Source organism: Janthinobacterium rivuli, assembly GCF_009208735.1.
Classification (GTDB): domain Bacteria; phylum Pseudomonadota; class Gammaproteobacteria; order Burkholderiales; family Burkholderiaceae_D; genus Janthinobacterium.
Genome location: NZ_WFLJ01000001.1, coordinates 398179 through 455849 on the forward strand (window position 1 = coordinate 398179; position 57671 = coordinate 455849).

Annotated in this window: 49 protein-coding genes (1 of these 49 running past the window's edge); 19 read left to right on the forward strand and 30 right to left on the reverse strand. The window is 65.1% G+C overall.

The window, feature by feature from the left end; all coding sequences use genetic code 11:
• The first annotated feature begins 18 nt into the window (after positions 1-18).
• The 5 genes from GCN78_RS01845 to GCN78_RS01865 all read left to right on the forward strand — a co-directional run bounded on the left by GCN78_RS01845 (position 19) and on the right by GCN78_RS01865 (position 3930).
• Positions 19-663 carry a response regulator gene (locus GCN78_RS01845; protein WP_034783426.1) on the forward strand — a complete coding sequence of 215 codons (645 nt, stop codon included), beginning with the start codon at positions 19-21 and terminating at the stop codon, positions 661-663.
• Between the two features lie 337 nt (positions 664-1000).
• The gene (locus GCN78_RS01850) at positions 1001-1807 is read left to right on the forward strand and encodes a Crp/Fnr family transcriptional regulator (protein WP_077409233.1); all 807 of its coding nucleotides are present in this window, start codon (positions 1001-1003) and stop codon (positions 1805-1807) included.
• A gap of 249 nt (positions 1808-2056) precedes the next feature.
• Positions 2057-2254: a hemin uptake protein HemP gene (gene hemP / locus GCN78_RS01855; protein ID WP_133989939.1), complete on the forward strand. Its 198-nt coding sequence runs from the start codon at positions 2057-2059 to the stop codon at positions 2252-2254.
• Between the two features lie 85 nt (positions 2255-2339).
• Complete coding sequence (locus GCN78_RS01860) at positions 2340-2666, forward strand: hypothetical protein (protein ID WP_193316574.1); 327 nt, start codon at positions 2340-2342, stop codon at positions 2664-2666.
• 37 nt (positions 2667-2703) lie between these two features.
• The gene (locus GCN78_RS01865; RefSeq protein ID WP_152250151.1) at positions 2704-3930 is read left to right on the forward strand and encodes a DUF2325 domain-containing protein; all 1227 of its coding nucleotides are present in this window, start codon (positions 2704-2706) and stop codon (positions 3928-3930) included.
• A 13-nt stretch (positions 3931-3943) separates the two neighbouring features.
• On the opposite strand, the gene GCN78_RS01870 is transcribed toward GCN78_RS01865, so the two are convergent.
• The 6 genes from GCN78_RS01870 to GCN78_RS01895 form a co-directional block, all read right to left on the reverse strand.
• On the reverse strand, positions 3944-4495 hold the full coding sequence (locus GCN78_RS01870) for a glutathione peroxidase (protein ID WP_152250152.1): 552 nt from the start codon (positions 4493-4495) through the stop codon (positions 3944-3946).
• A gap of 71 nt (positions 4496-4566) precedes the next feature.
• Complete coding sequence (locus GCN78_RS01875; protein WP_152250153.1) at positions 4567-5931, reverse strand: sulfite reductase subunit alpha; 1365 nt, start codon at positions 5929-5931, stop codon at positions 4567-4569.
• A gap of 12 nt (positions 5932-5943) precedes the next feature.
• Positions 5944-6984, reverse strand: a complete 1041-nt coding sequence (locus GCN78_RS01880; protein ID WP_152250154.1) for an FAD:protein FMN transferase — start codon at positions 6982-6984, stop codon at positions 5944-5946.
• A gap of 30 nt (positions 6985-7014) precedes the next feature.
• Positions 7015-7839 carry a DUF4198 domain-containing protein gene (locus GCN78_RS01885; protein WP_099410037.1) on the reverse strand — a complete coding sequence of 275 codons (825 nt, stop codon included), beginning with the start codon at positions 7837-7839 and terminating at the stop codon, positions 7015-7017.
• A gap of 12 nt (positions 7840-7851) precedes the next feature.
• The gene (locus GCN78_RS01890) at positions 7852-8367 is read right to left on the reverse strand and encodes a DUF2271 domain-containing protein (RefSeq protein ID WP_099403641.1); all 516 of its coding nucleotides are present in this window, start codon (positions 8365-8367) and stop codon (positions 7852-7854) included.
• Positions 8368-8399: 32 nt separating this feature from the next.
• A complete protein-coding gene (locus GCN78_RS01895) occupies positions 8400-9053 on the reverse strand; it encodes a PepSY-associated TM helix domain-containing protein (protein WP_152250155.1) in 654 nt (217 codons plus the stop codon).
• A 280-nt stretch (positions 9054-9333) separates the two neighbouring features.
• On the opposite strand from GCN78_RS01895, the gene GCN78_RS01900 reads away from it, so the two are divergent.
• Together GCN78_RS01900 and GCN78_RS01905 are read left to right on the forward strand one after the other, a co-directional pair.
• Positions 9334-9831 (forward strand): pyridoxamine 5'-phosphate oxidase family protein, encoded by a 498-nt coding sequence (locus GCN78_RS01900; RefSeq protein WP_152250156.1) that lies wholly within the window; start codon positions 9334-9336, stop codon positions 9829-9831.
• 88 nt (positions 9832-9919) lie between these two features.
• On the forward strand, positions 9920-10519 hold the full coding sequence (locus GCN78_RS01905) for a DUF2239 family protein (protein WP_152250157.1): 600 nt from the start codon (positions 9920-9922) through the stop codon (positions 10517-10519).
• Positions 10520-10534: 15 nt separating this feature from the next.
• Here GCN78_RS01905 and GCN78_RS01910 read toward each other — a convergent pair whose 3' ends face one another.
• From GCN78_RS01910 to GCN78_RS01965, 12 genes are all read right to left on the reverse strand, one after another.
• Positions 10535-10798: a hypothetical protein gene (locus GCN78_RS01910; protein WP_152250158.1), complete on the reverse strand. Its 264-nt coding sequence runs from the start codon at positions 10796-10798 to the stop codon at positions 10535-10537.
• A gap of 181 nt (positions 10799-10979) precedes the next feature.
• Positions 10980-11348, reverse strand: coding sequence for a KGG domain-containing protein (locus tag GCN78_RS01915; protein WP_152250159.1), 369 nt, complete (start codon positions 11346-11348; stop codon positions 10980-10982).
• Between the two features lie 194 nt (positions 11349-11542).
• Complete coding sequence (pdeM, locus tag GCN78_RS01920) at positions 11543-12217, reverse strand: ligase-associated DNA damage response endonuclease PdeM (RefSeq protein WP_152250160.1); 675 nt, start codon at positions 12215-12217, stop codon at positions 11543-11545.
• A complete protein-coding gene (locus tag GCN78_RS01925; RefSeq protein ID WP_152250161.1) occupies positions 12214-14679 on the reverse strand; it encodes a ligase-associated DNA damage response DEXH box helicase in 2466 nt (821 codons plus the stop codon). Before GCN78_RS01925 ends, pdeM begins: the two co-directional genes overlap by 4 nt.
• A complete protein-coding gene (locus GCN78_RS01930) occupies positions 14676-16307 on the reverse strand; it encodes an ATP-dependent DNA ligase (RefSeq protein WP_152250162.1) in 1632 nt (543 codons plus the stop codon). The genes GCN78_RS01925 and GCN78_RS01930 overlap by 4 nt, the downstream gene beginning before the upstream one ends.
• Positions 16300-17340: a ligase-associated DNA damage response exonuclease gene (locus GCN78_RS01935; RefSeq protein WP_152250163.1), complete on the reverse strand. Its 1041-nt coding sequence runs from the start codon at positions 17338-17340 to the stop codon at positions 16300-16302. The genes GCN78_RS01930 and GCN78_RS01935 overlap by 8 nt, the downstream gene beginning before the upstream one ends.
• A 160-nt stretch (positions 17341-17500) precedes the next feature.
• Entirely contained in the window at positions 17501-17899 is a 399-nt protein-coding gene (locus tag GCN78_RS01940; RefSeq protein ID WP_099762835.1) for an MAPEG family protein, read from the reverse strand.
• A gap of 48 nt (positions 17900-17947) precedes the next feature.
• Positions 17948-21346, reverse strand: coding sequence for a hybrid sensor histidine kinase/response regulator (locus tag GCN78_RS01945; RefSeq protein ID WP_152250164.1), 3399 nt, complete (start codon positions 21344-21346; stop codon positions 17948-17950).
• The gene (locus GCN78_RS01950; protein ID WP_152250165.1) at positions 21343-22467 is read right to left on the reverse strand and encodes a hybrid sensor histidine kinase/response regulator; all 1125 of its coding nucleotides are present in this window, start codon (positions 22465-22467) and stop codon (positions 21343-21345) included. Before GCN78_RS01950 ends, GCN78_RS01945 begins: the two co-directional genes overlap by 4 nt.
• A 106-nt stretch (positions 22468-22573) precedes the next feature.
• Positions 22574-23182, reverse strand: a complete 609-nt coding sequence (locus tag GCN78_RS01955) for a chemotaxis protein CheB (protein WP_152250166.1) — start codon at positions 23180-23182, stop codon at positions 22574-22576.
• Between the two features lies 1 nt (position 23183).
• Positions 23184-24008, reverse strand: coding sequence for a CheR family methyltransferase (locus tag GCN78_RS01960; RefSeq protein ID WP_193316575.1), 825 nt, complete (start codon positions 24006-24008; stop codon positions 23184-23186).
• A 140-nt stretch (positions 24009-24148) separates the two neighbouring features.
• Complete coding sequence (locus GCN78_RS01965) at positions 24149-25135, reverse strand: aldo/keto reductase (RefSeq protein ID WP_152250167.1); 987 nt, start codon at positions 25133-25135, stop codon at positions 24149-24151.
• Positions 25136-25224: 89 nt separating this feature from the next.
• On the opposite strand from GCN78_RS01965, the gene GCN78_RS01970 reads away from it, so the two are divergent.
• Positions 25225-26115, forward strand: coding sequence for a LysR family transcriptional regulator (locus tag GCN78_RS01970; RefSeq protein ID WP_226939409.1), 891 nt, complete (start codon positions 25225-25227; stop codon positions 26113-26115).
• 67 nt (positions 26116-26182) lie between these two features.
• The gene (locus GCN78_RS01975; protein WP_152250168.1) at positions 26183-26704 is read left to right on the forward strand and encodes a GAF domain-containing protein; all 522 of its coding nucleotides are present in this window, start codon (positions 26183-26185) and stop codon (positions 26702-26704) included.
• Here the strand turns inward: GCN78_RS01975 and GCN78_RS01980 are convergent.
• Together GCN78_RS01980 and GCN78_RS01985 are read right to left on the reverse strand one after the other, a co-directional pair.
• Positions 26701-27288 (reverse strand): O-methyltransferase, encoded by a 588-nt coding sequence (locus GCN78_RS01980; protein WP_152250169.1) that lies wholly within the window; start codon positions 27286-27288, stop codon positions 26701-26703. The two genes, GCN78_RS01975 and GCN78_RS01980, sit on opposite strands and share 4 nt — an antisense overlap.
• A gap of 38 nt (positions 27289-27326) precedes the next feature.
• Positions 27327-28217, reverse strand: a complete 891-nt coding sequence (locus GCN78_RS01985; protein WP_152250170.1) for a DMT family transporter — start codon at positions 28215-28217, stop codon at positions 27327-27329.
• A gap of 101 nt (positions 28218-28318) precedes the next feature.
• Between GCN78_RS01985 and GCN78_RS01990 the strand changes: the two genes are divergently transcribed.
• Together GCN78_RS01990 and GCN78_RS01995 are read left to right on the forward strand one after the other, a co-directional pair.
• On the forward strand, positions 28319-29098 hold the full coding sequence (locus GCN78_RS01990) for an AraC family transcriptional regulator (protein WP_152250171.1): 780 nt from the start codon (positions 28319-28321) through the stop codon (positions 29096-29098).
• An 81-nt stretch (positions 29099-29179) separates the two neighbouring features.
• Positions 29180-31642 carry an SEL1-like repeat protein gene (locus GCN78_RS01995; protein ID WP_152250172.1) on the forward strand — a complete coding sequence of 821 codons (2463 nt, stop codon included), beginning with the start codon at positions 29180-29182 and terminating at the stop codon, positions 31640-31642.
• A 138-nt stretch (positions 31643-31780) separates the two neighbouring features.
• On the opposite strand, the gene GCN78_RS02000 is transcribed toward GCN78_RS01995, so the two are convergent.
• The 4 genes from GCN78_RS02000 to GCN78_RS02015 are packed head-to-tail and all read right to left on the reverse strand — an operon-like array spanning position 31781 to position 34432.
• Complete coding sequence (locus GCN78_RS02000; protein ID WP_034783389.1) at positions 31781-32425, reverse strand: FABP family protein; 645 nt, start codon at positions 32423-32425, stop codon at positions 31781-31783.
• Between the two features lie 56 nt (positions 32426-32481).
• Positions 32482-33009 carry a hypothetical protein gene (locus tag GCN78_RS02005; protein ID WP_152250173.1) on the reverse strand — a complete coding sequence of 176 codons (528 nt, stop codon included), beginning with the start codon at positions 33007-33009 and terminating at the stop codon, positions 32482-32484.
• A gap of 2 nt (positions 33010-33011) precedes the next feature.
• A complete protein-coding gene (gene map / locus GCN78_RS02010) occupies positions 33012-33815 on the reverse strand; it encodes a type I methionyl aminopeptidase (RefSeq protein WP_152250174.1) in 804 nt (267 codons plus the stop codon).
• A 17-nt stretch (positions 33816-33832) separates the two neighbouring features.
• Entirely contained in the window at positions 33833-34432 is a 600-nt protein-coding gene (locus tag GCN78_RS02015) for a TetR/AcrR family transcriptional regulator (protein WP_152250175.1), read from the reverse strand.
• A gap of 112 nt (positions 34433-34544) precedes the next feature.
• Here GCN78_RS02015 and GCN78_RS02020 point away from each other — a divergent pair, with 112 nt between their 5' ends.
• A complete protein-coding gene (locus tag GCN78_RS02020; RefSeq protein ID WP_070221052.1) occupies positions 34545-36059 on the forward strand; it encodes an AMP nucleosidase in 1515 nt (504 codons plus the stop codon).
• A 44-nt stretch (positions 36060-36103) separates the two neighbouring features.
• On the opposite strand, the gene GCN78_RS02025 is transcribed toward GCN78_RS02020, so the two are convergent.
• Entirely contained in the window at positions 36104-36574 is a 471-nt protein-coding gene (locus tag GCN78_RS02025; protein WP_152250176.1) for a cyanophycin metabolism-associated DUF1854 family protein, read from the reverse strand.
• Positions 36575-36576: 2 nt separating this feature from the next.
• Entirely contained in the window at positions 36577-38847 is a 2271-nt protein-coding gene (locus tag GCN78_RS02030; RefSeq protein WP_152250177.1) for a cyanophycin metabolism-associated ABC transporter, read from the reverse strand.
• 467 nt (positions 38848-39314) lie between these two features.
• Between GCN78_RS02030 and GCN78_RS02035 the strand changes: the two genes are divergently transcribed.
• The 7 genes from GCN78_RS02035 (at position 39315) to GCN78_RS02065 (ending at position 53334) form a co-directional block, all read left to right on the forward strand.
• Positions 39315-41492 carry a cyanophycin synthetase gene (locus GCN78_RS02035; RefSeq protein WP_152250178.1) on the forward strand — a complete coding sequence of 726 codons (2178 nt, stop codon included), beginning with the start codon at positions 39315-39317 and terminating at the stop codon, positions 41490-41492.
• A gap of 70 nt (positions 41493-41562) precedes the next feature.
• Entirely contained in the window at positions 41563-44133 is a 2571-nt protein-coding gene (cphA, locus tag GCN78_RS02040) for a cyanophycin synthetase (protein ID WP_152250179.1), read from the forward strand.
• A gap of 192 nt (positions 44134-44325) precedes the next feature.
• The gene (locus GCN78_RS02045; protein WP_226939410.1) at positions 44326-47460 is read left to right on the forward strand and encodes an EAL domain-containing protein; all 3135 of its coding nucleotides are present in this window, start codon (positions 44326-44328) and stop codon (positions 47458-47460) included.
• A 225-nt stretch (positions 47461-47685) separates the two neighbouring features.
• Positions 47686-50364 carry a TonB-dependent receptor gene (locus GCN78_RS02050; RefSeq protein ID WP_226939411.1) on the forward strand — a complete coding sequence of 893 codons (2679 nt, stop codon included), beginning with the start codon at positions 47686-47688 and terminating at the stop codon, positions 50362-50364.
• A gap of 337 nt (positions 50365-50701) precedes the next feature.
• On the forward strand, positions 50702-50986 hold the full coding sequence (locus tag GCN78_RS02055; protein WP_152250181.1) for a hypothetical protein: 285 nt from the start codon (positions 50702-50704) through the stop codon (positions 50984-50986).
• A 44-nt stretch (positions 50987-51030) separates the two neighbouring features.
• A complete protein-coding gene (locus tag GCN78_RS02060) occupies positions 51031-51927 on the forward strand; it encodes a MurR/RpiR family transcriptional regulator (RefSeq protein WP_152250182.1) in 897 nt (298 codons plus the stop codon).
• Positions 51928-52011: 84 nt separating this feature from the next.
• Positions 52012-53334, forward strand: coding sequence for an aspartate aminotransferase family protein (locus GCN78_RS02065; RefSeq protein ID WP_152250183.1), 1323 nt, complete (start codon positions 52012-52014; stop codon positions 53332-53334).
• 157 nt (positions 53335-53491) lie between these two features.
• Here the strand turns inward: GCN78_RS02065 and GCN78_RS02070 are convergent, their stop codons facing one another.
• The 4 genes from GCN78_RS02070 to GCN78_RS02085 all read right to left on the reverse strand — a co-directional run.
• Positions 53492-53755, reverse strand: coding sequence for a PAAR domain-containing protein (locus GCN78_RS02070; RefSeq protein WP_099379104.1), 264 nt, complete (start codon positions 53753-53755; stop codon positions 53492-53494).
• Positions 53756-53783: 28 nt separating this feature from the next.
• Entirely contained in the window at positions 53784-54506 is a 723-nt protein-coding gene (locus tag GCN78_RS02075; protein WP_226939412.1) for a hypothetical protein, read from the reverse strand.
• A gap of 696 nt (positions 54507-55202) precedes the next feature.
• Complete coding sequence (locus GCN78_RS02080) at positions 55203-57449, reverse strand: T6SS effector phospholipase Tle3 domain-containing protein (protein WP_152250184.1); 2247 nt, start codon at positions 57447-57449, stop codon at positions 55203-55205.
• A gap of 23 nt (positions 57450-57472) precedes the next feature.
• Positions 57473-57671, reverse strand: the 3' portion of a protein-coding gene (locus tag GCN78_RS02085; RefSeq protein WP_152250185.1) for a type VI secretion system Vgr family protein. The gene runs 2546 nt beyond the window's last position; the window shows 199 of its 2745 coding nt (coding positions 2547-2745); its start codon lies beyond the right edge, outside the window; the stop codon is at positions 57473-57475.

The window sequence follows — 57671 nt, forward strand, 5'->3', positions numbered from 1 at the left end:
CCTCCAGATTGCCTGCCTATGATACGTATTGTGATTGCCGACGACCACACCATCATGCGCGAAGGATTGAAGCGCATCCTTGACGGCGCGCCGGATATCGACATCGTGGGTGAAGCCATCGACGGTTTTGAAGTACTCAACCATGTGCGCCAGGGCGGCTTCGACCTGCTGCTGCTCGACCTGTCGATGCCGGGCCGCAGCGGTGTCGACCTGATCCGGCAAATCCGCAGCGAGGCGCCCAAGCTGTCCATCCTGATCCTCACCATGCACGAGGAAGAGCAATATGCGGTGCGCGCCATCCGCGCCGGCGCGCAAGGCTATCTGACCAAGGAAAGCGCGGGCACCCAGCTCGTGGGCGCCATCCACAAGGTGGCGTCGGGACGTCCCTACATCAGCGCCGAGGTGGCAGAGCAGCTCGTGCTCAATATCATGATGCCGAATGAAAGCTTGCTGCATAAACAGTTGTCGGACCGCGAATTCGAAGTCTTTTCCCTGCTGGTGGCAGGCAAGTCGATCACGGAAATTGCCAACAATCTGCACCTGAGCGTCAAAACGGTGAGTACGCACAAGACGCGCATCATGCAAAAGATGGGCATGAGCTCCTTGTCGGAAATGGTCCAGTATGCCGTGGCGCACCGCCTGCTCTCCCCCTTCAAGACCTAAATACAGAGGCGCGCGCCCGCGCGTCGACTGTAGGAACAATCCTACTTCATCCACCACAGCTCCTACTGCCATATTCAGCCACTGCTGATATTAATTGCATACGGTTGTTGGCATACTGAAACCAGTAATCAAGTTGCTGGGAAGTTATTTCATCACACAGCAAGTCGTCAGCGAATTGAGCTTTATCTGCCTGGACGCGCGCCGCCCCTTACCCGCCCGCCGCCCTGCGCACCCCGTCATTCAACTCTGCACTACCTGTCACCAGGAGATGAACATGCTGTCCACGCAAACGCCTGAAACCCGCGCCGCCTCTCCATCGCTGGCCCCCTCCTCTCCGATGGAAGCGGGGCGCCAGCGCCAGGGCCGGCTATGGTCGAACCTGAAGGAGGTGTGCGACCTGCTGCATATCTCCAGTGCCTGCACCATCGCGGCCGACGAACTGCTGTTCCAGCACGTGCAATTCAAGACGGGCCAGCGCGTGCACACCATCGGCCAGCCGTTCGACACCCTGTACATCGTCAATTCGGGCTTCCTGAAAACCGTGCTCATCGATGAATTCGGCAATGAACAGGTACTCAGCTTTCCCATGAAGGGCGACATGCTGGGCGTCGACGGCATCCACTCGCGCCATTACTCCTCGGAAGCGGTGGCCCTGTCCGACTGCGACCTGATCCTGCTGCCGTTCAAGAAACTCACGGCGCTGGGCCGTGTCCACCTGGAACTGGAAAATGTCATGTATGGCGTGATGAGCCGCGAACTGGTGCGCGAGCAAGCGATGATCGGCATGCTGGGCGCCCTCAGCGCCGAAGCCCGCGTGGCGCGCTTCCTCGTCTCGCTGGCCGACCGCTTCGCGCAGATGGGCTACTCGAGCAAGCTGTTCAACCTGCGCATGACGCGCCATGAAATCGGCAGCTATCTGGGCCTGACCCTGGAAACGGTCAGCCGCACCTTGTCCGCCTTCAATGAAATCGGCCTGATCACGGTCGACCAGCGCACCATCGGCATCAAGGATCCGGACGCCCTGAAAACCCTGCGCCGCCTGCCGCCGTCGCGCTCGCGCGCCAAGCAGCTGGCCGCCGCCAAACTCAAGGCCGACACCACCGCGGCCGCCAACGCCTCGGCGCAATTGCTGGCCACCATCTAGCCCCATCCCGATTTCTTCAAGCTTGGCACAGGCTTGACCCGGCCAAGGCGCACCGCCTTGCCGGGTCTTTTTTGCTGCCGCCCCCCTGCCAAGCCGCGCCAGCGGCCGCCTTTGCCCCGCCCCTCCGCCATGCTGCCGCGCCAACATAAAAAAAGCGCGGATGGCGCACAAATAAGCCTTGCTTTTCGGGCCACATTCAACAATAATGCAAATACGAATCATTCTCAACTGAGACAAAGAAAGCCCAACATGCAAAGCTCAAAACCAGCCTTGATCCAGGATGCCGCCAGCGCCCACGTCCGTCCTCCCGTCAGCATGACCCAGCCGGCGCGCCGCATCACCAGCGAAGCGCTGCTGCAGCAGGGCCGCGAAGTGGAGATTGAGCACAGCGGCAAGATCTATCGTCTGCGCGTCACCCAATTGAACAAGCTGATCCTGACTGCCTGAAGCAGCACGGCAGCCAGTCACCACACTCGCCAGCCAGTCGCGCTCCGTGCGCGCAGCCAGCCAAACCACCGCACAGGAGTGTTTGATGGCGAACGACCGACCTTCCCCGATGTTTCCTTCCCCGCAAGGCCAACAGCCTGAATTGCTGCTGTCGGCCGTGCTGCACCTGATGTCGCACTACCATGCGGGCAGCCCCTGCGAGAAGTTAGCCGGTGTCATCGAACGCCATCTGCAAGTGCTGTCGAGTTCGCCCGGCCTGGGGCCCGTGCTGCAAACGACCTGCCAGCAACTGTCGCAGCAATGGGCCGCGCTGGTGGCGCTGCACCGGCCTGCGCCACCCAGGACCACCTTGCTTGAACGCCTGGCACGCCTGCTGAGCGCCAAGCGCCCCGCCTCGCCCCTGCCGCAATAATTTCTTTTCCATCCGCATCGCCCAACAGGATATCGCCATGTGTGACAAAGACCAGTCCCTGCCCGTCATCAGCCGTTGTTCCAGCGACGGGGCCGAAACGGCCGCGCTCGCTTCACGCCGCCGCCGGCTGTGGGAACTGTCGCATACCTGTCATTGCCCGCTGGTCGGCGTGGGCTTGCCCTTGGGCTATCTGCGCAAGCTGGTGGGCAAGATGACGGGCGGGCGCGTGCTGGCCGACGACTATGAAGTGCATGTGGGCGCCGTGACGGAATGCGGCGCGCGCAACCGCCTGTCCGAAGCGCTGCAAAAGGAACTCGAACGCCGCTACGCCCCCGTGATCCTGCGCTTTCGCGGCGCCAAGACCACGGAGCAGGTAGCGCAACTGTGGCGCACGGCCGTCGCCAACGGCGACGTGTCGGGCGCTTTCTGGGCCGGCCTGACGCACCCGCGCTGCGACGCCGAACTGGAAGAGCAGATGTGCCGCGACTTGCACATGATCCAGCACCAGGCGGGCGCCTGCGTACGCGCCGACATGAGTAAATTCACGGCCTTGCAGGAAGAAAATGCGCGTCTGGCGCACGAACTGGCCAAGCTGCAACAGCGCAGCCAGGCCGCACTGATGGAAAAGACGGGCGAGCTGGAACGCCAGGAAGCCGTGCTGCTGCGCACGCGTGCCGAAGCGATCGGCAAGGATAGCGTGATCGACGGCTTGCGCGCGGAGCTGGCGCAGCTGCAGGCGGCCATCCCGGCGCTGGAATCGCGCACGCGCCTGGTCGAACGCCTGGCGCAAATGGATGCGCGCGAAAAGGAATTGCGCCAGCAAATCGCGGAATTGAAGCAAGCCCAGCCACGTCCGAGCGCGGCCGTGCCGCCACCGGCGCCGAAGCTGGAAGTGCCGACGGGCGGCAAGCTGAAAATGCCGATCCGCCTGGTCGATCAAAGCGTGCTGTGCGTGGGCGGGCGCAGCGGCAATGTCGCCACCTACCGCGCCCTGATCGAGCGGGTCGGCGCGCAATTCGCCCACCACGACGGCGGCCTGGAAGACAATGCCAACCTGCTCGATTCGAGCCTGGCGGCGGCCGACCTGGTGATATGCCAGACGGGCTGCATCAGCCACAGCGCCTACTGGCGCGTGAAGGATTACTGCAAGCGCACGGGCAAGCGCTGCGTCTTCATCGACAACCCCAGCATTTCCAGCCTGGCGCGCGGCTTGCAGGAAGTGAGTGGAGAAATGGAACCTGCCGCCCTGGACGCCGCCGACTGAGCCAGGCCTAAACTTAGGCCTGCAACGCGCGCGCGATGGCCTCGCGCAGGATCGCATCGTCGACCGTGGTGTCGGGCGCGAAACGCCCCACCACCTTACCCTCCCTGTTGATCAAAAACTTCTCGAAATTCCATAGCACGTCGCTGGGCTGCTCCTGCGTGATGCCGTAGCCGGCCAGCTTGGCGCGGAAATCGCTGCCCGGCTTTTCCTGCGCCTGCGGCTGCTCTTGCACCAGGCGCTGGTACAGCGGATGCTGGCCCGGGCCCTTGACGACGATTTTTTCAAACAGGGGAAATTGCACGCCAAAGGTGCCGCGGCAAAAATCGGCGATTTCGGCATTGCTGCCCGGCTCCTGCGCGCCGAATTCATTCGCGGGGAAACCGGCCACCACCAGGCCCTCGGCCTGCTTGTCGGCGTAGAGTTTTTCCAGTCCTGCGTACTGCGGCGTCAAGCCGCAGGCGGAGGCGACATTGACCACCAGCACGACCTTGCCCCGGTACGCCTCCAGGCTGGTGGGTTCGCCATTGATGCGGCGCAAGGGAATGTCGTAGATGCTGTCGCTCATGCTGTGTCTCCTCGGCGGATAAAACAATCATGATAGCCGTGTGTGCGCGAACGCGCTGGCGGCGTCAAGACTCAGTAGACGTCGCGCCGGTAGCGCCCTTCGGCCGCCAGCGCGTCGAGCGCGGGCCGGCCCAGTATCTCTTGCAGCGCTTGGTCGACGCCGCCCGCCATGCCGGCCAGGCTGCCGCAGATATAGATGGCCGCGCCCTGCCGCAGCCACAGTTTCACCTCGTCGGCATTGCCGCGCAGGCGGTCCTGCACGTACAGCCGCTCGGCCTGGTCGCGCGAAAACGCCAGGTCCAGGCGCGGCAAGTCGCCGCTGGCGTGCCACCGTTCAATTTCTTCGCGATAATGGAAATCGTGTGCCGCGTTGCGCTCGCCAAAGATCAGCCAATTGCGCCGCTGCCCCGCCAGCACGCGGCTTTTCAAATGGCCGCGCAAGCCGGCGATGCCGCTGCCGTTGCCGATCAAAATCAACGGTCGTTGGGCATTGTCTTCCAGGCGAAAACGCCGGTGCTGGCGCAAGCGCAGCTGCACCACATCGCCGACAGCGGCTTGCGACGTGAGCCAGCCCGAAGCCAGGCCCAGGCTGCCGTCCGGATGCGCATGCTGGCGCACCAGCAAGTGCACGCCGCCATCGTGCGGGATCGAGGCGATCGAGTATTCGCGCGGTTGCGCAGGATCAAGCGGCGCGGCCACCTGCACCAGGTCGCCCGACTGCCATTCCGGCAGGCTGCCGGCCACAGGCGCCAGTTCCACGTGATAGATGGCGCCGCCGGCGCTGCCGGGATTGAGCAACTGCCGCTGCGTCAATCGCCAGTCGCCAAACGCGGGGGCGCTCCAGTCGGGCGCGTCGCTGGTGCCGGCCAGGTGGCTCAGGTGCTGGAACCATTGCTCGATGGCGGCGCTGGCGCTGCGGTCGACCTCGATGCGCTCAAACAGGCGCGAAGCGCCCTGCTCCGCCAGCCAGACATCGAGCGTGCGGCCGAAGCCGCAGAACTGGCCATAGCTGCGGTCGCCCAGGGCCAGCACGCAATAATGCAATTGCGGCAGCGCCAGTTCTCCCGACATCAGCCTGCCCATGAAGGCGGCCGCATTGTCGGGCGCGTCGCCCTCGCCATAGGTGCTGACCAGGAACAAGGCCCGCTCCGCTTGCTGCAAATCCTTGGCCGTGAGGTCGGCCAGCGCGCACAGGCGCACGGGGATACCGGCCAGCTGCAGGCTCTGCGCCGTTTGCGAGGCCAGCTCTTCGGCGTTGCCCGTCTGGCTCGCATACGCCACCAGCCAGGGGCGGCTGTCGGCCAAGGCCGCCTTGGCGGCGTCGGACGCGCGGCGTCTGGCGCGCGCGCGCAGCCAGGGCGCCAGGCACACGCCCGCGTAACTGAGGGACAGGGCGGCCAGCAAGGCCAGCCGCGTCGTATCGTGCGTAAAAATCATGGAATCAATCGTTCATTCGTCGAGCATGGCCAGCAGCTGGCTGCTCAGCGTTTCATGGTAGCCGTCGCCATCGCGCCGCAGGAAGCGCGCGGCCAGGCCCTGCTCCTCGGCCAGCGCCATGCCGGCCTCGGCACCGAGCACCGTCAGGGCCGTCGACCAGGCGTCGGCCGCCATGCATTGCTCATGCACGACGGTGACGGAGGCGAGTTGATTAGCGATCGGCATGCCGCTGCGCGGATCGATCGTATGGGAAAAGCGCGCTGTGCCATCCTCGAAGAAACGCCGGTAGTCGCCCGAGGTCGCCACGGACAAGTCGTGCAGCGCCAGCAGCATTTCAGGCGGATGCCGTGCATTGTCGGCACTATCGGCGGCGCCATCGACCTGCTCCAGCATCACCCACCACGGCTGGCCGTCGGGCTTGCTGCCGGCGCCGCGCAGCTCGCCGCCCACTTCGACCAGGTAATGGCCGATGCCCTGGCTGTCCAGGTAGCGCGCCAGGCGGTCCACGCCATAGCCCTTGGCGATGGCCGATAAATCGAGCTGCAAGCCACCCGGCTGGCGCGCGCGACGGGCCGGCAAGTCCAGCTCCAGGCGGCGGCGCTGGCGCTGCGACAGCAGCAAGGCCACGGTATCGTCTTTGGGAGGAAGGAAGCCGGGCTCATCGTAGCGGTGGCGGGGGCCGAAGCCCCACCGGTTGACGAGCGCGCCGGCGCACGGGTCGTATGCGCCGCCGGACGCCTGCGAGACGTGCATGGCAAAGCCCAGCACTTCGCAAAACGCGGCGGGCAGGCTGTGCCAGCTGCCGGGTTCGGCCCGGTTGAAACGGCCCAGGTCCGAGTCCTCGTCCCAATGGCTCATTTGCGCCACGACCAGGTCCAGCTGCTGCTGCAAGCCTTGCTGCAAGTCGGCGCTGCCCGCGCGTCCCGGCATGGCGGACTCCAGCAGTCGCACCGACCAGCTGGTGCCCATCGTCAGGCCGCGCACATCCCGGATCGCGGCGCCGGGCGGCGCGACCTCATCGGAAATATGCTGCGGCAGCAGGACCCGGCGCATCGATGCTCTCGTTCGCGAAGCTGCCGCCGCTTACTGCGGCAGCACTTCCACGGTGGCGGCGTATGTCATGCGGCGCTCGGGCATGGCTGGCGGCTGGCCGGCCACGGCCGGGGCGGCCGCCGGCCAGGTGCTGCTCAGGTAATACATGCCGGCCGCCGGCACGGTGAACGTGATCTCGCCCTTGGCATCCGTGCTCTGGCGGATTTCACCGAGCACGCCACGGTAGCGCACGCCGCCCGGCACCAGGCTGAAGGCCTGGTTCGCCGCCGGCTTGCCGTCGACCAGGAAGCGCCACGTGGCTTTCTCGCCCGCGCGCAAATCGTTCGGATGCGTCACGGGCACGAATTCCAGACCCACGCCCGTCGGCTTGAACACTTCCGTGCTGGTTTCGCCATTGCTGAAGAAGGTTTCCAGGCGCGCCGCCGTGCGCGTGATTTTCAATTCTTGCGCATCGGCCGGTACTTCCTTCTTGAAGGTTTCCTCGTTACCGCGGAAACGCTTCTGCTCGCCATTGAGCTTGTAGCTGCCCATGACGTTTTGCGACACGATGGCCGCCTTGTACGTGCCCGGCTTTTCCATTTTCACGTCGAAGACGCTGCGCAAGCGGCCCGTGACGGTGTTCGCCGGCGTGACTTTCGCGCCGTCCGGACCGATCACTTGCAGCGCGTCCAGGCGCAGCGGCTGGTGGTCGATTTCGAACAGGCCGTCGGAAACGGCCGCATCCACCGTGACCCAGGCGTCCTTGCTTTCCACCATCGTGCTCGAAGGCACCATCCAACCGCGGTGGGCGTGGGCGTTCATGGCCAGGCCGGCCAGGGCCAGGGCGATCAACGGTTTATTGAGTTGCTTCAACATGGTAGGGGCGCCTTAAGGTTTGAGTTGGACGACGACGTTGCCGAGTTCTTCCTTGCCCTTGGCAGGCACGGACTGGGCCGATTTCAGCGGCCACTGGAACGGCACGCGCACCAGTTCGCGTCCGCCCGCTTCGCGCGCCGCTTCGACCACCACCTGGTATTCGCCGGCCGGCAGCTTGTCGAGCAAGGCCTTGGCACCGGGGAACGTCAGCGTATGTTCGCCCGGCGCGCGCGTGGCGCCGCTGACGCCGTCGACGGGCATGGCCAGGTCGCGGCCGCTCTTGCGCCACCACTGGCGCATGTCCTTCAACCATTTTTCGCCGGCCTTGTCCTTCTTCTTCACGTCATACAGCACCGTCAGATTGCCGACGACCTTTTGATCGGCCGTTTCCAGCCATGCCGCCACGTAGGGACGGTGGTATTCCGCCACGTTCAATTGCGGGATTTCAAGCTTCAGGGCCAGGTCGGCCGCCATCGCCGACGTACCGATCAGGGGAAGGCCAAGCGCCAGGGAGTAGCGTAATTTCATGGTGTGCCTGTAAAAAGGAAAAATAAAAACGATCAGTGGATAAACAGCAAGGCGATCGCGCAAGGTATCAAGATGCCGAGGCCAACCATCGGCCAGGTAAATGGCCGGTTGGCCGCGTGGAACTTCAAAATCAGCAGGCCCGTCAGGCAAAACACGATGCAGGCGCCGGCAAAGATATCGATGAACCAGTTCCAGGCCACGCCCGTGTTGCGACCCTTGTGCACGTCGTTGAGCCAGGACACCCAGCCCCGGTCCGTCAATTCGTATTCGGCGGCGCCGTCTTCCAGGCCGATGCGCACCCAGGCGTCGCCGCCCGCCTTGGGCAGCGGCAGATAGACTTCATCGACGCTCCATTCGGCGGGACGCCCGCCCGCGTTGAGCGACCACTGCTGCTTGAGCCAGGTTTCCGCGGCGGCCGGCATGGGCGCATTCGCGCCATCGTGCTTGGCGGCATAGGCGGCCAGTTCCGTGACCAACGGGGCCGGCAACTGCGCCTTCTGGCGCGTAATCGATGGTTTCGACTCGATCTGGCTGGCGTGGTTCAGGGTGATGCCGGTGATGGCGAACAAAAACATGCCCAGCAAACAAAGTGCCGAGCTGATCCAGTGCCATTGATGCAAGTTCTTCAGCCACACGGCGCGGCTGGCGTTGTTCCTGGCCTTGTCGGCGGCGCCCGCACTATGCATGCTCCGCTCCCGGCAAGGGGCGGGCCAGGTGGCGCGACAAGTCAGTGTGCTTCATTCCCATCCTTCAATCAAAGTGCATGCTGATATTTTCAAACAAATGATAATGATTATCATTTATTAAGTCAATACATGGGGCGCCCCGCCGGACCAGCGTTTTGTAACAGCGTTGAAACATGCTCGCGTGACGGCGACCAGGCGTGCCACTACGTAAGCTGCCGTACAGAGCCGCATGCCATACCCGCCTATGCTGTTCTTCAGGACAATCAAACAGGAGCACAACATGCAAGCGTATTCCAGCGAACAACTGGCCAGCATCGCGGCCAGGATCAAGGATGTCAAATTCGGCATGCTGACCACTAGCGACGACATGCGCACCCTCACCAGCCGGCCACTGACGCAGCAGCAGGTCGACAGCGAAGGGCAGATCTGGTTCTTTGTCTCGGACGATGCCGCCTACACGCGCGATTTGATGAACAATCCGCAAGTCAACGTCAGCTTCGTCGACACGGGCGACAGCCTGTATGTGTCCGTCTGCGGCCACGCGCAGTTGCTGAAGGACCGCGCCAAGGCGGAGGAATTGTGGAGCCCGCTGGTGAAAGCGTGGTTCCCGGGCGGACTCGACGATCCGAAGCTGTCGCTGATCAAGGTGACCATCCAGTCGGCCGAATACTGGGACAGCAGCGCCAGCAAGATGATGCAATTCTATGAAATTGCCAAGGCCGCCATCACGGGCGCGCCGCCGAAGGACTTGGGCGAGCACGGACGAGTCGACCTGTAGCAGGCCAAGCACATTTTACCCGGGTATTATTGACTTTTAATTTAGTCCGGGTAAAATTGCCTGCATCGTCACCCATGGAAAGCAAGACATGCACGCCCCCGCCCAACTCACCGCCTTTGCTGGCTCGCACAAAGTTGCAGCCGGCACATTACATGTCGTAGCGCAAACACTGAAGGACTTGGTGACGCGCGATCCCGATGCGCAAATCCTCATTTTCGACGACGCCAGCGGCAGCCAGATCGACCTGAACCTGCACGGCAGCCTGGCCGATGTGCTGCAGCGCCTGCCCCAGCCACGCGCCGCGGCGCCCGCGCCGCCGGAGAGCGCACCCGCGCCCGCGCGCACGGCGGGTCGCCCGAAGCTGGGCGTGGTGGCGCGCGAAATCACCCTGCTGCCCCGTCACTGGGAATGGCTGGCGACGCAGCCGGGCGGCGCCTCGGTGGCCTTGCGCAAGCTGGTGGAACTGGCGCAGCGCGGCAGCAAGACACAGGATGAACAACGCCAGGCGCGAGAAGCGGCGTATAAGGTCATGAATGCGCTGGCCGGCGATGCGACTGGCTTCGAGGAAGCCAGTCGCGCCCTGTTCGCGGGCAATCAACCGGCATTCCTGACGTACGTGCAGGAATGGCCTGCCGACGTGCGGGAGCACGTCTTGCAGCTGGCCCAGCGGGGATGGTCCGACAATTAAGCCAACAGAAGAAGATCAAACGCCCGTGCTGCCCGTGGTGTCGGGCGCATCGTCGGCGCTCTGCCGGCTCTGGCCGGCGGAGCCGGACTGGTGATGCGGCAAGCGGTCGGCGCGCCGCACTTCGCCGATGGAAAACAGATCGTCGCCGATATCGAGTCCTTGCTCGCTATCGACCAGCACAAAGTTTTCGGCCGACTCGGCCGTGCTTTGCTTGCTGCCCGCCGTGGATGGCGTGCCGCCCTGGCTATTGCCCGGTTGCGGCGTATTCGAGTTGCCCATTATCTTCTCCCTGATCATCAATGCGAGTTGACTGCGAGGTGATTGCAGCTTGCCGGCGCAGCTATTTCATCATAGTCCATGCCTGCTGCATTGCATCAAAATTTTGCTACTGCAGGACAGATGCGGCCATGACCAGCGGCGTGCCTGCCTGCCGCTGGTCATGTTCACTTGCCACAGCTTACTACTGCTTGTTGCGCGTACCCGAGCTGGAGCCTGAGCTGGAACCCGACCCGCCGCTTTGCTTGTTGCCGCTGTCGCGGTTGCCTTCCTGGTTCAGACTGGCATGCTCGCGCGACCCGCCGGAGCTGGCGGCGCTTTGCCGGCTGGCATCGTTCTTGTGGCTTTGGCTGCCTGCGCGGCGTGCCTCTTCCGACGTGAATTCATGCGCCGTACCCTTTTCATGCGCGGCACGTCCGCCTTCGCTGGCGATTTCGCGCTGCTGGGCGGGATCCATGGAAGCGAAGCCACGTTTGCTGGTATCGCTTTGCTTGTTACCGCCGCTGCTACTGGTTTTACTACCTTGCTGTTTATTGTCGCTCGATGTGGCCATGATGATCTCCTTGATCGATGGAATCGGAAAACAGTGCAAACCATGCAATTCTTCCCCCTCGCATGGCAAGGGAACCCTCATCTTAGTGCCAGCATCGGGCGCAAGAAATAGGAGGATGGCAAGAGTGCATGTAGGATGAGTCCCGCCCACGGTACCGCAGTTACTTTCAGTTTTACACCAAAAGTACCAAACACTCAGCAGTTGGCAGGGAGCGGAAAAATCGCCGCGTCGGCCGTCACGTAGACGCGCTCGCCAGCGGCTGGCCGTACCGCATGGCCACCCGTAAAGGCGCCAAACGAGGGCAGGATGGCGCGCTGCCGGCCCAGCAGGAAACACGGCAGGCGCAAGCCGCGCCCGTCAGCGCGCAAGTGATACACGGGATGCACATGACCCGCCAGCACATAGCCGGGCGCGACGGTATCCGGATGATGGCAGAACGACAGCTTGCCCACCTGGTGCGGCTCGTCCACCATGCCGATGCCCAGCGCGGCGGCCGGATCGCCCGCATGCGCATCGTGGTTGCCGCGCACCACCGTCAGGCGCACGTCCCGATGGCGCGCGCGCCAGGCCAGCATGGCGGCCACGGTGGCGGCCGCATGTGCGGCGCGCGCGTGCAGAAAATCGCCGAGAAAGACGATTTCTTCGCAGGCATAAGTGGCCAGCAAGGCGTCCAGCGCCAGCAGGTTTTGCGTGGTGGTGCCGCGCGGCACGGGCACGCCCAGCGCACGAAACGCGGCCGCCTTGCCGAAATGGATGTCGGCGATGACCAGCATCTTGCGCGCCGGCCAATAGATGGCCTTGGACGCCAGCAGCCATAGCTGTTCACCGGCCAGCTCCACCACGCAGTGCGCTTGCCGCTGCCCGTTCATGCGGCCGCCTTTTCCAGCGCGCTGACCAGCCGCGCCACCCGGTCCGACAGCTTTTCCGTCGTCAGCTGTTCGCGGAAGCGCTCGACCATCAGGCCGAAAGCAAACGGCGAGGCGCGCTCCAACGCTTGCAGGCTGATGCTTCTGCCATGCAGCTCGCGCAAGGTGGCGCGCAAGCGCGTCAATTCCAGTTCCTGTTCCAGCACTTCGCGCTGCGCCTGCGTGAGCAGCAAATTGGCCGCATCGTGCTTGCGGAACACTTCAAAGAACAGCGAGGACGAAGCCTGCAACTGGCGCGCGCTTTTCGGCTGGCCCGGATAACCCTGGAACACGAGGCCGGCGATGCGGGCGATTTCACGGAAGCGCCGCTGCGACAGTTCCGTCGCGTTCAGGCTGGCCAGCACGTCTTCCAGCAAGTTGTCCGTGCTGAACAGGGGAAGATCGGCGCCGCTGGCGCCCGTCAACAGCGGCGCAAAGGCGATATCGTCCGCGCCCAGCAATTCAAAGCCGTAATCGTTGACGGCGATCGACAAGGTGGCCGGCTGCACGCGCGCGATGCGGTAGGCCAGCAGGGACGCCAGGCCCAGGTGCACCGAGCGCCCGGCGAACGGATACATGAACAGGTGACGGCCTTCGCGGCTGGACAAGGTTTCAAGCAACAGGGCCGAGCGCGTGGGCAGGCTGGACCATGCCTGCTGGATGGCCAGCAGCGGCGCCAGCGCGCGCATTTCCGGTCCGCTGGCCCGCCCCTCCTGCGCCAGCTGCAACTGGTCCAGCACGGCGTGCGCCAGTTCCGACGACAGCGGCATCTTGCCGCCCTGCCAGCGCGGCACGGCGCCGCGACTGCCCGTGGCGCGCCGCACATACGCCGTCATTTCATGCACGCGCACGAATTCCAGGATGCGTCCGCCGAACAGGAAATGGTCGCCCTGCTTCAGGCGCGCGATGAACGATTCCTCGATGCTGCCGATCCGTCCGCCGCCGAGGAATTTGACCTGGATCGCCGCCTCCGACACGATGGTGCCGATGCTCATGCGGTGGCGCCGCGCCAGCGCCACGTCCGGCACGCGGTACACGCCCTGTTCGTCCGGCAGCACGCGCCGGTATTCCGGATACACGGTCAGGCTTTGCCCGCCGCGCGCGACGAAATCGAGCGCCCATTGCCATTCGTCCAGGGTCAGGTGGCGATACGACCAGGCGCCGCGCACTTCCTCGTGCAGGGCCGCCGACGTAAAACCGCCGCCCAGCGCGATCGTCACCAGGTGCTGCACCAGCACGTCGAGCGGCTTGTCCGGCACGGGCCGCGCTTCCAGGTGGCCCTGCGCCAGGGCAGCGCGGGCGGCGGCCGCCTCCAGCAACTCCAGGCTGTTGGTGGGCACCAGGGTGACGCGCGAAATGCGTCCCGGCGCATGGCCGCTGCGCCCGGCCCGCTGCACCAGGCGCGCGATGCCTTTCGCGCTGCCCACCTGCAGCACGCGTTCGACGGGCAGGAAATCGACGCCCAGGTCCAGGCTGGACGTGCAGACGACGGCTTTCAGCTCGCCCGACTTCAGATGCTGTTCGACCCACTCGCGCACCTCGCGGTCCAGCGAACCGTGGTGCAGCGCGATCAGGCCCGCCCAGTCGGGCCGCGCGTCGAGCAAATGCTGGTACCACAGCTCGGCCTGCGACCGCGTATTCGTAAACACCAGGGTGGTGGCGCTGCCCTCGATCTCGGCGATCAGGGGCTGCAGCATCTGGATGCCCAAGTGCCCGCCGCAGGGAAAGCGCGTGGGGTTCAGCGGTATCAGGCTGTCGACGAGGATGCGCTTCCTGACTTTGCCTTCCACCAGCACGCCGGCGTTTTCCTCGCCCAACAAGACGTCCTGCGCCTGGCGCAAGTTGCCCAGGGTGGCCGACAGGCCCCACGTCATCAATGCGCCATTCCAGCGGCGCAGGCGGGCCAGCGCCAGCTGCACCTGCACGCCGCGCTTGCTGCCCATCAATTCATGCCATTCGTCGACGATCACGGTTTCCAGCAGACTGAAACGGTCCTGGGCATCCGCCTGGCTGAGCATCAGGGACAGGCTTTCCGGCGTCGTCACGAGCACCTCGGGCCAGGCCTTTGCCTGCCGCGCCCGCTGCGCGGCGCTCGTGTCGCCCGTGCGCGCCTCGATGCGCCAGCCGGGAGCGAGTTCGGCGCCGGAAGCTTGCAGGGCGCGCACGGTATCGGCCGCCAGCGCCCGCATCGGCGTGATCCACAGCACGCGCAAGCCCTGCCTTTTCCCCTTGCGCGCCAGGCGCTCGGCGCGCAGCAAGGCGCCGAACCAGACGGCATAGGTCTTGCCGGATCCCGTGCTCGCATGCAGCAGGCCGGACTTGCCCTGCGCGCCAGCGCGCCAGACGCCACGCTGGAAGGGAAAAATCTTCCAGCCGCGCGCGGCGAACCACGCATCGATGCGCTGTGCCAGCGTGCTTTTGCTCATGTGGTCTGGGCCAGCATGGCCTTCAGGGTGGCCAGGGTATCGGCATCGGCGATGCTCTTGTCTTCGCGCCGGCGCAGGATGCGGGGAAAGCGCACGGCGATGCCCGCCTTGTGGCGGCCGGATGCGGCGATGCCTTCGAAGCCGATCTCGAACACCATCGTCGGCTGCACGCTGCGCACGGGGCCGAATTTTTCGATCGTCGTCTTGCGGATGACGGCGTCGACCTGGCCGATTTCCACATCCGTCAAACCGGAATACGCCTTGGCGAACGGCACCAGCTTGCGTTCGCCCTCCCCGTCCTCATCCCATACGGCAAACGTGTAATCCGTGTACAGCGATGCGCGCCGGCCGTGGCCCGCCTGGGCGTAGATCAGCACGGCGTCGATGGCATACGGGGCTATTTTCCATTTCCACCAGGTGCCCACGTCCTTCGTGCGGCCCACGCCATACGCGGCCGACACGGCCTTGAGCATCATCCCTTCCACGCCACGCGCGCGCGATTCCTCGCGGATGGCCGCCAGCGCCTCCCAGTTGGCCGCCGCGATGCGCGGCGACAGGCGCAGCGCGGGCGCATCTACCTGCGCCACCACGCTTTCCAGCAGCGCGCGCCGTTCCAGCTGGGGCAGCTGGCGCACGTCCACGCCATCGCGTTCCAGCACATCGTAGGCCACCAGCACGGCGGGCAGCTCGGCCAGCAGCTTGGGCGACACGCTCTTGCGGCCCATGCGTTGTTGCAAGTCGGCAAATGGCGCCGGCACGTCGCCCGGCTGCCAGACGAGGATTTCGCCATCGAGCACGGTACCCTCGGGCAAAGCCAGTTGCGCCAGTTCGGGAAAGCGCTCCGTGATCAATTCCTCGCCGCGCGACCACAGCCAGTTCACACCGTCGCGGCGCAGCAGCTGCGCGCGCATGCCGTCATATTTCCATTCGACCAGCCAGGCGCCGACGTCGCCCAGTGCCGCCGGCTCCGCCTGCAGCGGGTGCGCCAGGAAGAAGGGGTAAGGCTGGCCGCCGCGCAGTGCATGTTCGCCCTCCGATGGCGCGGCGATCAGTGTGAGAAAACCCGCGCCCGTGGGACTGACCTTGCCGTCCGTCCAACCCATCAGGCGCTGGGCGATCAGCTTGCTGTCGACGGCGGCGATGGCGGCCAACGCGCGCGTCACCAGCAGTTTTGAGACGCCCACGCGAAAGCCGCCGCCGATCAGTTTGATGAGTAAAAAACGTTCGCGCGTTTCCAGTTCGTCCCAGTAGGCCAGCAAGTCGGCGCGGATGGTCTCGGGCGCCGCGCCGCGCAAGGGCGCGATGCGCCGCTCGACCCACTCGGCCAGGCCGACGTCGCTGCGCCTGGCCGGCGCGGGCAGGATCAGGGCGATGGTTTCGGCCAGGTCGCCCACGGCGTGATACGCCTCGTCGAACAGCCAGGCATCGAGGCCCGCCCTTTCGGTGGCATACTCGCGCAGCAATTTGGTGGGCACGGCCTGGCGCGGCTTGCCGCCGGCCAGGAAATACACGGCCCAGGCCGCGTTCTCGGGCGAGGCGCCGCGAAAATAGGCTTGCAGCGCCGCCAGCTTGCGGCTGGTGGAGGTGGTCTCGTCGAGCTCCGCGTACAGCCGGGCAAAGTCACGCATGGGCGAGGTCCCCCGCCGCCGTGCTTGCACCAGGCGCACCGTCATCGGCCTCGTCATCGCCATACTCCGTCTCGAAGCCGCCCGCCTGCCAGCCGTTTTGCCGCAGCCAGCGCACCATCACGGGAATCGAGCCATGCGTGACGATGATGCGCCCGGCCTGCGTGGCCCGGATGGCTTGCATCAGGCCGGGCCAGTCGGCATGGTCGGACAGGACGAAACCCCGGTCCACGCCGCGCCGCCGGCGCGCGCCGCGCAGCAGCATCCAGCCGCTGGCGAACGCATCGCTGTAGTCGCCGAAGCGCTTCATCCACGGCGAACCGGCGGCCGATGGCGGCGCGATCACCATCGCCGTCTTCAGCGCCGCCTTGTCCATGACGTCACCCACCATGACGGTGGCGGGCAAGGCCACGCCGGATTCGCGGTAGACCTGCGTCAAGGCCTGCGCCGCGCCATGGCAGATGATGGGGCCGATGCCGGCGTCCAGCCCCGCCAGGATGCGCTGCGCCTTGCCGAAGGCATAGCAGAACAGCACGCTGGTGCGCCCTTCGGCCGCATTCCTGCGCCACCACTGGTTGATGTCGTCATACACTTCCTGCGGCGCCTGCCAGCGGTAGATGGGCAGGCCGAAGGTCGATTCCGTGATGAAGGTGTCGCAGCGCACGGGCTCGAACGGCGCGCACGTGGGATCGGGCTGCAGCTTGTAGTCGCCCGACGCCACCCACACTTCGCCGCCATATTCCATGCGCACCTGGGCCGAGCCCAGTACGTGGCCGGCCGGATGCAGCGAGACCGTCACGCCGTGGTGTGCGATGCTGTCGCCATACGCCAGGCCCTGGATGGATACGGCGCCCAGGCGCGCGCGCAACACCTGCTCGCCGGGTGCGGCGCACAGGTAATGCCGGTGCCCGACGCGCGCATGGTCGGCATGCGCATGCGTGATGATGGCGCGCTCGACGGGCCGCCACGGGTCGATGTAGAACTGACCCGGCACACAATACAAGCCTTCCTTGCGCACCACCACCATGTCTGCCATGCCCCGCTCCCCACGTAAGAACCGCATTGGAATGGGCTGATTCTAGCGCGCTTGCGCCAAATCACTGTTCGACAGCGCACCATGGTCTCAGGCGGGGACGAGGAATTGCGCCATCAAGGTATGCGTGGTGTTTTCCGGGAAGGCGCTGGTGACCTGGAATTCAGGAAGCAAACAGGATGGCCCAGAACAGCATCAGCAAACCGGCAATCGACACGCACCACACGAGCGTGCGCACGACGGGCACGCCAAACGCGTACAGGGGCAGGTACAGCACGCGCGCGGCCAGGTACAGGGCGGCGCCATACAGGGTCAGCGCGCTTTCCTGCGCCGTCACGTGGGCGATCAGCACGGCGGCGGCGAACAGGGGCAGGGTTTCGAACAGGTTCGCCTGGGCCCGCTGCAAACGGCCAGTAATCTTGCCGACGGGCGGCCCGTCGCCGTCGCGCGCGCTCACGTTATAGGCCGTGCCGGTCTCGCGCGTGCGAAACAGCGCGGGTAGCAGGATTTGCACCAGCGCCAGCACGAGGGTACAGCCGAGCATCGTCAGTTCAGGGGTCATCCATTACCTCTGCGGGTGAGACAGGCAAGCCGTGCCGGCGCGTGCCCGTCAGGGTTGGTCGAGTGCCGCTTGCAACTCCGTCAAATCATAAGGCTTGCGCAAGACGCTGGCGGAAAAGCCCAGCTCGTCCATCGATTCCTTGCCATAGCCGGTGGAAAAGATGATGCGCATGTCCGGCTTCTCGCGCAGCACCATGCGCGCCAGCGCGATGCCGGACATGCCCGGCAGGCTGACATCCGTAAACAGGATATCGAAGTCTTGCTCGTTGAGCAATTCCCACGCCGCCTCGCCATCGGACACGCCGCTGACGGTATGGCCCAGCATGCCCACCAGTTCGCACACCATCAGCTGGGAATCGAGATTGTCTTCCACCACGAGTATCTTCATCGATGTCGGCATATCCCCCTGCGGCACCACGGCATGGCCGGTCAAGTCCAGTCCCGGCGTGCCGCTGCCCAGCACGCTGGCCGCCGGGCCGCCACCGGCCCCGGTGCCAGCCACCGGCGCGCCGGAGCGTTCAAACTGGCGCGCGCGCATTTGCTGCTGGCGGTTGGCCAGCACATGGCGCAGCTTGCGTGCCAGCTCTTCGCGCCGGTATGGCTTGCTGAGCAATTCCACCCCCGCGTCGAGCCTGCCCTCATGCACGATGACATCCTGCGCATAGCCCGAGGTAAACAAGACGGCGATATCGGGCTGCAATTCGCGCGCCTGGCGCGCCATCTCCGTGCTGCTGACGGGACCGGGCATGATCACGTCCGTAAACAGCAAGTCGATCTGCGCGCCGCTGTGCAGCACGGCCAGCGCGCTTTCGCCATCCTCGGCCTTGAGCACCTTGTAACCGAGCGCGCCGAGCATGTCGACCACGGTGGTGCGCACGCCCACGTCGTCTTCCACCACCAGCACCGTTTCCGTGCCGCCCGTGACGACGCCGCTCAATTCCAGTTCCTCGTCCGCTTCCGCCATCAGGGAGCGGGGCAAATAGATTTTGACTCCCGTGCCCACGCCAGGTTCACTGTAAATGCGGATATGGCCGCGGCTTTGCGTGACGAAGCCATACGCCATCGACAAGCCCAGGCCCGTGCCCGCGCCTTCCGGCTTGGTGGTGAAGAACGGCTCGAAGGCGCGCTGCAGCACGGGGCCCGTCATGCCGCGGCCCGTATCGGTCACCGACAGCATCACGTACTGGCCGGCCGGCACGTCGACCAGGTTGTGCACATACTGCTCGTCGAGCACGACATTGCCCAGTTCGATGGTCAGCTTGCCCACGCCATCCATGGCGTCGCGCGCATTGATGGCCAGGTTGAGGATGACGTTCTCGATCTGGCTGCGGTCGACCAGGGTATTCCACAGCCCGCCGCCGCCCACCAGCACGATGTCGATCGCCTCGCCCAGGGCACGCCGTAGCAGCGCATCCATGTTGCGCACGACGCGGGCCAGGTCGGCCACCACCGGTTGCAAGGGCTGGCGCCGCGCAAACGCCAGAAGGTGCGACGACAGCTTGGCGCCCCGCTCGACGGCGGCAATCGCCGTGTCCAGGCGCTGGCGCATGAGGCCATCCGTACCCGCCAGGTGCTGCAGCAAATGCAAATTGCCGGAAATGATTTGCAGCACGTTGTTGAAATCGTGCGCGATGCCGCCCGTCAGCTGGCCCACGGCTTCCATCTTTTGCGCCTGGCGCAAGGCGTCTTCGGCCTTGGTGCGCTCACCGACTTCCTGTTCGACCCGGTGCTCCAGCGTTTCGTTCAATTCATGCAGCGCTTTTTCCACGCGGCGCCGGTCCGTGATGTCCGTCTTGACGGCGATCAGGGAACGCGTCTGTCCCTGTTCATCGACCAGGCGGCTGACATTGCTCGACACCCACACCTGCGAGCCATCGGGCTTGATGTAGCGCTTTTCCAGCGAGAACGATTCACCCGTTTCCACCAGGCGACGGAACAGCACGCTGTTGCCGGGCACGTCCGCCGGATGCATGATGTCGTTCATGTTCAGGCTCAGCAGTTCCTCGGCGGAACGCCCCAGCATGCGGCACAGGGCCCCGTTGACCCGCTGGAAACGACCATCGAGGCCCAGCTCGGACAAGCCCACCGAGGCCTGGCCGAAAATGGCCGCCATGCGCTCCTGGCTGGCGTTGAGTTCATCCTCGATCTGGCGCCGCTCCGTCACGTCGAACGACACGCCCACGTAGCGGCGCTGGCCCGGCATGCGGCCGGCCACCACCTCGCCCTGGCGCGCGATCCAGCGCAGCGCGCCATCGGCAGGGCGGCGGATGCGGTATTCCACGTATTCGAGGGGATTGGGCGCCAGATCGAGCTTGCTCGGTCCGACCTTTTGCTGGTCGCGCGCATCGACCAAGCTCACCAGCAGGCGTTCCGTCACTTCCGCCTCGTCGGCAATGCCCCACAGGCGGCGGAAGGTAGGCGACACCAGCATCGCGCCCGTTTCGGGGAACCATTCGAAGGTGCCGATGCCGCCCGCCTGCTGGGCCAGGCGCAGCCGCTCCTCGGCTTCCATGCGCTCGGTGACGTCGATACCCTCGACGAGAATGCCCGTGACCACGCCCTCGTCATCCTTGATGGGCTGGTAGACGAAATCGATCTGGCGCTGGCCCGTCTGCCCGTCCGCCGTGTGCAAATCCACCTTCACCTGGCGCCCCTCGAACGGTTCGCCCGTGCGGTAGACCTGGTCGAGCAGTTCGATGAACCCTTGCGCCCTGACTTCGGGCAAGGCCACTTCGACTGGCTTGCCCAGCAAATCGCGGTGGCCTACCAGGCGCAGGTAATGTTCATTCGCCAATTCGAACACGTGCCGCGGCCCGCGCAGCAGGGCCATGAAGCTCGGTGCCTGCTGGAACAGGGCGCGCAGCAGCGCGCGTTCCTCGCCCAGGCGGCGGTTGGCCGCGCGCACGGCCTCGCTCTCCCTCTGCAAGGTGGTGTTGAGTTCGCCCAACTCGGCCGTTGCCAGCTTCAGCTGGCGCCCTTCCTCCATGCGCGCCGTCAATTCCAGCGCCGTGCACAGCACGCCGTCCACCTGGCCGTCGGCGCCATGCACGGGCGTATAAAACAGGTCGAAACAGACGTCCGTCGGTTTTCCATCGCGCAGCAGCGGCAGGCAGCTCTCGCGGTGCACCTGCGTCTCGCCGCGCAATCCCGCATCGAGGATGCGCGCGTTCCAGTCCCAGATTTCGGGCCAGACGAGCGGCACCGTGCCACCCAGCGCCGCCGGATGGCGCGCCCCGGCGATCTGGATGTAGTCGTCGTTGTAAATCATCACGTGCTGCGGCCCCCACATCAGCACCATCGCCATCGGCGAATGGAGCACGATGTCGACGCTGGTGCGCAAATGGGCGGGCCAGCCATCGAGGGGGCCCAGGCTGGTGGAAGACCAGTCGTGCCGGCGCACCAGCTCGCCCATGCTGCCGCCGCCGCGCGGCCAGGCTGGCGCGCTCATGTCGCCATTTCCGCTTGCACGCGCACCTGGCAATGGCGCGGGATGCGCACCGTGGCCAGCGTACCCTGCGCGGCCGTCGAACTGAGCTCGACCGTGCCGCCGTGGGCCTTGACGAACATGTTGACAGTGTACAAGCCCAGTCCCAGACCCTGCCCCGTCCTGCGCTTCTCGCCTGCCTGCTGGAACGGCTCGAACAGGGTCGGCAGTAATTCTGCGGGAATGACGCCGCGATTGGCGATGCGCAATTCAATGCTGTCGGCGGCCCGTCCGTCGAGGGCCAGCTGCACCGGCGTGCCCGCCTCGCCATGCGTGAGGGCATTGCATAGCAGATTCGAGATGACTTGCGACAGCAAGCCCGCGTCGCATTGCCCGTGCAGCTCGCCGACACTGCTGAGTTCGACAAGCGGGGGCTGGCCGGCCGTCTCGAATTCCTCGACGATGGCGCGCGCCAGCGCCAGGTAGTCGTGCGTGCTGCTGCGCAACTCCATCGTGCCCGAACGGATGCGCGCCAGGTCCAGCAACTGGTCGACCATGCGCGCCATGCGCTTGGCGCTGCTTTCGATGCGCTGCGCCGTGACGATCACCTTCGGGTGGTCGCTCATCATCGGCAACAGCATGGCGCCGTTCATCACCACCGACAAGGGCGTGCGCAAGTCGTGGCCCAGCACGGCCGTGAACAGTTCATTCAGGTGCAGCGCATGTTTGAGCTCGTCAAGCTGGGCCGACAATTCGCGTTTCTGCTGGTACAACTGAACCAGCACCGCCACCTTGCTTTGCAAGGCTTTCACGTCGATGGGCTTGTACAGGAAATCGACGGCGCCCGCCTCGTAGCCGCGGAAGCTGTAGCTGGGCTCGCGCGACGCGGCCGTGAGGAAGATCAGGGGAATGCCGCGCGTGCGCTCGCTGCCGCGTATCAGCTCGGCCAGTTCGAAGCCATCCATCTGCGGCATTTGCACGTCGATCAGGGCCAGTGCCACGTCATGCGTCAGCAGCAACTCCAGCGCCTCGGCGCCCGAACTGGCCTTGAGGATGACAATACCGGGCCGTGCCAGCACGGCTTCGGCGGCGACCAGGTTTTGCGCGATGTCGTCAACGACGAGGATATGGATAGGATCGGTCACGGAATCATCTTCAGGCATCGCAACGGCAAGACGCCATCGTGTTTCGATATAGATATCAACATTGTTTCTATTCTCACATATATTACACGCACTGCCGCACTGCCACTCACTTGTGTTTGTCATCACCGAGCAAGGCCAGGCTGGCAGCCATCTGCGGCAAATCGAGCACGCGGTCGGCGCCGGCCAGCTTGAGCGCGGCGGCCGGCATGATGCCACAACTGGCCCGCTGTGGGTCTTGCACCCAGGCATAGCCGCCCAGCTGCCGCACGCGCGCCAGGCCCGCCGCGCCGTCGGCCGAGGCCCCCGTCAGGATGATGGCCAGCATGGCGTGCCGGTAGGCATACGCGGCCGTTTCCAGCAGGACATCGATGGACGGGCGCGAAAAGTACACGGGCGCTTCCTGCGACAGGGAAAAACAGCCATCGGGTTCGACTTGCAGGTGATAGTCGGGTGGCGCGAAATAGACCACGCCCGCCTGCAGCGGTTCCTTGTCCTGCGCCTCGCGCAAGGGGAGCTGGCAACGTTCCGCGTACAGCTGCGGCAACTGGCTCGAACGGCCCGGCGCCAGGTGCAGCACCACCACCACGGTGGCGCGGCAGGTGGCGGGCAAGGCGCGCAGCACGATGCCCAGCGCCTCCACGCCGCCGGCCGAGGCGCCGATGGCGATCAGGCGCAGGCCGGCGGGCGGGGGCGCGACGTCGCTGGTCGGCAACATGTCAGGCACGCTGGAAGATGCGTTCAGCCGGGCTCAGCTCGCTGAAGCTGGCCGCATGGCGGCTGAAATGCAGGCTTTCCTTCATGCCCAGGCCCAGGAAGCCCCGGTTCACCAGCGCTTCGTGGAACAGGCCCAGGCTGCGGTCCTGCAAGTCTTTATTGAAGTAAATCATGACGTTACGGCAGGAAACCATATGCACCTCCGAAAACACGCTGTCCGTCGCCAGGCTGTGGTCGGCGAAAACGAACTGGCGCCGCAGGCGCCGTTCAAAGATGGCGCCCTTGTAGGCGGCCGTGTAATAGTCGGACAAGGAGCGCTTGCCGCCCGCCAGCTGGTAATTCTCGCTGAACTGGGCGATGCGCTCGATCGGATAGATGCCCGCTTCGGCGGCGGCCAGCGCTTCGACGTTGATGTCGGTCGCGTAAATCATGCTGCGCTCGAGCAAACCCTCTTCTTCCAGCAAGATGGCCAGCGACCACACCTCTTCGCCGCTGCTGCAGCCGGCCACCCAGATCTTGATGGAAGGATAGGTGTGCAGAATGGGCACGACCTTTTCACGCAAGGCGCGGAAATACGCGGGATCGCGGAACATCTCGCTCACTTGCACCGTGAAGAACTGCAGCATCTGCGCGAACATGGCCGGCTCGTGCAAGATGCGGTCCTGCAACTGCGACAGGCTGGCGCAGCCGAAGCGCTCCATGGCCTGGCGCATGCGCCGGCGCAGCGACGCCACCGAATAATCGCGGAAATCGTGCTGATACCGCAGCAGTATTCCCTCAAGCAATAACTTCAGTTCTATATCGAAAATATCGTCATCTAACAACATCCACCTCTTCGGATACCAGGCCGTTGAACACGGTGCACATTGCACCGCGCAGTCACTGCCAAATGCTAGCAGATCGCCGGCGATTATCCCCCAGGGAAAGTAAGCCTTAGGTACGCTGGCGTACGCTCGCGCGCCTTTTTTCACGCATCCACGCCCTTCATGCCCTCGTCCGTATAACGCGCGCCCGCCGCCATGCCCAAGGGAAAGGCGGCGCTCATCGCCGCCAGTTCGGCACCGTCCAGCCGCACGGCCAGCGCGCCGAGGTTGTCGTGCAGGTAGGCGATGCGCTTGGTGCCGGGGATGGGAATGATGTCGTCGCCTTGCGCCAGCAGCCAGGCCAGCGCCAGCTGGGCCGGCGTGCAGCCTTTTTCGCGCGCGAGGTCCTTGACCAGCGCCACGATGGCCTGGTTGCGCGCCAGGTTGCCGGCGGCGAAGCGGGGATTGAACTGGCGGAAATCGCCCGCGTCGAGACTGGCCGCGTCGGCGATGGCGCCCGTCAGGAAACCGCTGCCCAGCGGACTGTAGGCAAAGAAACTGGCGCCCACGTCGCGGCAGGCGGCCAGCACGCCCTGCTCCGGTTCGCGCGTCCACAGCGAATACTCGCTCTGCACGGCGGCCACGGGGCAGAGCGCCGCCGCGCGCCGCAAGGTGGCCGCGCTCACTTCGCACAGGCCGACGGCGCGAATTTTTCCTGCTTGCAGCAGTTGCGCCAGCGCCCCCATCGATTCCTCCAGCGGCGTGTCCAGGTTCAGGCGGTGCAGGTAAAACAGGTCGATGGCGTCCACGCCCAGGCGCGCCAGCGACGCTTCGCACGCCTGGCGGATGTAGGCGGGTGCATTGTCGACGCGACGCGCATAGCTGCCCGCCTCGCGCGCCAGGCCGCACTTGGTGGCGACCAGGGCCTGGCCGCGATGACCTTTTAAAAAGCGGCCCAGCAATTGTTCGTTGTGACCGAAACCGTAGGCGTCGGCCGTGTCGAACAGGGTCACGCCCGCCGCCAGGGCCGCTTCCAGGGTGGCCAGCGATTGCGCCTCGTCGGTGGCGCCATAGAATTCCGACATGCCCATGCAGCCCAGGCCCAGTGCCGAACTGTTCAAACCGCTATTGCCGATGCGTCGTTGTTGCATGCTGCTCTCCTCAGGTGGTGACTCGATGCAGCCAGTCTAGGCCGCGCCGGCCGGCGGGGGAATGCGCGATTTCGTGATACCTTTCTGGTATGAGAGCCCTCGATACCCATGCGCTGACCCTGTTTTGCGCCGTCGCCCGTTGCCTGAACTTCCGCCAGGCGGCCGAGCAATTGCACATGACCCAGCCACCCTTGTCGCGCGCCATCAAGGCGCTGGAAGAGCGGCTGGGCGCGCGCTTGTTCGAGCGCGACACGCAGGGCGTGGCCTTGACGCAGGCGGGCCGCACCCTGCTGCCGCAGGCGCTGCACATCCTCGATTTGCTGGACGTTGCGCAAACGTCGCTGCGGCGCGATGCCGCGCCCGCGCGCCTGCGCCTGGGCCTGACGAGTTCCGTGGCGGCCGGCCTGTTCCGTCCACTGCTGGCGGCGCTGGAAGGGCAACTGGGCAATGTCCGCCTGGAACTGACGGCGGCCCCCTCGCCGCGCCTGGTGGCCAGCGTGCGCAAGGGCCAGCTCGACGCGGCCCTGCTGGCCCTGCCCAGCGCCACCTTCGAACTGGCCGTGCAGCCGCTGGCGCGCCAGCCCATGATGCTGGCCCTGCCCGCCGGACACCGGCTGGCGAAGAAGCGCAAGCTCAGCCTGTTTGACATCGCGGCAGAACCGATTTACTGGTTTGAACGGGCGCGCCAGCCCGCCTTCTTCGACCATTGCCAGCAGGTGTTTCGCCGGCATGGCTTCGCGCCGATGTTCCTGCGCGAAGCGCCCGACCACCATGTGCTGCTCGCCGACGTGGCGGCCGGCAAGGGCATGGCGCTGCTGGCCGACTCGTTCCGCGCCTTGCGCCTCGCTGGCGTGGCCTACCGGCCATTGCTGGAAGGAGAGGAATTGGCGGCCGGCATCGGCCTGGCCTGGCGGCCAGAGCACGGCCATGCGAGCCTGCCCCTGCTGCGCCAGCTGGCGCAGGAACATCTGGCACAGTGAGGCGCGCACGCGGATGCGCCAGACGCGCTACCATGGCGCCTTCCCTAATTTACGCGCCACCACGACCATGACGTTTACCCTCAGCGACGCCGCCTACGGCACCGATACCCCCGCAGCCAAGCACGCCATGTATGCGGATTTGCGTTCGCAGCTGCAAGGCTTGCTGTCGGGCGAGACCGATTTCATCGCCAATACGGCCAACTTCAGTTCGCTCGTCTTCCACACCATGCCGGGCCTGAACTGGGCCGGCTTTTATTTCCTGAAAGGCGAGGAACTGGTACTGGGGCCGTTCCAGGGCAAGCCCGCCTGCATCCGCATCAAGAAAGGACGCGGCGTGTGCGGCACCACCGTGGTCGAAGGCAAGTCCATCGTCGTGCAGGACGTGCATGCGTTTCCCGGCCACATCGCCTGCGACGTCAATTCGCGCTCGGAACTGGTGGTACCCGTGGTGGCGCACGGCCAGATCATCGGCGTGTTCGACCTCGACAGCCCCTTGATCGGCCGTTTCGACGACGTCGACGCGCAGGGCGTCGAATCGCTGGTGCGCGTGCTGGAAGCAACTATCGTTGCCGGGGAAGCAAGTAATTAGTTGCCCGCCTTAACGGCGATGAATTCGCCCTTGCCGACCGTCGCCAGGCACGTCGTGTAGCGGCTGTCGGCGCGGATGGCGTCAATAAACCCCGCCATGTCCGCGTAGTGCGAGCTGGCGTTGTCGACCACCAGCACGCCGCCGGCCGCCAGCGCCCGGTCCAGCTGCGGCCACCACGCTTCGTATTGCTGGCGCGCGGAATCGAGAAAGATGAAATCGTAGGCGCCGTCGGCCGCATCGCGCAGCACGTCGCCCGCATCCGCCAGCAACTGCCCGATCACGCCCTGCAGTTGCGCGCGCACAAAGTTGGCATGCGCCATGTCGAACTTGTCCTGCGCCTTTTCCACCGTCACCACGCTGCCGCCCAGCGCCTGCGCCGCGCGCGCCAGCCACAGGGTCGAATAGCCGTTCGAGGTGCCGATTTCCAGCACCCGCCGCGCACCGCGCGCGTGCACGAGCACGGCCAGCAGCTCGCCCGTGTCGCGCGTGATGTTGAGCATGCGGCTGGCGCGCTCCGCGTGCGCCGCATCGTTGCTGCTGCCAAATGCTTCGAGTTCGCTTAACAGGGTATCGATGTCAGGCATGATGGCTCCTTGTGCAAAGCATCAGCATAGCAAAAATACTACGCTTGTGCGCGCCTCAATGGGCGTTTCAGGTATTGCACCATCACCACGCCCAGCAGGGTCACGCCGCCGCCTATCACGTCGTAGCTGTGCAAGGTTTCCCCCAGGAACAACATGGCGATGATCACCGTAAACACGGGCAACAGATTCATCAATGTCGTCGCACGGCTCGGCCCCAGCTTGGCCAGGCCGTGCATCCACAGGAACGGCGCGATGATGGATGCGGGGATGCCGGCGAACAGCACCAGCGGCAAGCCGGCGCCGGTGACGGGCGGTGCGGACTGGCTCAGGTAATACACGAACAGCACGGGCACGGCGCACCACACCTGGATCAGCAGCGAGTGCCAGTTATTCAGGGGAATCTTCCAGCGCTTGAGCAGCACGCCGTAGCCCGCATACGACAGACACGCCAGCAGCATCAGGGCGTCGCCCACGGCCGCGCCATGGGCGATCAGCGCGGCCGGGTCGCCATGGCTGAGCAGATAGCCGAGTCCCAGCAAGGACACGAGGCCGCCGAACACGCCGCCCACGGTGGGCGTTTCGCCTAGCAGCAAGACGGACAGGCCGACGGCCAGCAGCGGCATCAGCGAAGCGAGGATGCCCATGTTGGTGGTCGTCGTCGTCTGCGCGGCGATGTAGGCCAGGCACTGGTACATGACCATGCCCAACATGCCCAGCACAAACAGTTTGCCCAGATACGGCTGCACCACGGCCCGCTGCTTCCACACGCCGCGCCCAAACACGAGCGCCAGCAGCACGCCGGCCAGCAGCCAGCGGTAAAACGAGATGGCGGCCGGATCGATCACGCCCACGGCCAGCTTGCTGACGATGGTATTGATGGCCCAGATCAGCACGGCGATCACGGGTAACAGATAGTGCTTAACTTGCATGCGGCGTACTCCATTATTCGATACCACCATTTTCGCACGGTCCGATTCCATGGATATAATGCATACCGGACAAACGATGCGAAGAACCGGACAAAGACACCATGGCCAGCAACCAGCATTTCCCCGCCGTTTCCGACGCCCTGCCCTACCCCGTGTACTTTCGCCTCGACGATTACCACGCGCACCAGCAATTCGAATACCAGAGCCATCCATGGGGCCAGCTCACGTATTGCTCCACGGGCGTGATGGAAATCATGGTGGCGGGCCAGCGCTACCTGTCGCCGCCCCAGTATGCCGTGTGGATACCGCCCGAAACCTTGCACGACGGCTATATCCGCCAGGACGTCGTGTTTCACTCCGCGTATATCGACGCCAGCCTGTGCGACCGGCTGCCGGCCCGGCCCTGCGCGCTGGTGCTGAGTCCCCTGCTCAAAGCCATCCTCGGCGACTTCGCCGGCCGGGGCGTCACCACGCCCTCCACCGTGGCCGACCAGCGCCTGGCGCAGGTGCTGGTCGATCAATTGCAGCTGGCGCCGTGCAGCCGCAACTATTTGCCCGGCAGCGACGAGCCCGTCATCGCGGCGCTGCTGGCCGCCCTGCAGGCGGAGCCGGGCAGTAACCGCTCACTGGCCGAATGGGCCGCGCAATTGCACGTGACCGAGCGCACCCTGGCGCGCCGCTGCCAGCGCGAACTGGGCATGCCGTTCGGCGAATGGCGGCAGCGCCAGCGTTTCCTGGCCGCGCTGCCCCTGCTGGAACAGGGAGCAACCGTGCAGGCGATCGCGCTGGAACTGGGCTATAGCACGGCCTCCGCCTTCATCGCCATGTTTCGCCGGCAAAGCGGCGGCACGCCCGACCAGTTCCGCCGCGGCCTGCGCTGAAAAAGGGAACCAGGGGGTAGCCGCCTTGTCATATGGGGATGCTAAAATTCAAACATCTTTCCAGAGAGCAAAAGGACGCGCATGAACCCCAGCACCGAAACGGCCCGTGAAACCCCAGGCAGCGAGGATGTGCCGCAGGTGACAGAGACGACCGTGACGGCGCCCGCGTCCATCCGCCTGGACAAGGAAGACATACCCACCGTGCTGGGCAAGCTGCGCACCCTGGTGCAGGACAAGACGCGTTTCGAGCCGCACGACATCACGCCGCTGGCCGAGGAAGACGTGCTGCAGGATTTTTCCCTGCAGGCCAACTACGCACTGGAAGCACGCTTCGAGCAACGCGTCATCAACGGCTATTTCGCGCCGTCGGGCAATGACTGCCATTGCGGCTCGCATGAGGTGGGAGCGCTCGCTCACGCGCAGGAGAAGGAACGCCTGCGCCGCGCGGCGGCCAAGCTCGACAATGCCTTGCGCCAGGCGGGCCAGGCCTACAATGGCGTCGAGGCGGGCCTCTACCTGCCGCATGCCGTCAAGCACTGGCACCTGGACACCTGCAACAACTGCCATGGCAAGGGCCGCATCGGCTGCCACACCTGCCACGGCGCGACGACGGAAACCTGCTGGAACTGCCACGGCGGGCGCACCGTCAGCTGCGACGCCTATGGCTGCTACGGCAGCGGCAAGGTGTCGTGCTCGTATTGCAGCGGCAGCGGCACGGTCACCGAGCAAGTCACCGACTACATCACGGTGCAAGTGCCCACTACCACCTACAGCAACGGCAGTTCGCACACCAGCTACCACAGCGAAACGCGGCCCCAGTACCGCACCGAATACCGCTCCTGCCACCATTGCAGCTTCGGCAAGGTCAGCTGCAGCACTTGCCACGGTGCCGGCAACGTCAATTGCGGCACCTGCCGCGCCAGCGGCAGCATCACCTGCCGGACCTGCAGCGGCGTGGGCGACTTGCGCTGCAACCCGTGCGACGGTTCCGGCAAGGTGGGCAAGGCGGCCTGGGTCGACGTGCACGTGGCGCCCGGCTACAGCGTCAGCCTGCCCAAGCAGGCGCCCGACGACGCGCGCCGCATCCGCGACAAGGAGAGCGTGCACTCACTGGCGGCCATTGCCAGCAGCCTGGCCCTGGCGAAAGTGAGCATTTACAATGAAGACCAGCCGCAGGAAGTCGACGCCCTGTATGGCGGCAAGCTGCGCATCGTGCGCCTGGACGCATCGTGCAACGCGGAAAAGCACCACCTGGTGGCGTACGGCACGGACTTGCGCTGGCTGACCCTCGACGACATCGTGGAAAAGCTGCTGCGCGGCGACCTCAAGGCCCTCAGCGACGCGCTGGCCGGCAGCGCCGACGACGGCCTGTTCTCGGCCCACGTGCAGGGTTTGCTCACGCCGCTGCGCGACGTGGCCGCCTCGGAATTGAATGCGGACGTGATCGAGTCCGTCCTCGGCGGCGACGCGGACCACGCGCACGTCGATGTCGTCTCCGCCGAGTACGCGCAGAACGTGCGCACCTGCGTGCTCGGTGCCTTGCGCCAGGTCTACACGCGGCTGGCCAAGCAATTCTGGTGGAAAAGCGCGCTGGCCGCCCTGGCCGCCGCCATCACCACCTGGTTCTTCGCCGGCCGCGGCGCCGCCGCCGTCGCCGGCCTGCTCGTCACGGGCGCCGGCTACTGGCTGTTCAACCGCAAGGTCAAAGCCGTGCTCAGCGAAGCGCTGGGCGGCGAGCGGCAGGCCGAACGGGCCATGGGCATCGCCGGCAAGGGCCGCCGCAACCAGCTGGCGCACGTGCTGATCCTCGCGCCCGCCAGCCTGGCCGTGCTGGCCGCCAGCTATGGCTTGCCCGTGCGCGTGCGCCCCGCCGCGCCGCCGCAGCAGGCGGCCATGGCGTCGGCGCCCGTCGCGCCGCATGCGCCGGCCGCCGTGCCGCAGGACGCGAGCAGCGCCAAGGCCGTCAAGCTGTACGAAAATGGCGACAAGACGCAGGCGCTGGCCATGCTGGAAAGCCTGGTCGGCAAGGGCGACGCGGGCGCGTATGGTCTGTATGGCTGGATGCTGCTGATGGGCGAAGGCCAACCCGGCCCCGTCACGGCGCCGACGGCGCAGCAGCGCGCGGCGCGCCAGGTGGCCGCCAAGCCCCTGATCGGCAAGGGCCTGGTGAAGAACGACAGCTATGCGCTGACGGCGAAAGGCGTGATGCAGGCCGAAGGCTGGCAGGAGCCGCGCAACATGGCGCGCGGGCTCGACCTGCTGAAACAGGCCGCCAACAAGGGCAATGCACAAGCCATGCACCTATTGGGGCTGTATAACGTGCGCGGCTACCAGATTCCCGTCAACCACAAGGAAGCGCGCAAATGGTTCACCCTGGCCGCCGACAAGGGCAGCGCGGGCGACATCTACAACCTGGGACTGATGGACTGGGAAGGCGCGGGCTTGAAACGCCCCGACCGCGCCAGCGCCATGCAGCGCTGGAAGATCGCCGCCGCCATGGGAGAAGAGCGCGCGATCAAGGCCGTTGCGCAGGGACAGCCTTAAGGAGCACCTGAGAAAAAGCCCATGGCGTTGTTGCGTTGCCTGGCCGTACGTTCGTACTGCCTGCGGCAACGCGCCTAGCCCTGAGCATTTTTCAGGCGCTCCAGCAGAGCGGCGGAAAAAGTCGCCGCTTTTTGATTTTTACACCGCCGCCAGCGCCTGCAAGGCCATGGGGTTCGGCGTCGGCTCGCCGATTTTCGTCAGCAGGTTGCGGTCCGTGTGGTGGAACGGTTCATCCTTGCCGCGGATCAGCATGACCGTGTCCTCGTCGTAGCCCCAGGTGCCGTCGGCGTGGATATCGACCTTGATGCGGTATTCGACGGTGGTGAACGCGTGTTCGAGGAAGGGGTTCGAGCAGATGCCGTAGGCCGTCGAATCGCGCTTGGCCACCAGTTCGAAACTGGTGGCGTCCGCCGTCGTCGTGCCCGACGCCATGGCGATCTGGCCGCGCGGGATGGCCAGGGTCTGGATCACGGCGCCCGTGGCCGGCTCCCACAGCCAGTAGCCCACCTGCTCATGATACGTCTTGACTTGATCGGGCTTGGTGATGTGGATGTAGTAGCGCAGGCCGTAGAACAGTTGCGGACCGTTGGTGACGGGGTCGATCGGCTGCAGCTCGATGCGCTCGACGAACGCCTGCTTGCGCGGACCGTCCGCTTTCGGCTTGACGTCCAGGCCGCGCGTACCGGTCCAGATGCCGGCCATGCCGGTCAGGGGGCCGAGGTTGTTCAGGGTGTGCACGTCGGCGGACGGCTCGGTGTAGATATCTTCGGGAAAATCGCTCATGCGGAAGTCTTCAAAATGGGGCAACAGTGCTTGCCCCTATTGTAAGACCTTGGCCGCTATCGGGGAAAGAGCGCGATGTGGCGTTCGATGAGCGAAATCAAGGCCAGCGCCAGCGCGGGGCGCTGCGCCGCGAACACGGCTTCGTCGCGCGTTTGCCGCAGGTTCGCGGCCGCCTCGGGCAGGTCCAATGCACCGGCGATGAAGGCCGCCACCGCATCGATATTCGCATACAGGGCGCTGTCGAAGCCTTCCCACTCCACATAGGCCAGCCACTCGGCCAGGGTCACCACACAGGCGACGGGCGGCGCCAGGGCCGCGATGCGCGCGGCGCGCAGCACGCTGTCGCTGCGGATATCTTCGTGCTGCAAGACGGCCAGCGCCACGTGCTGCAGCGCGTCTTCCGGGTCGCGCCGGTACTTGTTCAGCAGGCGCTGCGTCAGCGTGTAGCGCTCGATGTCGATGCCGCGCAGGGCGGCCGCCACGTGGTCGTCATGCAGCGCCAGGTGGCGCGCCGCGCAGGCCGCGTCCACGCCCGCTTTCGCGGCGACGATCTCGGTGAGCTGCTGGCGGCGCGCGTCATCCATGCTTACACCAGCGGCTCGGTCAAGCCGGTCAGGGTGAAGATCTCAAAGCCCGTTTCGGTCACGGCCAGCGAGTGCTCGAACTGCGCCGACAGCGAACGGTCTTTCGTCACCGTCGTCCATTTGTCGGGCAAGACCTTGACCTGGTAGCTGCCCACGTTGAGCATCGGTTCAATCGTGAAGATCATGCCCGGTTCCAGCACGATGCCCGTGCCGGCGCGGCCATAGTGCAGCACTTGCGGCGTGTCGTGGAAGACCTGGCCCACGCCATGGCCGCAGAAATCGCGCACGGAGGAAAAGCCCTGCGCCTTGGCCACCGCTTCGATGGCGGCGCCCACGTCGCCCAGGGTGGCACCCGGACGCACGGTGTGGATGCCGGCCATCATGGCTTCATACGCCGTGTTGACGAGGCGATTGGCGAGGATGGACACGGCGCCCACCTTGAAGGTGCGGCTGGTGTCGCCGAACCAGCCATTGAACTTCGGCGTCACGTCGATGTTCAGGATGTCGCCCACTTTCAGGATCTTGGTCTCGGACGGAATGCCGTGCGTGACCACGTGATTGACGGAGATGCAGCTGGCGTGCTTGTAGCCGTGGTAGTCGATGGTGCCGGGAATGGCGCCGGCGGCGCGCATGAATTCCTCGCACAGGGCGTCGAGCCTGGCCGTCGAGACGCCGGGTTTGACGAAGGGCGTGATGTAGTCGAGCGTGTCGGCGGCGATGCGGCCGGCCGCGCGCATGCCGATGAAGCCTTCTTCATCGTGCAGGGGGATTTTCTTGCCGTGTTCAAGCTGGGTGGAATAGCGCATGGGGATTCTTTTCTTTGTTAGTGTGATGTGGCATGTGAGGCCCAGCCGCGCACGGCGTCGTGCGAAGCGCGCAGCATGGCGTCGACGCTGGCCGGTATCGGCCGCTCCTGGGTCAGGTAAGGCCTGACGACGGCCACGGGCGCGTCGATCAGCACGAATTTGAGCAGCATGTGATCGAGGTCGAGCTCCGTGGTGGCGGGCATGGCTTCGGCGCAGCGCACGAAGCAGGCGTCGAGCGCCGCCTGCTCCTCTTCCACGGCGGCCAGCAACTCCTCGCTGAGGCCACCGCTGAAATCGGGGCTGTCCGCGCATTGCAGCAGGAAGCGCGCATACACGGGCTTGCGCCGGCACCAGTCCAGCAGACCGTGCACGCCGGCCCAGGTATCGCCGCCGAGCCAGCGGCTGGCCACTTCCTCGCGGAAGTCGCTCTTCACGCGCAGCCAGGCGCGCGCCAGGATGGCGTTGCGCGAATCGAAGCGGTGATACACGGAACCGATGGGCGCACCGGCCTTGACGGCGATGGCGGCCATCGACACGGCGCCCACGCCGCACTGGGCGGCGACGGCGATCGCGCTGTCGATGAAGTTGTTTTCGTTGAATTTTGCGAGTCTGACCATTCAAATAGAATACAGATTCTATTTGAATCCGTCAAGCGGCCCCAGATGCGCCGACAAGAGTTGCCGCGCTGCCTTACAATGGTATGCACGAACCGCTACAAGGAGAATCCGCTTGCTTACGCCCCCCTTCATCGCCTCCTCCCGCTTCGACGATCCACGCCTGGCGTTGGAACAGGTGCAAGCCATCTACCGCAGCAGCATCGAACACTTGCGCGATGCGCTGCAGCGCTTTGTCGCCGGCGAAGACATGCACGAAAGAGTGCGCGCCTGCTACCCCTTCGTGCGCATCCAGACGGACACCGTGGCGCGCGCCGACTCGCCGCTGGCCTATGGTTTTGTCGCCGGCCCCGGCGTGTTTGAAACCACCCTGACGCGCCCCGACCTGTTCGGCGATTATTACCTCGACCAGTTCACGCTGCTGCTGAAAAACCATAACAGCGGCCAGAAGGTGCACCTGGAAGTGGGCGTGAGCGCCCAGCCCATCCCCGTGCATTTCTCGTTCGCCGAGCATGACCATATCGAAGGCAATATGGATGCGGGCCGCCGCCTGGCCATGCGCGACCTGTTCGACCTGCCCGACCTGTCGGCCATGGATGACGGCATCGCCAACGGCACGCACGAACCGGCGCATGGCGAAGCGCAGCCGCTGTCGCTGTTCACGGGCCCGCGCGTCGATTATTCGCTGCAGCGCCTGCGCCACTACAGCGGCACCTCGCCGCAGCACTTCCAGAACTTCGTCCTGTTTACCAATTACCAGTTCTACATCGACGAATTCATCCGCCTGGGCCACGCCATGATGGACCGCGCGCCCGACGCCGCCGCACCCTCGGACGACGACGGCTACGTCGCCTTCGTCGAGCCGGGCAACGTCGTCACGCGCCGGGTCGGCCAGACGGTGGAAAGCGAAGATGCGCTGGGCGCGGCGCCGCCGCGCCTGCCGCAGATGCCCGCCTACCACCTGCTGCGCGCGGACGGCAGCGGCATCACCATGGTCAATATCGGCGTGGGACCGGCGAACGCCAAGACCATCACCGACCATATCGCCGTGCTGCGCCCGCACGCCTGGCTGATGCTGGGCCACTGCGCCGGCCTGCGCACCACGCAAAGCCTGGGCGACTACGTGCTGGCGCATGCCTACGTGCGCGAAGACCACGTGCTCGACGAAGACTTGCCGCTGTGGGTGCCGATCCCGCCGCTGGCGGAAATCCAGCAGGCGCTGCAAACGGCCGTGGCGGAAATCACCCAACTGACGGGGCATGACTTGAAACACATCATGCGCACGGGGACGGTGGCCAGCACGGACAACCGCAACTGGGAACTGCTGCCGCAACGTACGCCGGAGCGCCGTTTCAGCCAGAGCCGCGCCATCGCGCTGGACATGGAAAGCGCGACGATCGCCGCCAACGGCTTCCGCTTCCGCGTCCCCTACGGCACCCTGCTGTGCGTGAGCGACAAGCCGCTGCACGGCGAAATCAAGCTGCCCGGCATGGCCAACCACTTCTACCGCGAACGGGTCGACCAGCATCTGCGCATCGGCATCCGCGCCGTGGAATTGCTGCGCCGCCAGGGCGTGGACCGGCTGCACAGCCGCAAATTGCGCAGCTTTGCGGAAGTGGCCTTCCAATAAAAAAAACGGCGCCGTGAAGGCGCCGTTTTTGATTGTCGCATCGCTTACAGGAAGCGATCCAAAATCTTGCGCGTCGTCTTGTCGATATTGAACATGTCGCGGATCAAAAAGTGGATGCCGTGGTTGTCGGCGATCAGCAGCGACGCGGCGCCGATGCGGCGGATGTCTTCCTCGCCCTTCAGCACGAACTGCGTCTCGCCCCGGTCCGTGTCCACGTACCATGTGCACGGCGTGGCAAAGCTGGAGACGCTTTTCACGCGCGCGATTTCGGGCATAAATTCGCGCCCTTCCAGCTCTTCCTGCAGCAGGCTGCGCGCCGGCTCGGGCAAGGCGTTGACATGGTCGATCCACGCCACTTCCTTGCCATTGCCCAGCACCAGCGAAATGCCTTCGTCGGGCGACTGGATGGGGAAGGCGCGCACGGGCGCCACGCCCTCAAAGACCTGGCCGTCCGCGTCCGTCATCACCAGCTTGCCGAAGGTGTCGCGGTGTAATGTAAAAGTTGTACTGGCCATGCTTATTCCTTGTCATCCAGGGCGAGTTCGTTGTTGCGCGCCTGTGCTTCGTAGAGGCGGAAATAGGCGCCCTCTTTCGCCATCAATTCATCGTGGCTGCCCACTTCGACCACCTGGCCGCGGTCCAGCACCACCAGGCGGTCGGCCCGGTGCAGGGTCGACAGCCTGTGCGCGATGGCGATCGTCGTGCGGCCCTGCACCAGGTTGTCCAGCGCCTTCTGGATTTCTTTTTCCGTTTCCGAGTCGACCGACGATGTCGCTTCATCCATGATCAGGATGCGCGGGTCGATCAGCAGGGCGCGGGCGATCGAGATGCGCTGGCGTTCGCCGCCGGACAGGCCCTGGCCACGCTCGCCCACCATCGAATCATAGCCTTGCGGCAGGCGCAGGATGAATTCGTGGGCATGCGCGGCGCGCGCGGCGGCGATGATCTCCTGGCGCGTCGCATGCGGCTTGCCGTAGGCGATATTTTCCGCGATGGTGCCGAAGAACAGGAACGGCTCCTGCAGCACCAGGCCGATGTTGCGGCGGTAGTCGGACACGGCGAACGAGCGGATGTCGACGCCGTCGAGCAGGATCGCGCCTTCCGACACGTCATAGAAACGGCAGATCAGGTTGACCAGGGTGCTCTTGCCCGAACCGCTGTGGCCCACCAGGCCGATCATCTCGCCGGCCTTGATGTTCAGGGTGATGCCGCGGTTGACGGCGCGGTTGCCGTAGCGGAAACCGACCTCGCGCAGGTCGATCCTGCCTTCGATCTTCTCCAGTTTCACCGGTTGCGCCGGCTCCGGCACGCTCGACACGTGGTCGAGGATGTCGAAGATGCGCTTGGCGGCGGACGCCGATTTCTGCGTCACGGAGACGATGCGGCTCATGGAATCGAGGCGGCCATAGAAACGCGTGCTGTAGGCGATGAAGGCGGTCAGCACGCCGACGGTGATTTCGCCGCGCGACAGCTGCCAGATGCCGAAGCACCAGATGACCAATAAACCCATCTCCGTCAGGAAGGAGACGGTCGGCGAGAACAGCGACCAGACCTTGTTCAATTTGTCGTTGACGGCCAGGTTGTGCGCGTTGGCGTCGCGGAAGCGGGCCGCTTCGCGTTTTTCCTGCGCAAACGCCTTGACCACGCGGATGCCGGGTATCGTATCGGCCAGCACGTTGGTCACTTCGCTCCATACGCGGTCGATCTTTTCAAAGCCCGTGCGCAAGCGGTCGCGCACCAGATGGATCATCCAGGCGATGAAGGGCAGCGGCGCCAGGGTCATGATGGCCAGCCACGGGTTCATCGACCACAGGATCACGCCCGTCATGATGATCATCAGCACGTCGGAAGCGAAATCGAGCAAATGCAGCGACAGGAAGACGCAGATGCGGTCGCTGCCGCTGCCGATGCGCGCCATCAAATCGCCCGTGCGCTTGCCGCCGAAAAATTCCAGCGACAGCTTCATCAGATGTTCATACGTGGCCGAGCGCAAATCGGCGCCCATGCGTTCGGACACGAGGGCCAGCACATAGGTCTTGCCCCAGCCCAGCAACCAGGCCAGCAGTGCCGAGCCGAGCAGGCCGCTCATGTAGTACACCACCAGCCACGGGTCGATATGCTTGCCGTTCTGATATGGAATCAGCACATTGTCCATCAGCGGCGCCGTCAGGTAGGGCGGAATCATGTGCGCGGCCGTGCTCAGCAGCATCAGCATGAAGCCCAGGGCCAGCTGGCCACGGTAGGGATGGGCGAAGCGCCACAGGCGGAACAGGGTCCAGGTCGACGGCGGCGTGTGCAGCACCTTGGCGCAGATCGGGCACTCTTCCTGCTCCGGCTCCAGTGGTGCCTTGCAGCTTGGACACACTTCCTGCTCCGCTTCCAGCACGGGCTGGCCCGTCAGGTGGCTGTCGAGGCGCTCGACGAACTGTTCCAGCACGCGGATGGCGTGCAGGTTCTGCCCCAGGGTGAAGCGCCACGAGGCCAGGCGGCCGTGGTCGTCGAACAGTTCCAGGTGGCCGACACCGGCGTGGTCATGGTGCGTCAGGCGCAATCCAGGGCGGAAAGACCAGCTTTTCCAGGTGGTATCGCCCGGTGAACGGGCCAGCAAACGCTTCTCGGTGACAACTATTATGCCTTTTGTGAAACGTAATCGCGCATCGAGGTCAACCTCAACGCTACTTAAAACGTTCTCCCCTGGAGAAAGGTTGCTCTCCACTTCCGCCAGCCAGTGTTCCGGCAGCGAAGTGAGGGGAATAGTTGTTGCAGGAACACTCAGTTCAGTTGTCATCGTAAAGCATACTCCGGCTCGAGGCCAAGCCCTTCAGGGCGGGATTTGGGGGATGGGGCTGACGCCCGATCAATGTTTGTGGACTGCGCGATGGCGAGGTAGATGCACCAGTGGCAATTTCCTGTATTGTATCGAATGGATGCCTACCGGTAAGGAATGATGGCAAAACGGCGTAAAAAAATGCGCGGCCATCGACCAGCGACAAGTATACAACAGCCCGCTGTTGCGCAAATGCTCCAGCTTGGACCAGAGTCGGTATCTTTATAACAAGTATGGCAACAATTAGTAACAATTAGAATGACAACACCAGCAGAATACGAGAAGCAAACGCGACAAGAGGCCGCTAAAAGTGGCACACTGCGCGTACCCGGGATAAAGAACCAAGCACGAGCCTGAAAAGACTCTGTAGAGCCAACATAAAGTATCTGGCGCCCAGACGCCTGGCTTGTTATCAAGAAACCACTTACATGATCAAGAAGAAGAACATCGAATTTGCCCGCATCACCCACTTGCGCGGCCCCAACATCTGGACGTATCGCCCGGTGATTGAAGCCTGGGTCGACATCGGCGAACTGGAAGACTATCCATCCAATACCCTGCCCGGCCTGTACGAGCGCCTGGTGGCGTGGCTGCCCGGCATGATCGAGCACCGCTGCGGCGTGGGCGAACGGGGCGGCTTTTTCGAGCGCCTGCGCGAAGGCACGTGGTCGGCCCACATCCTCGAGCACGTGGTGCTGGAACTGCAAAACCTGGCAGGCATGCGCACGGGCTTCGGCCAGACGCGCTCGACCAGCCAGCGCGGCGTCTACAAGATGGCTTTCCGCACGCGCGAAGAGCACGTGGGCCGTGCCGCCCTGGCCGCCGCGCGCGAACTGCTGATGGCCGCCATCAACGATGAAGCGTACGACCTGGAAGCGGCCCTGGCGCCGCTGCGCGACATGGTCGATGCGCGCTGCCTGGGCCCGAGCACGGCCAGCATCGTCGATGCGGCCACCGAGCGACGCATCCCATCGCTGCGTCTGAACGACGGCAACCTGGTGCAGCTGGGCCACGGCGCCGCGCAGCGCCGCATCTGGACGGCCGAAACGGACCGCACCAGCGCGATCGCCGAAGGCATCGCCAGCGACAAGGACCTGACCAAATTCCTGCTCAAATCGTGCGGCGTGCGCGTCCCCGAAGGCAGCCTGGTGCGCAGCGCCGAAGCGGCCTGGGAAGAGGCGCAGGACATCGGCGTGCCCGTCGTCGTCAAACCGTATGACGGCAACCATGGCCGCGGCGTGTCGCTCAACCTGATGACGGAAGCCGACGTGAAGGCGGCCTATGAACTGGCCGCGCGCAAGGGTGACAGCTCGGCCGTGCTGGTGGAAAGCTTCATCACGGGCGACGAACACCGCCTGCTCGTGGTTGGCAACAAGCTGATCGCGGCCGCCAAGGGCGAATCCTTGTGGGTCGACGGCGACGGCGTCTCCACCGTGCTGGAACTGGTGAACACGCAGATCAATACCGACCCGCGCCGCGGCGAAGGCGAAGACTTCCCGCTGGGTACCGTCAAGCCGCATGAATCGGGCGAAATCATCCTCGAACTGCAACGCCAGGGCATGACGGCCCTGTCCGTGCCGCAGGCGGGCCAGAAAGTGCTGATCCAGCCGAACGGCAACGTGGCCATCGACGTCACGGACGACGTGCACCCGTCCGTCGTGCATGCGGCCCTGCTGGCCGCGCGCGTCGTGGGCCTCGATATCGCCGGCATCGACCTGGTGACGAAGGACATCACGCGTCCGCTGGAAGAGCAGCGCGGCGCCATCATCGAAGTCAACGCCAGCCCCGGGCTGCTGGCGCACATCAAGCCGGGCGTGGGCCAGAGCCGCCCTGTCGGCGCGGCCATCGTCGACCACCTGTTCGCCGCCGAGGAAACGGGCCGCATTCCGCTGATCGGCGTGACGGGCACGCGCGGCGCCAGCCTGATCGTGCGCATGCTGTGCAAACTGCTCAACCTGTCGGGCCTGCACACGGGCGCCGTCTGCAGCGAAGGCATGTACCTGGACCAGCGCCGCGTCGTCAGCAGCGATTGCGTGAACTGGGACGCGGGCCAGCGCCTGCTGCTCAACCGCACCGTGCAGACGGCCCTGTTCGAGAGCAATCCGCGCATGATCCTGGCCGAAGGCCTGGCCTACGACAAGTGCCAGATCGGCGTCGTCACGGACATGGGCAGTTTAGAGAGCGTCAAGGATTTCGACGTGCTGGACGAAGCGGGCCTGTACAAGGCCGTGCGCAGCCAGGTCGATGTGGTGGTGCCGACGGGCGTGGCCGTGCTCAACGCCGCCAACGCCCACGTGCTGGAACTGGCCGAGCTGTGCGACGGCAGCGTGATCCTGTATGCGCAGGACGGCAGCCTGGCCGCCATCGCGGCGCAACTGGCCGCCGGCAGCCGCGCCGTGTTCGTGCGCGGCAACCACATCGTGCTGGCCGAAGGCGGCAGCGAAACAGTCTTGCTGTGCCTGGACCTGCTGAAACCGGCCACGGCCGGCAATGTCGACAGCGTGCTGGCCGTCGCGGCCGCCGCCTGGGCCCTGAACCTGCCCGTCGACCTCATTTGCGCGGGATTGCGCACCTTCGACGCGGCCCCTGGCTGCATCGGCAACTAAGGCAAAGCAGCACTCAAGCCCGGCCAGGACGGCCGGGCCCACAAGAACACAACAGGATTACGGTTTAATTATGGAAGTATCTCGCGTACGGGCCTTGCGGGGCCCTAACCTCTGGAGCCACGACACCGCCGTGGAAGCCATTGTTTCCTGCACCACGCAGGAACTCGACATCGCCCAGCTGCCCGGCTTCGAAGCCCGCCTGCGCGCCCTCTTCCCGCAACTGAGCCCGCTGCAACCGCTGGGCAACTACAACGCCGCGCCGATGGCGCAGGTGCTGGAACTGGTGGCGCTGGGCCTGCAGGCGCAAGCCGGCTGCCCCGTCACCTTCAGCCGCACCACGCCGACCCTGGAAACGGGCATCTTCCAGGTCGTCGTCGAATACTCGGAAGAAGCCGTCGGCCGCCTGGCCCTGGAACTGGCGCAGCAGCTGTGCCAGGCCGCCCTGGCCGACGCGCCGTTCGACCTGGCCGGCGCCCTGCACCAGCTGCAGGAACTCGATGAAGACGTGCGCCTGGGCCCCTCCACCGGCGCCATCGTCAACGCCGCCGTGGCGCGCAACATCCCGTTCCGCCGCCTGACCGAAGGCAGCCTGGTGACGTTCGGCTGGGGTAGCAAGCAGCGCAAGATCCAGGCCGCCGAAATGGACGGCACCAGCGCGATCGCCGAAGCCATCGCGCAAGACAAGGAACTGACCAAGAAGCTGCTGGACTCGGCCGGCGTGCCGGTGCCGCACGGCCGCGTCGCCATCGATGCGGACGACGCCTGGGCCGCCGCCTGCGAGATCGGCCTGCCCGTCGTCGTGAAACCCAAGGATGGCAACCAGGGCAAGGGCGTCACAGTCAACGTCACCACGCGCGAACAGCTGACGGCCGCCTTCCTCGCGGCGCAGGAATTCCGCGACGACATCCTCGTCGAACGCTATCTGCCGGGCCACGATTTCCGTTTGCTCGTCATCGGCAACAAGATGGTGGCCGCCGCCCGCCGCGACCCGCCGCAAGTGGTGGGCGACGGCCAGCACACGGTGCGCGAACTGGTCGACCAGGTCAACCTGGATCCGCGCCGCGGCAGCGGCCACGCCACCTCGCTGACGAAAATCCGCTTCGACGACATCGCCCTGGCCAGCCTGGCCAAGCAGGGCTATGTGGCCGAATCCGTGCCGCCCGTGGGCCAGCGCGTGATCTTGCGCAATAACGCCAACCTGTCGACGGGCGGCTCGGCCACCGACGTCACCGTCGACGTGCACCCGGAAGTGGCGGCGCGCGCCGTCGCGGCCGCGCACATGGTGGGCCTGGACATCTGCGGCGTGGACGTCGTCTCCGAAAGCATCTTGAAACCGCTGGAAGAGCAGAACGCCGGCATCGTCGAAGTGAACGCCGCGCCGGGCCTGCGCATGCACCTGGCGCCGTCGTTCGGCAAGCCGCGCCCCGTGGGCGAAGCCATCATCGCCGCCATGTTCGCCGAGGGCGACGATGGCCGCATTCCCGTTGTCGCCGTCACCGGCACCAACGGCAAGACCACCACCGTGCGCCTGATCGCCCACCTGCTGACGGCTTCCGGCCTGCGCACGGGCATGACCAATACCGATGGCGTGTACATCGAAGGGCGCCAGATCGACAACGGCGACTGCAGCGGCCCGCGCAGCGCGCGCAACGTGCTGCTGCACCCTGACGTGGACGCGGCCGTGTTCGAGACGGCGCGCGGCGGCATGCTGCGCGAAGGCCTGGCCTTCGACCGCTGCCAGGTCGCCGTGGTGACCAACATCGGCGCGGGCGACCACCTGGGACTGAACTACATCACCACCGTGGAAGACCTGGCGGTATTGAAACGCGTGATCGTGCAGAACGTGGCCGACAGCGGCGTGGCCGTGCTGAACGCCACCGACCCCGCCGTCGCGCGCATGGCCAAGAATTGCAGCGGCACGGTGACCTTCTTCGCCGCCGACAAGACGCATCCCGTGATGGCCACGCACCGCGCCCAGGGCAACCGCGTGGTGTACGTGGAAGACGGCAAGCTGGTCGCGGCGCAGGGCAAGGAACGACACGAAATCGCGCTGTCGCAAGTGCCGATCACGCGCAACGGCGCCGTCGGCTTCCAGGTCGACAACGTCATGGCGTCGCTGGCCGCCGCCTGGGCCGTGGGCCTGGACTGGAAAACCATCGCGCTGGGCCTGAAAACCTTCGCCAATGAAGCCGACAATGCGCCCGGCCGCTTCAACGTGTTCGACTACAAGGGCGCCACCTTGATCGCCGACTACGGCCACAATCCGGACGCCATCCTGGCGCTGGTGCAGGCCGTCGAAAGCATGCCGGCCAAGCGCCGGTCGGTGGTCATCAGCGGCGCCGGCGACCGCCGCGACGAAGACATCCGCCAGCAGACGGAAATCCTCGGCGCCGCCTTCGACGACGTGCTGCTGTACCAGGACCAGTGCCAGCGCGGCCGCGCCGACGGCGAAGTGGTGGCACTGCTGCGCCAGGGCCTGGACGGCGCCAAGCGCACCAGCCATATCGATGAAATCAACGGCGAATTCGTCGCCATCGACAAGGCCCTGGCGCGCCTCGGCGAAGGCGATCTGTGCCTGATCCTGATCGACCAGGTGGAAGAAGCGCTGGCGCACATCGCCCAGCGCGTCGCCGAAGCGTAAACACCGCGTCACTGCACACAAGGGCGGCCTGCGGGCCGCCCTTTTTCATGGGCGCGCGCCGCCTGCCTGCGCACCGGCATGGTGCGAAAGCCCCCTTGCAAGCTTGTAAATTCAGGCATGAAAATTGCTCATAAGAAAACATAAATGGGCTGACGAGAAGGTGGGGCACGCATGGTGGGCAGAATCTCGCGCATGATCGGAAAATTGACGGTGGGGCGCAAACTGGCACTGATTTATTTGCTCGACCTGTCCGCCGTGATCTTCATTTCCGGCATCCTCATCAACGAAAAATACCTCGCCATCGATTTCTCGCGCAAGGAGATGGCGGGCAATGACTACATCGCCGCCATCCGCGATGCGCTGCTGCCCGTCACGCGCGGCACGGCGCAAGCGGCGGCCGTGGAGCAGGCCGAACGCCGCTTCGGCGCGGGCATGCGCAGCGCCGAACTGAATGCGCACTTTGCCGCCCTGCTGCGCCAGGCGGGCAGCACCCCCGCTGCGCCGGACGACAGCGTCGCCCCCTCGCCCGCCTTCGTCGCCGGGCGCGAACTGCTCACGCGCGTGGGCAACCAGTCGAACCTGATCCTCGACCCGGACCTGGACAGCTACTACACGATGTCGCTGGTGATCCTGCGCTTTCCGGAACTGCTGGAAGTGATCAACAGCACGCGCGCGCTGGCCCTGCAGCTGGCCACGGCCGAAGGCGCGCGGCGCCAGCGCCTGCAAACCCAGTTCCTGATCCTGGAAGGGCGCATGGACGCCACCATGGCCGGCATCGGCAGCGACTACACGGAGGCGTTCGCGGCCAGCACGCCACTGCTGCGCCAGCACCTGGACGGCTCGCGCGCGGCCCTGCAGCAAGCCGTGGCGCAGTTTCGCGCCAGCACCCAGGCGCTGGCCGGTGCACCGGCCCAGGCCGATGGCGGCGGCGCCCTGCTGCGGCACGATGCGGCCGCCACTGCGGCCCTGCAGCGTGCCTGGCGCGAAGCGGAAGGCCAATTGCACCGGTTGATCCAGCTGCGCGTGGACGGTTTCTTCACGCGCATGTGGCTGCACCTGGGCACGGCCGTGCTGCTGCTGGTGATGATACTGGGGCTGGTGTTTTTCGTCGCGCGCCAGATCGCCCTGCCCATCCGCCGCCTGGCGCGCGTGGCGCAGGAAGTGCGCGAAACGGGCGACCATAGCCTGCGCGCCGTCTGGGACAGCGAGGACGAAACGGGGCGCCTGGTCGGCGCCTTCAATACCATGCTGCAGCAGCTCGACTTCCAGCGCATGGCGCAGCAGGAACTGGTGGCGCGCGCCAGCGCGGCCGACGCGCAGCGCCAGCTGGTCGACGCCATTCCCATCCCGCTGATGGTCACCTCGATCCCGCATCACCAGGTGCTGCACGCGAACCAGGCCGCGCACGCGTGGCAGGGCGGCCTGGAACGCGATCCGTGGGTGGGCGGCATGCATCCGCAAGCCCGTTCGCGCTTCTTCCAGCGCTTGAGCGACCTGGGCGCCGTCGATGAATTCGAGGTGTGCTGGAGCGGCGGCGCCACGCCCACCTGGGCCTTGATTTCCGCGCGCCTGATCGACTACCAGGGCCAGCGCGCCGTGCTGTCGACCTTCACGCCGATCAACAAGATGAAGCTGATGGAGTCGCGCCTGGAACTGTGGGCCAAGGTCTTCGAGGCATCGGCGGAAAGCCTGATCGTGATGGACGCCGGCATGCGCATCATCACCGTCAACCAGGCCTTCCGCCGCCATTCGCTGTACGACATGGTGGAGCTGATCGGCAAGCGCCCGGCCTTCCTGCTGGCGCCCGACAACCCTCCCGAGCAGCTCGACAGCCTGCGCCGGACCCTGGCGCGGCGCGGCTACTGGCAGGGCGAGATCCGGGTGCAGCGCAAGTCGCTGGAAAGCTATCCGGCCTGGCTGGTGATGAACGCCGTGCGCGACCTCGATGGCGTCACCACGCATTTCATCGCCAGTTCGCTCGACATCAGCGAACGCAAGGCCAGCGAGCGGCAGATCGAGCACATGGCCCACCACGACGCGCTCACGGGACTGGCGAACCGCCACGTGTCGAAACTGCGCCTGGCGGCCGCCATCGCGCAGGCGCGCCGCAGCGGCGAAAAGGTGGGCGTGCTGTTCGTCGACCTGGACCGCTTCAAGCACGTCAACGACGCGCTGGGCCACCACGTGGGCGACGCGCTGCTGCAATCGGTCTCAAAGCGCCTGCTGCAGCTGGTGCGCGAAGGCGACACCGTCAGCCGCCTGGGCGGCGATGAATTCGTCGTCATCCTCAACGGCATCGGCGACGCGGAGGCCATCGGCGCGCTGCTCGACACACGCCTGATACCGGCCATGCGCCAGCCGCACCACGTGGAAGGCAGCGAGCTGTATGTCTCGTGCAGCGTGGGCGTGGCCATCTACCCGGACCACGGCGACGACATGGATACCCTGATGCGCCACGCCGACGCGGCCATGTACCAGGCCAAGAGCGGCGGGCGCGATCATGCGCGCATGTTCACGCCGCAGATGCAGGAGCAGCAGTTGCAGCAGTTGCATCTGGAAAGCGACCTGCGCCACGCCATCGAACGGCAGGAACTGGTGCTGCACTACCAGCCGCGCATCGATGCGACGAGCAAGCGCCTGAATGGCGTGGAAAGCCTGATCCGCTGGCAGCACCCGCAGCACGGCCTGATCGCGCCCGACAGCTTCATACCCGCCGCCGAGGAATCGGGCCTGATCGTCGCCATCGGCGCGTGGGTCATCCGCGAAGCGTGCCGCCAGCAGCTGGCCTGGCGCGAGGCGGGCGCGGGCGACATCGCCGTGTCGATCAACCTGTCGGCCATCCAGCTGAAAAGCGGCGGTCTGGTGGCCACCTTGCGCGAGGTGCTGCGCGAGTTTCCCGTCACGCCGGGACAGATCGAATTCGAACTGACCGAGTCTATCCTGATGGACAACGTGGACGACACCATCGCCACCCTGCACGCCATCAAGGAACTGGGTTTCGCGCTGTCGATCGACGATTTCGGCACCGGCTATTCGAGCCTGAACTACCTGTGCCGCTTCCCGCTCGACAAGCTGAAGATCGACATGAGCTTCGTGCAGGACATCCACGGTTCGCCGCAAAACCTGGCGGTGACGAAAGCCATCATCGGCCTTGGCCATACCCTGGGCTTGACGGTCACCGCCGAGGGCGTGGAAAGCGCGGCCGATGCCGACGTGCTGCGCCACGCCGGCTGCGATGAATTGCAAGGCTACTTTTTTGCCCGCCCCATGCCGCAGGCCCACTTCATGGCCTGGCTGGCGCACAGCGCCGCGCCCCGCGCCGCCTGACACCTGCTGTGGAGCACCCGCAACGCGCGCGCCGGAGTCTTCGATGCGCGGCGCGCCGCCAGGGCGCATGAATGCAGCAGGGATACCGGAATTGGTATTGACATCGCAAAAGAAGTCATTTGTGGGGCAAAGTCATTCCCACCTACCATGTTTCTGAGCAAGTTCCAGCTCCGGCGGCGACCGCCGCGGCGTTCTCAACATAACTAAAAAACAGGTGGAGACAAGATGAAGCAATCGATGGCAACGGGCACCCGCACGCCCAGGCAAAACACACGGCTGACCTTGAAGGCCACGGTGGCCGCGCTGGCCGGCGCCGGCCTGCTGAGCAGCGCTTCCGTCTGGGCGCAACAGGCGCCCGCCGTGGAAGCCGTAGAAACGGTGGAAACGGCAGCACCGGCGGCAGCCGCACAGGAAGCCGCAGCCGACCATGCCGGCATCGCCGTGGTGGCCGTCACCGGTGTGCGCCGCGCCGCACAGAGCGCGCAGACGATCAAGAAAAACAACGACCAGGTGGTCGACTCCATCGTCGCCGATGAAATCGGCAAATTCCCCGACAAGAACGTGGCCGAAATCCTCGGCCGCGTGACGGGCGTGCAGATCCGCCGCGAAGGCGGCGAGGCCGGTTCCGTCATCATCCGCGGCTTGCCCGGCGTGGTGACCCTGCTCAATGGCCGCGAAATGTTCACCTCCGTGGGCCGCAGCCTGTACCTGGCCGACATCCCGACGGCCATGCTGCAGCGCGTGGACGTGTACAAATCGCAGGGCGCCGACATGGTCGAAGGCGGCACGGCCGGCGTGGTCGACGTGCGCACCAACCGCCCGTTCGATTTCAAGGGCTTCACGGCGTCGGGCAACGTGCGCGCCGAGCACCGCGACAAGTCCGGCTCGACGGATCCGAACGTCAGCGGCATGGTGTCGAACCGCTGGAAGACGCCATACGGCGAATTCGGCGCCCTGCTCGGCCTGTCCTACCAGCGCAGCAAATACTATGACGAGACAATCTGGAACGCCGAACCCGTCAAGCGCCCGGACGCGGGCAACATCACGGGCCCGGATTCCGTCGGCATGATCCCGACCGTGGGCGACCGCAAGCGCTACGCGGCGAACGCCGCCTTCCAGTGGCGCCCGAACTCGCAGGTGGAAGTGTATGCGGAAGGCATGTCGACCCTGATCAAGCACGCGTTCGACAGCCAGTTCTTCGTCGGTTCGCTGCCCTGGGGGCAAAACCCGGACATCACCCTGATCCCCGGCACCAATCAGGCGGCCACGGTGGGCAAGATCGACGGCCCATGGTCGCCGTTCACGCTCGGCTCGACCCAGGCGCGGCGCGACCGCTCGATCGGTTCGCAAGGCGCCATCGGCGCGCGCTGGGACATCACGCCGCAGCTGCGCGCCACGACGGAACTGGCGCGCACGGTGAGCAACTTCGAGCGCGAATTTCCCATCCTCGACTTCCTCGCCCATCCGACCAGCGTGATCGGCAGCACGAACGTGAACGGCGGCGCGCAGATCAGCTACCCCGGCTACAACATGCTGGACCCGAAGAACTACACCCTGCTCGGCTTCTACGACAATCACAGCCACGACGAAGGCAGCTCGACCGACTGGCGCGGCGACGTCACCTACGACATGGACAGCACGGGCTTCTTCCGCGAATTCTCGGGCGGCGTGCGCCTGGCCAAGCGCAAGGCCGAATCGATCCGCGAAAAGAACGTGCAAGGCGGGCTGACGTCGATCATGACTGCCGATGCCCTGCCCGGCCTGGCCTGCACCTCGCATAAGAACACGGGCAACTTCGGCCTGCAAAGCTGGCTCACGCCGTGCCGCGACTTCATGCTCAACAACACGGATACCTTGCGCCAGCTGTTTACGGGCAGCACCGAGCGCAGCCCGGACGATCCGATGACCCACTTCAAGGACGTGGAAAAAACCAATGCCATCTACGGCAAGGCGCGCATCGGCTTTGACGTGGCGCAGGTGCCGGTCGATGGCACCGTGGGCGTGCGCGTGGTGCAGACCAAGCAGGACTTGCAAGGCAATTCCTCGCAAAACGGCATCGTCACGCCGGTGCGCGTGAAAACGTCCGATACGGACGTGCTGCCCAGCCTGACCCTGAAAGCCATGTTGCGCCAGGACCTGATCGCCCGCCTGACGGCCGGCAAGGCCGTGCAGCGCCCGAACTTCGCCGACTTCAATCCCGGCGTGACCCTGGGCCAGAGCCTGGAGATGGTGCGCCCGACGGGCAGCGGCGGCAATCCCGACCTCAAACCCGTGGAAGGCAAGAACCTCGATGCGGCGCTGGAATGGTATTTCGCGCAGACGGGTTCCGTCACGGCCACCGTGTTCCGGCACAACTTCAAGAATTACATCCTGTCCGGCTCGGCCAAGGAAACGTATGGCGGCATCGAGTACGACATCACGCGCCCCCGCAACACGTCGAAAGGCCACCTGCAGGGCGTGGAAATGGCCTACCAGCAGTTCTACGACAAGCTGCCCGGCTGGATGAGCGGCCTGGGCCTGCAGGCGAACGCCACCTACATGACGGGCGAGCTGGAAGAACTCAATGGCGGCGTGCATCCGTTCACGGGCATGTCGAAGTGGTCGGCCAACATCGTCGGTCTGTACGAACAGGGACCGTGGTCGGCGCGCCTGGCCTACAGCTGGCGCGACAAGTACGTCGACGACTACAACTACCGCGGCAAGGGCATCCACCTGACAGTGGCGCCCACCAAGACCCTGGACGCGTCGGTGTCGTACAAGCTCAATCCGCATACCACGGTGACGCTGGACGCCAACAACCTGCTCGACTCGACCTACCGCGACTACCACGACACGCCGGACTATGTGCGCGACGTGCGGCGCTATGACAAGGTTGTCGGCCTGTCTGTGCGCTGGAGCTACTAAAAACGCCCAGGGCGTTGTTGCCGCGCCTCGCCGTACTGTGCGTACTGTCTTCGGCGCGGCGCCTAGCCCTGGACGTTTTTAGCACCGGCAGTAACACCTGACCAAACCGGCTGCGCGGCGCGCTTTGCGGCCGGCGATGGTTTTGTCAGGCGTCGAAACGTCGTTGAAATTCATAATTTTCTTCTTCCTTCGAGGGTTTTCAGCGCCAGCCGGCAACGGTTGGCGTTTTTTTTGCTCTATGGAATCTATCCGACAGTGGAATTGATTCAACGCAAAATGGTGGCGTCCGGGCGCTTTTATGCTGGCAGCCTGACTAGCGAACCCGGCGGGGGACAGCATGCGCAATCCACGGCCCATCGACACACACCTATTTCAGCCCGACATCCCGGTGCGGCTCGACATGCGCACGGCGGCGCTGGTCGAGCATGCGCTGGCCTTGCAGGAAATGGCCGGCACGGGCGCCGCCGCCCTGTTTTTGCACTGCCACGACGTGCCGCTGCCCACCGCCTTGCGCGTGCTGACGACCGGGCCGCGCCGCAAACCGGCCGGGCCGCATCTGTTTGCCCGCCTGCGTCCACGCACGGCCGCCCGGGCGCAAGCGTCGCCGCTACCGGCGCGCTGACGAATCCTGTACCATCGCCGCAAACTATCAACTGAGGCACGGCGATGCAGGCAGCGACACCCCACGACTCCTATGCGGCACTGATGGACCTGATCAAGGCGCGCCATGCGCAGCTGAGTCCGCAATTCCAAGCCGGCGCGCGCTATCTGGTCGACCATCCGGACGAGGTGGCCGTCTCCTCGATGCGCAGCATCGCCGCGCGCGCGCAGGTGCAGTCGGCCGCCCTCGTGCGCCTGGCGCAACAGCTGGGCTTTGCCGGCTGGCCCGAGCTGAAAGCCATCTTCGTGGAACGCCTGCGCGCGGGACCAAGCGACTATGCCGCAAAGGCGGGCGCGCTGGCCGGCAAGGAGGGAAAAGAGCGCGACCTAGTCATCGAAGTATTCACGGTGCAGCAACGCAACCTGGCCGCCACGGAAAGCGCCAACCATGGCGCCCTGGATGCGGCCGCCAACCTGCTGCAGGCGGCGCCCCGCGTGCACGTGGCCGGCTTTCGCGCCGCCCACCCCATCGCCTACACCCTGCATTATCTGTACCGGCTGCTGCGCCCCAGCGTGCAGCTGCTGAGCGGCCAGGGCGGCACCCTGGAAATGGACTTGCGCGCCCTGCAGGCGGGCGAAGCCGTCGTCGTCGTCAGCTTCGCGCCGTATTCGAGCGAAGCGCTGCTGGTGGCGCAGGCGGCGCGCCTGGCCGGTTGCCAGGTGGTCGCCATCAGCGACAGCGCCATCTCGCCGCTGGCCCTGCAGGCCGACGCCAGCATCGTCATCGCCGTCGACAGTCCCTCGTTCTTCCCCTCCATCGTGGCCGGCGTCGCAGCCGTGGAAAGCCTGGTGGAATTGCTGGTGGCACGTGCCGGGCCCGATGCCGTACACGCCATCGGCGCGGCGGAAAAGCAATTGCGGGCGCTGGGCGCCTACGCAAAAACATCGAATGATGTAAATTAAAAATAAAATACATCAAACGTTGCAATGCGGTGCAGCGCATCCTATAATCGGCCATCTCCCCCTTGCCGACAAGAAAGCGATGCCATGAGCCATGTCTTCCACCGCAGCCTGACCGCCAATTACCCTGTCGCCACGGGCGGCGACGGCCCTTACCTGATCGATGCGGATGGCAAGCGCTACCTGGACGCCTGCGGCGGCGCGGCCGTCTCCTGCCTCGGCCATTCGGATGCGGCCGTGATCGCTGCCGTGCAGCAGCAGGTGGCCAGCATGGCGTATGCGCACAGCTCCTTCTTTACCAACGAGCCGATGGAGCAGCTGGCCGATTTCCTCGTCACCCGGGCGCCGGCCGGCATCGACAGCGTGTATTTCGTCTCGGGCGGCTCGGAAGCGGTGGAAAGCGCACTGAAAATGACGCGCCAGTATTTTGTCGAGCGGGGCCAGCCGCAACGCCGCCACGTCATCGCGCGCCGACAGAGCTATCACGGCAACACCCTGGGCGCGCTGGCCACGGGCGGCAACGCGTGGCGGCGCCAGCAGTTCGAGCCGCTGCTGATCGACGTCACCCACGTATCGCCCTGCTATGCTTACCGTGACCAGCCGGCCCATGAAACGGACGGCGACTACGTGGCGCGCCTGGGCCAGGAACTGGAAGACCATATCGCCGCGCTGGGCGCGGAGAACGTCATGGCCTTCATCGCCGAACCCGTCGTCGGCGCCACGGCCGGCGCCCTGCCCGCCGTCGCCGGCTACTTCCAGCGCATGCGCGACATTTGCCAGCGCCACGGCATCCTGCTGATTCTCGACGAAGTCATGTGCGGCATGGGCCGCACGGGCAGCCTGTTCGCCTGCGAGCAGGAAGGCGTCACGGCCGACCTGATCTGCATCGCCAAGGGCCTGGGCGCCGGCTACCAACCGATCGGCGCCGTGATGGTGTCGCGGGACATCCGCGACACGATTCGCGCCGGCACGGGCTTCTTCCAGCACGGCCACACGTATATCGGCCACGCCACGGCCTGCGCCGCCGCGCTGGCCGTGCAGCGGCAGATCGAGGAACGCGATTTGCTGACCAACGTGCGCGCCATGGGCTGCTTGCTGAACGAGCGGCTGCACCAGCGTTTCGACGGCCATGCGCACGTAGGCGACATCCGCGGCCGCGGCCTGTTCCTGGGCCTGGAACTGGTGCAGGAGCGCGCCAGCAAGCAACCGTTCGACCCGGCCCGCCGCCTGCACGCAGGCATCAAGGCGCACGCCATGCAAAACGGACTGATGTGCTACCCCATGGGCGGCACCATCGACGGCCTGCACGGCGACCACATCCTGCTGGCGCCGCCCTACATCATCGACGCCAGCCACGTCGATGAGATCGTCGACAAGCTGGGCACGGCCATCGACGCCTGCGTGGGCTAAGAGCCTATCCCAGCAGATGAATACATCCCCTGCTGGCGCCCCTCAGAAGCGGGGACTGCGTTGATCATCGTCGCGTGGCTCGCCACGCGTCCTCCTCACGCCTTGTCCGCGCTCCTGATGCGCTGCCAGCAGAAGACGCTCCCTACTGGCATAGGCTCTAACCGCGCCCGCTGTTGCCCACGGTAGACATCAGGCTGGCGCCGCAGCTAGTCTTGTGGCCGTCAAACGCCACAGGCACGCCATCGATCAGCACCTGCGGATCGCCCTCGGCGATCACGCAGCGCACATGGCCCTTGATCGGACACACGCAAGGGTCGCCCTTGCGCGCCACGGCCACCCCCAGCACCGTACTGTTCGGCGCCGCGCCCACCACCTTGCCGCCATGGCTGGTGGGGTCGTTCAAGCGGATCACGCCACGCATGCTTTTCTCCCTGGATATATCAAGTTCCTCATTGCGAAAACCCCTGGTAATACTCGGGTGCATCGTGGCGCAAGCCCCACCACGGCAAATACGCATGGTTGCCGCCGCGCGCGCGGAACCATGGCTGGTCGGCCCGGATCGGCCGCGCGACGGCGGGCGGTGCCACCACCAGCGCCACGGGGGCCGACAGGTCGCTGGTGCCGGCCACCAGCACGGACTTGCCAAAGTGATGCGCATAGGCGATGCCGAGCGCCACGTTCGTCAGGGCCGTGCCCGCGCCCGTCTCGCCCAGCACGGCGGTCAGATTGAAGCTTTGCTTGAGGAAATCGAATTCCGGCAGCTGCACGGTGAGCGTCTGCGCCAGCGCACCGAGTCGTGCGGACGAATCCTGGTGCGTATTGCCGGCGTCGTGGATCAGATAGCCGATCCCGGTATCTTGCCTGTTGGCCTTCGCCGCCGCCTCCTCGATGGCCGCCGTCCACGCCTGCACCAGACGCGGCGGTTCGCCCTTTTTGGTTTCAAAATCCGCCACAGCCTTGCTGCTTGGATAGCCTAGCCAAGCCAGCGGCGCCCGCTCCGTTTTAAAGTCGGGGCCGGCCAGCACCAGCAGCACCAGGTTTTCGTTGATCTGCCGGTCCAGAGGCCGGCTGGGCGCATCCCAGTTCATGACCCAGACGGTTTCCTTCGGGTGGCTTTGCAGGTAGTCGAGCGCGGCGGAAAGTGAAGTGAAACCGACGTTGGGGCCGCCCATGGTGACGCGGACGTCGGGCGGGGTGGAGCGGGTCCAGAGAGTGGGAGAGTGGATGTTGCCGATGCTAAAAGTCCTTGCAACTCTTTTGCGCACAAATGCTATTGTTTCTACCGGATCGAGCTTACCTTCTGGCAGGGCATATTCGATATGGATACCAGCCAACTCTCGCCAGCGTGACTTGTCCTCGGCTGAATGAACATTGTAAAAATATTCTGGATCAGAGTAATACACATCATGGTACAAGTTCATTAATTCATTAATGTATTTTTCATGGTATCCATCGAAAGTTTCGGTGCCTTCATTGCCTATGGCAATGGAGGCAATACTTTGCAACTTAGAGTACTTTTCAGGTTTTTCTTTTACCATGTCATCGTTCGGATTCGGTCGTGCCAGGCCGAGGGTCCAAAGTAGCTGCCACTCAGTTGGATAGTCTCTACGCTGCAAAGGATTTAGCCATTGCAAACCAACGACTTGGGCCATGAATGGCCGCGCTACTGGCATAGGAGTATTTGAGGTTGCAGATACCACCTTTGTGCTTGTAGGCGTACGCAAGCGTACACAGGCTGACAGAATCAAGACAATCAGAAACGTACCGAGCGCATAAAAAAGTATAGATCTAACCACGGTATAGCCTCCAAAAAATTGGAACAACTCTGCAATACACTAAAAATTCAATATCCAGCTACGAAATGGGCTTTAGTTAAATGCTCGCTCACCGGAATTGGGATGCGAATCAGGAGCAGGGTTTTCTCTCACGTCAACTATGGATGCAGGAAGACTCCACTCCCCACCCGTCTGCTGAGACCATTGAGTGATGGTCAAACCATGCAATTTCCCATCATTAAAATATTCTTCGAACAATTTAGCGGATTCAGTATTATTTAGCGCTCTCAACAACCTCCAATCCGCCGCCACCCGCAACTTGCGCAACTGATCCGCCTTGATGCGGCACACGCCCACCGCCACGTCATACGCAAGCGCCCGCTCCGCATGCATGGGATTGGTCAGGATGGTGGAATGGTCGGTGGCGTAGGCGCCCGCCTGGCTGGCCATCGACTCCGCTATGCGCGTGCTGCGCCATTGCTGGTAGTCGGCGTCGGGCGTGGCGTTGGGCATTTCCTGCTGCACTTTTTTGCCCGCAGGACTTTTCCCTTCCCGCACCGCCTGGGCGCGTATCACCGCGCGCTGCTCGAACCGCAAACGCGCCTCGTCGTCGGCCGTGCCCCTGGCGCTGTCCATGCGTTTGGCCTCGTCTTTTCCCGCCTGCCCCTGCAAGCCGCCGGGCGGGATGGCATGATCGGCAAGGTAATCGTCACCGGCAGTACGCTGTTTTCCGGCCTGACGCGATTCGCCGGGCGGATCGTAGCCTTCGTCGAATTCCTCGCTGCTCTGGCCAAAACGCAAGGACTGCGGCGTGAAGGGCGACAGCAGGTCGGGCGCGTTCAGCTCGATTTTCCAATCCTTGTGGGGCGAGGCATTGCAGGGGCTGCGGGCCAGGCCCGTCATCACGATGAACAGGGGCGCCAATCCCACCGTCAGGATGGTGGAAAAGGCACCTTCGCTGGCCTCCACGCCCTGTTTGATGGAATACGACGCATATTTCTGTGCCGGAAACCAGAAATCGTTGCCGCCCGGCGCAGGCTTGCGCCAGTGATCGGTCCAGTAGTGATAGCTGCCTTGCTTGCCCACCTCGAAACCCTGGGCAAACACGCGCTGCACGCACACGCCTGCCGCGTCGGTGGCCGTCAGCTCGCCGCCGTCCTTGCTATCCTTGGCCAGCGAACCCGACAGGCCGCGCCAGCCGATGCCCTCGATGGCCACGGACGACACCACCACGTCGTGCGGATTGCAATAGATGGTCACCCTGCCATACGATGACTTCTTGCCGCCGCGCGCGGCGCCGGCAATCCCGTATCGTTCACGATCTTTGGCGGCGGAAAAACCGTGCTGCAGGTTGGCCATGCAACGGTCGATTTCCTCGTCTGTCTGCAGCTCGCCCGGGGTGGCGCGCTGGCGGATGATGGCAAAGAAGTTTTTCAAGGTATTCAGGCGCGCCTGCACCGTCACCCGGCCCGTGCTGCCGTCAGCCGCGCGCAGATTGCCGGCCACCCAGTTCTCGGCGCTATTGCGTTTCGCCAGGCTGTACGGTGAATTGCAGATGACATAGTTATCGGCCACGCAGGGAACGCCATCGGCCTTGGGCAGGCGGGCGCCGAGAAAGGCGGCCGCCATCGCCACCATCGTGCCCTGGCTGTGGCACACGATGGTGACGGGCACATCGGCCTGCTGCTGGCGGATGGCTTCGACCAGCCTGGCCAGGCGATAGGCGGCCAGCACGAAATACGGGCGCGGCGGGCAGCTGTACACTTGCCGCTCCGAAAAGGGATTCATGTGCTGGATCTTGTTCCACAAAAACAAATCCTCGCTCAGCCCCTCCTTCCACAGGTCTGCCAGCGCGCTGCAGCCATTGGCAAACGGGCCGCCGCCCCAGTAATCCTGTTCGTTCAGGTAGATGCCCTTGCCGTATTGCTGCAGTTCTTCGCCGGAAGCCTTGTAGCCCCAGCGAAAGCGGAGCACGGGAGAAAACGTGCCCGCATCGCGGATCAGGGTGTCGGCCGACATCTCCGGATGGAGAAAGCCTTCGGCCGTGATCTCGGCGCCATAATTGACCGCCTTCAGTTCGCCGCCCTCCACGCCACGGTGCCGCAGGTGATGGCAGGAGCGCTTGAGGCGCTCGTTGAGGCCCTTGCACAGGCCTTCTTCGGCCGCCGCGTACCACTCGCCATCGGAATTGACGCCGTGCACGAAGATCATGATGCCGGGCAGCGGCAACTGCTGCAGCGTGTCCCGGTCGCTGCTCTGGAAATTGGCGTTGCAGGAAAACTGGCCGAGGATATCGATGTGGGGGTCGTCGCAAAGCGGCGGGTGGGGGTCGAACTGCATGGATTGGTCTCCAGAGTCGGGGTTCAGGAACGGCGGCGGAAGAAGAAGCCCTTCAGCCGCTGCAGATGATCGGTCGCCACCTTCGGCCCGCGCCCGTCGGCACCGCTGGTGCCCGTCATGGGACTGTCACCTTCACGCTCGATGTGCACTTCCACGCCCTCGACGGGCAAGCCGTCGGTGGGACGCAGCAAGCGGGGCACGCGACCCAGCTCGCCCTCGCCG

Bases quoted from the DNA above. Each gene is read 5' to 3' on its own strand.
- GCN78_RS01845 (WP_034783426.1), top strand. From the start codon at position 19: ATGATACGTATTGTGATTGCCGACGACCACACCATCATGCGCGAAGGA.
- GCN78_RS01850 (WP_077409233.1), top strand. From the start codon at position 1,001: ATGGAAGCGGGGCGCCAGCGCCAGGGCCGGCTATGGTCGAACCTGAAG.
- hemP (WP_133989939.1), top strand. From the start codon at position 2,057: ATGCAAAGCTCAAAACCAGCCTTGATCCAGGATGCCGCCAGCGCCCAC.
- GCN78_RS01860 (WP_193316574.1), top strand. From the start codon at position 2,340: ATGGCGAACGACCGACCTTCCCCGATGTTTCCTTCCCCGCAAGGCCAA.
- GCN78_RS01865 (WP_152250151.1), top strand. From the start codon at position 2,704: ATGTGTGACAAAGACCAGTCCCTGCCCGTCATCAGCCGTTGTTCCAGC.
- GCN78_RS01870 (WP_152250152.1), bottom strand. From the start codon at position 4,495: ATGAGCGACAGCATCTACGACATTCCCTTGCGCCGCATCAATGGCGAA.
- GCN78_RS01875 (WP_152250153.1), bottom strand. From the start codon at position 5,931: ATGATTTTTACGCACGATACGACGCGGCTGGCCTTGCTGGCCGCCCTG.
- GCN78_RS01880 (WP_152250154.1), bottom strand. From the start codon at position 6,984: ATGCGCCGGGTCCTGCTGCCGCAGCATATTTCCGATGAGGTCGCGCCG.
- GCN78_RS01885 (WP_099410037.1), bottom strand. From the start codon at position 7,839: ATGTTGAAGCAACTCAATAAACCGTTGATCGCCCTGGCCCTGGCCGGC.
- GCN78_RS01890 (WP_099403641.1), bottom strand. From the start codon at position 8,367: ATGAAATTACGCTACTCCCTGGCGCTTGGCCTTCCCCTGATCGGTACG.
- GCN78_RS01895 (WP_152250155.1), bottom strand. From the start codon at position 9,053: ATGCATAGTGCGGGCGCCGCCGACAAGGCCAGGAACAACGCCAGCCGC.
- GCN78_RS01900 (WP_152250156.1), top strand. From the start codon at position 9,334: ATGCAAGCGTATTCCAGCGAACAACTGGCCAGCATCGCGGCCAGGATC.
- GCN78_RS01905 (WP_152250157.1), top strand. From the start codon at position 9,920: ATGCACGCCCCCGCCCAACTCACCGCCTTTGCTGGCTCGCACAAAGTT.
- GCN78_RS01910 (WP_152250158.1), bottom strand. From the start codon at position 10,798: ATGGGCAACTCGAATACGCCGCAACCGGGCAATAGCCAGGGCGGCACG.
- GCN78_RS01915 (WP_152250159.1), bottom strand. From the start codon at position 11,348: ATGGCCACATCGAGCGACAATAAACAGCAAGGTAGTAAAACCAGTAGC.
- pdeM (WP_152250160.1), bottom strand. From the start codon at position 12,217: ATGAACGGGCAGCGGCAAGCGCACTGCGTGGTGGAGCTGGCCGGTGAA.
- GCN78_RS01925 (WP_152250161.1), bottom strand. From the start codon at position 14,679: ATGAGCAAAAGCACGCTGGCACAGCGCATCGATGCGTGGTTCGCCGCG.
- GCN78_RS01930 (WP_152250162.1), bottom strand. From the start codon at position 16,307: ATGCGTGACTTTGCCCGGCTGTACGCGGAGCTCGACGAGACCACCTCC.
- GCN78_RS01935 (WP_152250163.1), bottom strand. From the start codon at position 17,340: ATGGCAGACATGGTGGTGGTGCGCAAGGAAGGCTTGTATTGTGTGCCG.
- GCN78_RS01940 (WP_099762835.1), bottom strand. From the start codon at position 17,899: ATGACCCCTGAACTGACGATGCTCGGCTGTACCCTCGTGCTGGCGCTG.
- GCN78_RS01945 (WP_152250164.1), bottom strand. From the start codon at position 21,346: ATGAGCGCGCCAGCCTGGCCGCGCGGCGGCGGCAGCATGGGCGAGCTG.
- GCN78_RS01955 (WP_152250166.1), bottom strand. From the start codon at position 23,182: ATGTTGCCGACCAGCGACGTCGCGCCCCCGCCCGCCGGCCTGCGCCTG.
- GCN78_RS01960 (WP_193316575.1), bottom strand. From the start codon at position 24,008: ATGTTGTTAGATGACGATATTTTCGATATAGAACTGAAGTTATTGCTT.
- GCN78_RS01965 (WP_152250167.1), bottom strand. From the start codon at position 25,135: ATGCAACAACGACGCATCGGCAATAGCGGTTTGAACAGTTCGGCACTG.
- GCN78_RS01970 (WP_226939409.1), top strand. From the start codon at position 25,225: ATGAGAGCCCTCGATACCCATGCGCTGACCCTGTTTTGCGCCGTCGCC.
- GCN78_RS01975 (WP_152250168.1), top strand. From the start codon at position 26,183: ATGACGTTTACCCTCAGCGACGCCGCCTACGGCACCGATACCCCCGCA.
- GCN78_RS01980 (WP_152250169.1), bottom strand. From the start codon at position 27,288: ATGCCTGACATCGATACCCTGTTAAGCGAACTCGAAGCATTTGGCAGC.
- GCN78_RS01985 (WP_152250170.1), bottom strand. From the start codon at position 28,217: ATGCAAGTTAAGCACTATCTGTTACCCGTGATCGCCGTGCTGATCTGG.
- GCN78_RS01990 (WP_152250171.1), top strand. From the start codon at position 28,319: ATGGCCAGCAACCAGCATTTCCCCGCCGTTTCCGACGCCCTGCCCTAC.
- GCN78_RS01995 (WP_152250172.1), top strand. From the start codon at position 29,180: ATGAACCCCAGCACCGAAACGGCCCGTGAAACCCCAGGCAGCGAGGAT.
- GCN78_RS02000 (WP_034783389.1), bottom strand. From the start codon at position 32,425: ATGAGCGATTTTCCCGAAGATATCTACACCGAGCCGTCCGCCGACGTG.
- GCN78_RS02005 (WP_152250173.1), bottom strand. From the start codon at position 33,009: ATGGATGACGCGCGCCGCCAGCAGCTCACCGAGATCGTCGCCGCGAAA.
- map (WP_152250174.1), bottom strand. From the start codon at position 33,815: ATGCGCTATTCCACCCAGCTTGAACACGGCAAGAAAATCCCCCTGCAC.
- GCN78_RS02015 (WP_152250175.1), bottom strand. From the start codon at position 34,432: ATGGTCAGACTCGCAAAATTCAACGAAAACAACTTCATCGACAGCGCG.
- GCN78_RS02025 (WP_152250176.1), bottom strand. From the start codon at position 36,574: ATGGCCAGTACAACTTTTACATTACACCGCGACACCTTCGGCAAGCTG.
- GCN78_RS02030 (WP_152250177.1), bottom strand. From the start codon at position 38,847: ATGACAACTGAACTGAGTGTTCCTGCAACAACTATTCCCCTCACTTCG.
- GCN78_RS02035 (WP_152250178.1), top strand. From the start codon at position 39,315: ATGATCAAGAAGAAGAACATCGAATTTGCCCGCATCACCCACTTGCGC.
- cphA (WP_152250179.1), top strand. From the start codon at position 41,563: ATGGAAGTATCTCGCGTACGGGCCTTGCGGGGCCCTAACCTCTGGAGC.
- GCN78_RS02045 (WP_226939410.1), top strand. From the start codon at position 44,326: ATGATCGGAAAATTGACGGTGGGGCGCAAACTGGCACTGATTTATTTG.
- GCN78_RS02050 (WP_226939411.1), top strand. From the start codon at position 47,686: ATGAAGCAATCGATGGCAACGGGCACCCGCACGCCCAGGCAAAACACA.
- GCN78_RS02055 (WP_152250181.1), top strand. From the start codon at position 50,702: ATGCGCAATCCACGGCCCATCGACACACACCTATTTCAGCCCGACATC.
- GCN78_RS02060 (WP_152250182.1), top strand. From the start codon at position 51,031: ATGCAGGCAGCGACACCCCACGACTCCTATGCGGCACTGATGGACCTG.
- GCN78_RS02065 (WP_152250183.1), top strand. From the start codon at position 52,012: ATGAGCCATGTCTTCCACCGCAGCCTGACCGCCAATTACCCTGTCGCC.
- GCN78_RS02070 (WP_099379104.1), bottom strand. From the start codon at position 53,755: ATGCGTGGCGTGATCCGCTTGAACGACCCCACCAGCCATGGCGGCAAG.
- GCN78_RS02075 (WP_226939412.1), bottom strand. From the start codon at position 54,506: ATGGGCGGCCCCAACGTCGGTTTCACTTCACTTTCCGCCGCGCTCGAC.
- GCN78_RS02080 (WP_152250184.1), bottom strand. From the start codon at position 57,449: ATGCAGTTCGACCCCCACCCGCCGCTTTGCGACGACCCCCACATCGAT.